Genomic DNA, 57671 nt, shown 5'->3' on the forward strand with positions numbered 1-57671 from the left:
CGCGGCTGAACGGGGAGGTCCTGAAGCCCCGCGGGTTGGTTCTTCCAGCCCGGGGTAAGGCAGGCCAGGCCGGGCGCAGGGGCGCCCGGCCTGTTACGCCTTGGTGGTCTCTGAAAACTGGCGCCGCGCCCTTCTCGGGCGCGGCGCGTTACCCTTTGCACCCTGTTGAAAGGATCCGTGCGTGGCGACCTATCTCCTGACCGGGGGCTGCGGCTTCATCGGCTCCCACCTCTCGGAGGCGTTGCTCGCCCGCGGCGACAGGGTCCGCGTGCTGGACGACCTTTCGACGGGCAAGCACGAGAACCTCCCGCAAGGCGTGTCCCTCATCGAGGCGGACGTTGCCGATGCCGCCGCCGTGCGCGCGGCGATGGAAGGCGTGGACGGGTGCTTTCACCTCGCCGCCATCGCTTCGGTCGAGCGGGGCGTACGGGAGTTGCTGAACACGCACCGCGTGAACCTCTCGGGCACGCTCGCGGTCTTCGACGCCGCCTCCCCCCGCCGCCTGCCGGTGGTCTACGCCTCCTCCGCTGCGGCCTATGGCGACGCGGGCCCGCTGCCGCTTGAGGAGACGACCTATCCGCGGCCGCTCTCGGCCTATGGCGCGGACAAGCTGGGCTGCGAGCAGCACGCGCGCGCGGCCGGCCAGGTGCACCGCCTGCCGACCTGCGGACTTCGCTTCTTCAATGTCTTCGGCCCGCGGCAGGACCCGGCTTCGCCGTATTCCGGGGTGATCTCCATCTTCTGCAACCGCCTTTCCGGTAGGGAGCCGGTGGACCTCTACGGCGACGGCGAGCAGACCCGCGACTTCATCTTCGTCGCCGACGTGGTCGCGGCGCTGCTGGCCGCGATGGACAGGGCTTCCCCCGAAGCGCCCGTGCTCAACGTCTGCACGGGCCGCCCCACCTCGGTCCGCGCCCTGGCGGAGACGATCGGCTCGATCCTCGGCATGGTGCCGGAGCTGCGCAACAAGCCGCCGCGGCTGGGCGAGATCCGCCACTCCCTGGGCAGCCGTGTGCGGGCGGTGGAGACACTTGGACTGGGCGAGCCCATCGCGCTACGAGACGGGCTTGCGGCAACGCTCGAGTGGATGCGTACCGGCGAGGTTCGGACGCCCTATTTGAGCAGCCAAGCGACGAGCCAGGTGATGGCAGCCCAGAGCAGGACGGAAGCACCGACGATGATGAGCGTGGCAAGCGGCCAGCCGAGCCGGTCGACGGACATCGCCTCCCTGCCGACGACATCGGCGGCGGACGAGACGCCCGCCACGTCCTCCTCGACAGCGACCGTTTTAGGCTTGGCTCCGTAGTGGACCTCCACCTGCGCTCTCCTTTTGGTGCCACGGCGATCGGCCCCGGCGGGATCGATTCTCAGAGGTATTCGCGGCAGTGCGCGCATCTAGGGCGGTCTGAACCGCCCTCGTCAATATTTCGCGAGCATGAACTCCGGGCCGATCCACCGGAAACCGTTTCGTTGTCGCCCCGTTACCACAGCTCGATCCATGAGGGGGTTTTCTGATGTGCGGGATCGTTGGCCTGTTCAGCCCGGGCTCGCGGGCTGTGCCCGCGGGCGCCGACTTGCGGCGCATGGCCGATGCCCTGCGCCACCGCGGCCCTGACGGCGCCGGCTACCATGAAGAGCCTGGGCTGGGCCTCGGACACCGGCGTCTGGCGATCGTGGACCTCAGCGGCGGCGCGCAGCCGATGACGACCGCCGACGGCGCGGTGGTGATCTCCTTCAACGGGGAGATCTACAATCACCTCGCGCTGCGGCGAGAACTTGAAGCCGCCGGGCACCGCTTCCGCACCCATTCCGATACCGAGGCTATCCTGCACGCCTGGACGCAGTGGGGCGTCGGCTGCCTGGACCGTCTCGCGGGGATGTTCGCCTTCGCTCTCTGGGACCGTGCGCAGGGCACGCTGCTGCTTGCGCGCGACCAACTCGGCGAGAAGCCGCTCTACTACCTGCAGCGCCCCTCCGGCGGGATGGCCTTCGCTTCCGAGCTGGGGGCGCTGCTCACGCTGCCAGACGTGCGGCGCCGCCTGGACCCCTCGGCGGTGGAGGACTTCCTGGCGCTCGGCTACGTGCCCGACCCGCACTCGATCTACCGCGACATCCTGAAGCTGCCGCCCGGGCACTTCCTGCTGCTGAACATCGATGCCCCGTCCTCGGCGCCTCTTCCTGCGCCCCGGGCCTACTGGCGCGCGCCGACCTCGGTGCGGGCTGCGCCGGAGGAGGCCGCGGCCAGCCTTGGCGAGCGGCTGCGCGGCAGTGTGCGGGACCGGCTGATGTCCGACGTGCCGCTGGGCGCCTTCCTCTCGGGCGGCGTCGATTCCGGTACGATCGTCGCGCTGGCCGCTGAGATCTCCTCCACGCCTCTCGCCACCTTCACCATGGGCTTCCCCGGGGCCAGCGACGAGCGCCCGCGCGCCGCGCAGATCGCCGAGGCCCACGGCACGCAGCACCATGCGGAGACCGGCAGCGCCGACTACATCGAGGCGGCGCGGCGGCAGGCGGCGATCTTCGGCGAGCCCTTCGGCGACCACTCGGCCGTGCCGACGCTGGCCGTCTGCGCCATGGCCCGTCGCCACGTTACCGTTGCGCTCTCGGGCGATGGCGGTGACGAGGTCTTCGCGGGATACCGGCGCTACCGCTTCCACACCCTCGCCGAGGCGGTGCGGAAGCTGCTGCCGGCCTCGCTCCGGCGCAGTGCGGTGGCAGGCCTCGCCCGTGCCTACCCGACCCTTGCCGGCGCTCCCCGCTGGCTGCGGGCAAAGAGCACGCTGACCGAGCTGAGCCTCGACAGCGCGATGGGCTACTATCGCACCGTCTGCAAGCTGCAGGACGAGCGGCGGCGCGGGCTGCTCTCGCCGTCCATGCGGAGCGCCCTCTCCGGTCACGATCCTTCCGAGCGCTTCGCCACCCTCATGGCCGAGTGCGATCCGGACGAGCCGCTGCTGCAGGCGCAGTACGCGGATATCCACACCTACCTGCCCGGTGACATTCTGACGAAGGTGGACCGCACGAGCATGGCGGTTTCGCTTGAGGTGCGCCCGCCTCTGCTCGATCCGGGCGTGGTGGATTTCGGCCTCGGCCTTCCCGCCGGGCTGAAGCTGCGCGGCGGCATCGGCAAGCAGCTTCTCCGAGAGGTGGCGGGTTCGCTCCTGCCACCAGCGGTGCTCTCGGCGCCGAAGCAGGGCTTCGCGGACCGCATTGGGGACCAGTTCCGCTCGCGAGCACCGGAGGTTCGTGCGCGCCTCGGCGGCGAGGCGATGATGGATTCAGGCCTTTTCGACCGGGCGCAGCTCATCCGCCTCGTGGACGAGCACGCGGAAGGCCGCGCCGACCACTCCCAGGCCCTGTGGCAGCTTCTTGTCTTCGAGGGCTTCCTGGCCTCCGAGACCCCGGACCTGGACGGCATCCTGCCCGAGAGGGACGTGGTTGGGGCATGAGCGGAGCGGCGTCCGGCGATGGCGGGAGCATTCTCGCTCGCACGGCGCGCGGCGCGGGCTGGGTCATCGCCTGGCGCGCGGCGACGCGGCTGCTTGGGCTTTGCAGCACGCTCATCCTCGTGCGGTTGCTGGCGCCCGCTGACTTCGGCCTCGTCTCCCTCGCGGCCGCGGTCGCGGCGACGCTCGACACTGCGCTGTCCTTCGGCGTGGAGGACCAGATCGTGCGCGCCCATTCGCCGGGGCGCGACCTCTACGACACGGCCTTCACGCTGAATTTGCTCCGCGCCGGCCTGCTCGCGCTCATCGTCGCGCTGGCCGCGGCACCTGCCGCGGGGTTCGTCCATGACCCGCGGCTGGAAGGCGTGCTCCTCGCCCTCGCGGCCTCCGCCATGATCTCGGGGCTGGAGAACGTGGGCACGGCCGATTTCCGCCGGAACCTCGACTTCGCGAAGGAATTCCGCCTGATGCTGATGCCGCGTCTGCTCGGCATCGCCGTCACCATCGGCAGCGCCTTCGTGCTGCACAGCCACTGGGCCCTGGTGGCGGGCATTCTCGTGAACCGAGCGGGCGTGATCGGCATGGGCTACGCGATGCACCCGTTCCGGCCGCGCCTTTCGCTCTCCGCCTGGCGGCAGCTGGCGGGTGTTTCGTTCTGGAGTTGGGCTCTGGGTCTCGTCACGCTGCTTCGCGACCGTTCGGACAGCCTCGTGGTCGGGCGCAGCCTCGGCACCACGGGGAATGGGTTCTACGCCGTCGGAATCGAGGTCGCGGCACTGCCGGCCACCGAGATGGTGGACCCGCTCTGCCGCGCCTGCATGCCCGGCTTCGCCGAGGCCGCCCGTAGTGACCAGGGGGCGGCCGAGTCCTACCTCCGCATCATCGCGACGATGGCACTGCTCACCCTGCCGGCGGGCATCGGCGTCTCACTAATGGCGGGGCCAGTGGTGGCGCTCGCCTTCGGACGGGAATGGCTGGCCGCAGTGCCGGTGGTGGCCATCGTCGGCGCGGCCTACTCGATCGTTCTCTTCGGCAATGTCAGCAGCGCGCTGCTGAACGCCCAGGCTTGGCTGAGCGGGATCTTTCGTCTCACCTTCGGCGCCGGTATCCTGCGCGCGCTGTTGCTCGTGCTCCTCGTGCCCCGCTTCGGCCTGACGGGCGCTGCGGTGGCATTGAGTGTATCGGTGGTGGCGGAACAGTCGGTGCTGATCCTTTGCGCGATGCACCGGCTCGGCTTGCGGGCGGCGGATTTCATCGCTGCCTCCTGGCGCCCGGCGATCGCCTGTACGGCTATGGCGGCGGTGCTCTGGGCTGGCGGTTGGGGCTGGGCGGCGGCGCCCGAGAGCGCGGGCGCCGCCGTACGGGAACTCGCCATTGGCGTGCCGCTCGGTGCAGCGGTCTATGCGGCCGTCCTTATGGGGCTGTGGTTCGCCTGCGGGGCGCCGCGCTCGGCGGAGGCGGACCTGCTGGGATTCATTGGCCGCACGGGCCGCGCCGCACTCGGGCGCATCGCGATCGGGCTACCGGCGGGGCGGGCTTCCTGATGGACTCCGTGCCGCAGCGCGACCGTGGGGGCGTCGCTATCGCCGAGCAGGACCTGGCGCCCTGGAGCATCGCCGTCTTCGCGCGCAATGAGGCGTCCTCGCTCGGGCGCTGCTTCGAGGCACTGGCCGCCGCGACCGCGGGGCTGCGCGCGGAGGTCTCGGTCGTGCTGAACGGCACGACGGACGGCTCCGACAGCGCGGCACCGGCGCTGATGCAGGCCCTGGGCCTCAAAGGGCGCGTCTGGTCGATCCTGCACGCCGACAAGTCGAACGCCATCAACCAGTACCTGCACCGCCTGCGCCCACCGGCCGGACTGCACGTCTTCGTGGATGCTTATGCGGCCGTGGCGCCCGACGCGCTGCGCCGGCTGGCCGCGCGTCTGGCGGCGGAACCGCTCGCCATGGCCGCCGCGGCCGTGCCGAGCGCCGGACGCAGCGCGGCGGCGCTGAAGGCGGACATGCTGCGCCACCCCGGCCTGCACGGCTCCCTCTTCGCGCTGCGCGATGGCTTCGTGCAGCGACTCGTCGCCGCCGGGCTGCGGCTGCCGGTCGGACTCTACCGGGGGGACGGTCTGCTTGGGTCCTTCGTCATGCACGACCTCGACGCGGCGGGCAGCCCCTGGCGCTCGCCCCTCGTCGCGGTGGTGCCAGAGGCAACCTGGACGCTGCGGCCGCTCCGGCCCTGGCACCCCGCGGACCTCCGGCGGCACTGGCGGCGGCTGGTGCAGCAGGGGCGCGGCCGGTTGGAGGGGCGCGCCATCCGCCACATGATCTATCCTGGCGCCGGTGGTCCCGGCGGCTTCGCGGCCCTGCCGGAGAATGCGGACCGCATGATCCTCGACTGGCTGTCCTCCGTACCGGACGCCGCACCGGACCCGCGGCGTGACCCCTTCGCGGCCCTGGCACTGCGGCGCCTGCGCCGTACGGTGCCGCCCGCCCCGGCCGCGCTTCAGCCGCGGCTGGTCGCGACGGTGGGGCAGGCCGGGCTGCCCGTGCCGGAAACCGCCACGGCGGTGCGGCCATGAGCGGCCGGACCGGATTATGGTGGCGGCACGCCCCTCCTCCCCAGGGCCGCCCGCGCGCGCGCTACCAGCCCGGGCAACGAGCGCGGGCGCAGGGCCTCCGCCCAGGCGAGTGTCGCGGCATCCGTGGCAAGGCTCCGCTTGTAGCGGTCGTCGCCGCCGAGAAAGTCGTAGGTGTCGTCGCCGGCCGCCAGCGCGCGCTCGATCGCGAGATGATGGCAGGTGAGGCCCGGCTTGGCCTGCGGGTCGGGCAGCGCGTAGTCGAAGCCGCTCTGATAGGCGCAGACATGGCCGCCGAGGCGGAAGTTGTAGAGGTAGCCGATCGTCCGCTCTCCGGCCGTCGCGCGCAGCAGGTCCACCTCGCCCCGGGGCACGCCGCGCGCGACCAGCGCCCGGTGGAAGCGGAGCATGAAGGGATCGGCGAAGGCGCCCCGCTGGCCGCGGGCGCGCCAGGCGGCGCCATGGAGATCCACCAGGGCGTCGAGCCAGGCCAGCGCCTCCGGAACCGTCTCCGCCCTCTCAAGGACGAGCGGGCCGGCTCCGGCGTAGCGGCGGGACGAGCGGCGGAGCTGCTGGCGGGTGTTGGCGCTGAGGGCCGAAAGGTAGCCACCTTCCGTGCCGCGGAGCGAGTCGAGGCGAACGAGGGGCGCGCGACGCTCCTGCACCCTCGCCAGGACCGCGCCCGCTTCCTCAGCGGCGAGGAGGAGGGAAGGTTTCACCCCGCTCAGCCGCAGCCCCGCGATGCCCGGTGCGGCCAGGGCGGCCCGGATCATCGCGGCCTGTGTCGCCGCGCCCTCGGCTCTGGCAAGCAGGGGGCCGTTGTGCTCCACGAAGGGCGCGTCGAGCACCTCATCCCCGGCCTCCGTCAGGGAGAGGCGGCGCAGAAGGGGGCGGCCGTGGCGGTTGAGCAGCGCGAGGCCGACGAGGCGCCCGCCCCGCTCCGCGCGCAGCAGGAAGGGGTCGGGGAAGCGCTCCTCCGCGAGGCAGCCCACCCAGGTCCAGCTGCGGAAGAAGGGGGCGGCCGCGCGCGACTCGAGCTGCCGCCAGAGGGACTCCACCCCCGCGAGGTCACCGGCCGGGGCCAGCGTGACCTCAAGCACCGAATGCGTTCCCGTCCCATCCATGGTTGCCAGCGGACCACGGCGGCGCCCCGGCGAGAAGACGTTGCGCGGAGAAATCGTCGATGAGCCGTGTGCTCCATGTCCTGAAATATTACCGCCCGGCCTTCACCGGCGAGGGCGTCTTCCTCGAGCGCTCCTCCGCGGTGATGCAGGAGGTGGCGCCGGACGTCGGGCATGACCTGCTGGTGACCCATACGCCGCGCCCGGAGGACCCGCACCAGGCCGCGGCCTGCTCCACGCTCGACCGGGTGGTCCACCTCGTCCGCGGCGAGCCCGGCACGATCCGGCGGGAGGCAGCCCTCGTCTGGTGGTTCCTGCGCAACCTCCGCCGCTACGACACGGTGCATTTCCGTACCCATGCCGACTGGTACTTCCTCAGCTACGCCATCGCGCGCCTTGCCGGCCGCCGACTCGTCCTCTCGGCCACGCTGGACGACAGCCTGCCAGTCCTCACCGGACAGTACCGCCCCTCCCTCCGGGCCCTCGCCGCGCGCGGCTTCCGGCTCTTCGACGCCTATGTTTCGATCAGCCCCAAGCTGATGAACGAGACCCTCTCATCGGGCGCCGACCCGGCGCGCTGCTTCCTCGTGCCCTGCGGCGTCACGGTGCCCGAGCAACCGCCCGGCATCGGGGTGCGCCTGCGCGAAAGCCTGGGTCTCTCGCCGGACGACCTTGTGCTGCTCTTCGTTGGCGGGCTCTGCCGGCGCAAGGACCCGATTTTCCTGATCGAGAACCTGCCCGCGGTGCTGGCGAGCGCGCCGCAGGCGAGGCTCGTGCTGCTCGGCCCGCCGCTCGAACCCGACTACGTGGAAATGTTGCACGAGAGGGTCCGCGCCCTCGGCCTGGATGGGCGCGTGATCTTCGCGGGGGAGCAGACCAACCCGCACCCCTATTTCGCCGCCGCTGACATACTCGTCTTCGCCTCCCAGATGGAAGGCTTCGGCACCGTTGTGCCAGAGGCCATGGCGCATGGCCGCGCGGTGGTGGTGCGCCGCCTACCCGGCGTAAATGACGACTTCGTGCTCGAGGGGGAGACCGGCAGCCTCTTCGACACGGCCGAGGAGTATGTGGCGGCGGTCCGCCCGCTCGCGGCGGATCCCGCGCTGCGCGGGCGGATCGGCGCGGCCGGGCGCGCGCTGGTGCGCCGGCGCTTCGGCATGCGCACGGTGGCGCGGCGTTACCTCGACATCTACGGCGTTGGCGATGCTGCCACGCCCGAGGGCCGCGCGCGGACGATCCCGGCCCGCGCCATCGACCCGGAGGTCCCGGAGAAGGAGACAGGGCTCGGCGCCACCGGCTCCGTGCTCGACACCCGCTTCCACCTTCCCATCCCCTCACCCCTCGGGGACCAGCCGCGCCTGGTGACGATGGTCGACGCGGAGGAGGCCTTCGATTGGTCGCGCCCCTTCTCGCGCGATTCTTCCGATGTCAGCTCCATGGGCGAGCAGTACCGCGCGCACCGCGTCTTCGAGCGGCACGGCGTCTCGCCGCTCTACCTCGCGGACTATCCTGTCGCGAGCCAGGATGCGGGGCGCGGGCCGCTGCGCGAGTTCCTGCGGGATGGCGCCTGCGAGGTGGGGGCGCAGATGCACCCCTGGGTGACCCCGCCTTTCGAGGAGCTGGTCTGCGACCATAATTCCTATGCCGGAAACCTGCCGCCCGCGCTGGAACTGGAGAAGGCCCGGCGGCTGACCGACATCCTGGCCGAGGCCTTCGGGGACAGGCCGCTCATCTATCGCACCGGGCGTTTCGGCGTGGGGCCGCGCACGGCGGACGTGCTGCGCCACCTTGGCTATCTCGCGGATACGAGCGTGACGCCGGGATGGCAGCCCGACCGGCGCGGCCGCTGGGGCTACTGGGACGTCTCGCCGCGCCCTTATTGGTGCGACCGGGATCGGACGCTGATGGAGATTCCCGTCACCGGCGCCCTTGTCGGCCGGCTGGCGCGGCGGCACGGCGCACAACTGGGACCGCTGGCCTTCAGCCGCGCGGCGGGCCGACTGGGCGTGACCGGGGCACTGGCCCATCTCGGCCTGCTCGAGCGCATCCGCCTGACCCCGGAGGGAATGACGCTAGAGGAGGGGAAGCGGCTCGTGCGGGCCCTGCTGGCGGATGGGCACCGCACCTTCGTCCTCACCTACCACTCCCCCTCGCTCGCGCCCGGGAACACGCCCTATGTGCGGAGCACGGCAGACCGGGACCGCTTCCTCGACTGGCTGGACGGCTTCTACACCTTCTTCCGCGAAGAGGTTGGCGGCCATCCGGTGTCCTGGCGCGAGGTTCGCGGCATCCAACCCGCCCGCACTGTTACCGCTACGGCCCATCGCGCGACGGGGGCGCAGAGCGGTGCCGAGCCGGTGCTGGAACCGCCCTCCCCCGCATGACTGCCGCGACGACGACGCGCGGAAAGACGGCCCCGCTATGACGCTGCAGGCTGTGCTGACGGCCCTCCTGCTGCCGCCGCTGCTGCTTGTGCTGCTGGGGATGGCCGGTGCTGGCCTTGCCTCCCGCGGGGTCCGGGGCGGGCTGGCGCTCGCGCTGGTCGCGGGCTTCGGGCAGTTCCTCTTCGCGACGCCCTTCGTGGCGGGAACGCTGCTCGCCTCGCTGGATCCCGCGCCGGAGGTGCCGCGCGCGGTGGCCGCCGCACCCGGGGCCATCGTCGTGCTCGGCGGCGACGCGGCGCGCAGCGGGACCGGCGGCGATGTCGGGCCGCTGACGCTCGAGCGGCTGCGCGCGGGCGCCGCGTTGCAGCGCCGGACGGGCCTGCCGCTGCTCGTCACCGGCGGGCCGAACTCGCCGGGGCTGGAGCCGCTCGCTCATTCCATGGCACGGAGCCTGCGGGAGGATTTCGGCATCCGCGCGCGCTGGATCGAGCCGGCAGCGGGAGACACGCGGGACAATGCCGTGCTGAGCAGCGCTATCCTGCGGCCGGAGGGCATCGGCACCGTATTCCTGGTGACGCATGGCTGGCATATGGGGCGGGCGGCCGCGGCCTTCCGGCGCGCGGGCCTCGCGACGATTCCCATCCCCGTGCGCATCGACCGCGCGCCAGATGGGCGGCCGACCGATTGGGTGCCGCGACCCGACCACCTCGCCGAGAGCTGGTTCGCGATCCGGGAATGGGCGGGGAGGCTTGTCTATGCTCTTCGCGATTGAGGGCGCAGGGATGCCGGCGCCTCCCCCGTTCCCGGCCAGCGATGGGCCGCCAAGGCGGTCGGCCGCGCCGGCGCTGCGCGCCCTTGCGCCCGGCGAGGCGATGCCCGCCTGGTGCGACCGCTACCTGTCCCCCGCCCGGCGGGACGCGCTTGGGGGAAGAGCCTGGTACGACACGACTCTTACCGCCGGTATGCCGGAGAGGGCGGAGCCTCTGCTTGCCCTCTGCGCCGCCGAAGCGGTGCTGATTCCGCTGATGCGTCTCGGCGGGCGGCTGCAGAGCATGACGACCCCCTACAGCCTCTCCTGGCGGCCGCTGGTGGCCGGGCTGGCGGATGACGGGACGATGCGAGCGGCGGGATGCGACCTGGGCCGGCTGCTGCGCGGCGGACCGCCAGCCGTGCTGGACTGCCTCGCGCAGGAGGAGCCGGGGCTGGAGGCCTTCATAGGCGGGTTGCGCGCTGCCGGCCTCGTGCCGCTGCGCTTCGCGCATTTCGGCAACTGGCATGAGGCCGTGACGCCGGAGGATGGCTGGGACGGCTATCTCTCGGACCGTGCCTCGGCTTTGCAGTCCACCATCCGCCGCAAGACGCCGCGCTGCCTGAAGCGCGCTCGCTTCGAGTGGATTGTGGATCCAGGCCCGCGGCTGGAGGCGGGGATTGCCGCCTACGAGGCCGTCCGGGCGCGGAGCTGGAAGCCTTTCGAGCCTTCGCCGGGATTTGACGGCGCCCTCATGCGCGCCATGGCGGCGGAGGGCACGCTGCGGCTGGGCGTGCTACGCCTGCGAGACGGGGACGTGCCCGTCGCGGCTCAGTACTGGGCCGTCTCCGGCGGCCGGGCGGTGGTGCTGAAGCTCGCGCATGACGAGGCGCAGCGCGACCTTTCGCCGGGCACGGTGCTGACCGCACTGATGATGGCCGATATCCTGGACGGGGACGGCACGGTACACGAGGTCGATTTCGGCCGCGGGGACGATCCCTACAAGCGGCTCTGGGCGGGGCAGCGGCGGCAGCGGCTTGGGCTTCTGGTGGCCGATCCCCGGCACCCGGCGGGAGTTGCGGCCATCGGGCGCCACGCAGCGGGCTTGTTGCGGCGAAGCGCGAGGCATTGGTGGAAGGCGCGGCCCTGGGGCCGGCGAAACGAGGCATGAGAATTCTGTACAGCCACCGGATCGGCTCCCGGGACGGACAGGGCGTGCACCTGGAGGAGATGGTCGCGGCCATGCGCGCGGAGGGGCATGAGGTGCGTCTCGTCGGCCCCTCCTTCTACGGCCAGGGCGGCTGGGGCGGAGAGAGCCGCGCGGTCGGCCTCGCGCGCCGCCTCCTGCCGGGTTGGGCAGCCGAGGGGGCGGAGCTGGCCTACAACCTGCCCGCCTACCGCGCCCTTGCCCGTGCCGCCGCGGAGTTCCGGCCAGACGTGATCTACGAGCGGGCAAACCTCTTCTTTCTCGCCGGCGCGATGCTCGCGCGACGGCTGCGCCTGCCCTACCTGCTGGAGGTGAACGCACCGCTGGCGGACGAGCGCGCGCGGCACGGCAACCTGCGCCTCTCCCGCCTAGCCGCCGCAGCCGAGCGCCACACCTGGCGCGCCGCCGGCCGTGTTCTGCCTGTGACCGAGGTGCTGGCCGACCGCATCGCGCGGGAAGGGGTGCCGCGGGAGCGTATCACCGTAATTCCCAACGGCATCCAGCTCGCGCACTACCCTGAGCCGGAGCCGCGTCCGGAGGGTGGGCCGCTCACCCTCGGCTTCGTCGGATTCGTGCGGGAGTGGCACGGGATGGACCGGGTGGTGGCGGCCATGGCCGCCTGGAAGGGCGAGCAGCAGCTGCGCCTTCGCGTGGTTGGCGACGGCCCCGCGCGGCCGGGACTTGAGGCGCAGGCCGCCTCGCTCGGCATTGCCGACCGCGTCTCCTTCGACGGGGTGGTGGACCACGAGGTCATCCCCGGCCTCGTCGCGGGCTTCGACATCGCGCTCCAGCCGGCAGCAGTGGCCTATGCGTCGCCGCTGAAGGTCTTCGAGTACATGGCGGCGGGGCGCGCGATCGTGGCTCCGGACCAGCCGAACCTGCGGGAGGTGCTGGAGCACGAGCGCACCGCGCTGCTCTTCGACCCTGCGGACGAGGGTGCGATGTGGGGGGCGATCGCCCGTTTGGCCGCCGATCCCGCGCTCCGCGCGCGGCTCGGTACCGCCGCGCGTGCGGAGGTGCTGCGGCGGGACCTCACCTGGACGGGCAACGCGCGCCGCGTCGTCGCCCTGGCCGAGGACCTGCGCCGGCGCGGCACCGGCACTGCGGGCCGCTTCGCTCCGGCCTCGGCCGCATGAGCGCTGCCGTGACCCTGCCGCCGGAGACGACGGCGCGCCCAGCGCCCCTGCGACAGCCGTTGCTGCTGCATGTCTTCCCGACCTTCGCCGTGGGCGGCGCGCAGGTGCGCTTCTGCGCAATCGCCAACCGCTTCGGGCCGCGCTGGCGCCACGCCATCGTCTCGCTGGACGGGCGAGCGGACAGCACGGCGCGCCTTGCCGCCGACGTGCCGTTGGAGATGGTTCCTTCACCTTCCGCAAAGGGCTCGGGCCTGCGCGGCGTGGCGCGGATCGGCGCCCTGCTGCGGGAGATGCGGCCCGACGCGCTGGTGACGAGCAATTGGGGCAGCATGGATTGGGTGATGGCCCGGCTCCTCGCCCCGGGCATCCCGCACATCCACACGGAGGACGGTTTCGGGCCGGAGGAAAGCGCGGGACAGATTCCTCGCCGGGTCCTCGCGCGTCGGCTGCTGCTGCGGCGGAGCACGGTGGTGCTGCCCTCCGAGACGCTGCTGCGTTCCGCCACCGGCATCTGGCGCCTGCCGGCACGCCGCCTGCACCACATCCCCAATGGGCTGGATCTGCGGCGCTTCCGTCCGGACGGTCCAGCTATTCTGCCACGCGTGCCCGGGGAGGGACCGCTGGTCGGGACGGTGGCGGCGCTGCGGGCGGAGAAGAACATCGCGTTGCTTCTCCGCGCCGCCGCGCTCCTGCTGCGGGAGGGCGCGCCACTGCGCCTCGCCGTTATTGGCGAAGGCGAGGAACGCCCCGCGCTGGAGGCGCTCGCCCAGGACCTGGGCATCGGCGGCTCGGTGCTCTTCACGGGCGCGATCCCTGATCCGGCGGCGGCCTATCGGGCGCTCGACGTCTTCGCCCTGTCGTCCACGACGGAGCAGATGCCTTTTTCCATCCTAGAGGCCATGGCGACGGGTCTGCCGGTCGCCTCGACGGATGTGGGGGACGTGCGGACGATGCTCGCGCCGCCGAACCGGGCACATCTTTCGCCTGCGAGGGGAACGGAAGCGGAGCTTGCGGCGGCGCTGCGCCCCTTGGTCGGTGACGCGGCGCTCCGGGAGCGGCTGGGCGCGGCCAACCGTGCAAGGGCCGAAGAGTGCTATGATGAGGAGACGATGTTCCAGGCCTATGCAAGCCTGCTGGACCCGGGCGGGTAGCTTCGCCGGCCGCACCGCACCGGTTCTTCGCGTCACACTAACAGAGTTGGCTGGCAGGGCGGTCGCGGCCGCCCTGCCTTCTGAGGATCAGCTCAAGCGGTCAGGCCGTCGGGCCTGCTCCGCGCCGCCGCCGCACGAGACCGAGGCCGAGCATCCCGAGCCCATAGAGGGCGAATGAGGCAGGCTCGGGTACCGGGGTCGGGTCGTTCCCCGGCAGAACGGAACCGAATCCATCGAGATATGCGTAACCTACGTGTCCCGTCGGCTCGCAATCTGCCGCCAGGACGGAAAGCGTGAAGGTGTGGCCAAGCAGCGAGGCATCAATGTTGATCTGCTCGATCTGCCAACTGGCAGTATAGAATAGATCCCCGATGCTGCTGAACCTCGCATCGACACCGCCGCCGGTGGCACCGGCGTCGTAGGTGCGTGTCACCAGGTCGGTTCCCGTGGTGTCGTCGCGCAAGGTAATCCTGAGCAGGGCGGATTCGGGCGCCGTGTGTCCGCCGTTTTCCAGCACCGCTTTCCACGCGAAGAAGATAGTCGGGTCGGTGTAGCCGACGACGGTTTGGCTGATGGCCGAGGCATAACCGCCAGAACTGGTGTTCTCCACCCGATAGGCATAGTTCCCGCTGTAGACCGTGGAGCCGAGTGCGGCCCCGACATTCGGATCCACATAGCTCGAGTTAATCACGGCTGAGCGGACGCCAGTGTCCTGGTTCAGACTCCCACCGGGTAGCACGGCCGACGGAGTCAGAGAGGGATTGGAGGTGTTCCCACGATAACCGCCGCCGGTAATCCACCCGGAGGTGTTGCCGTCCTCGAACGAGCCGTTAACAAAACCCGCAGCAAAGGCACTGGGAGCGGAAAGCGCCAGCGCCGTAAGGCCTAAAAGGACGTGTCTCATCTTTACCATACGCTACCTCCTGATTTTTTTGCATGCACCGGACGGCGCACGCCGCGAGAGGTTTGCGAGTGGCATGCCACACAACTGAAGTTTTTCGAAATCAACGCGTAAACCAAAACGAGGTCGATACGTAACGGTTTCCTGTAAAAGCACGCGACGATAAAATTATTTAGCTATGTTATAATTCCGTAGGTTAGACCGCCGGGTCAAGAAAATGTTCCTTAAACGCCTGCGGTGTGTCCCGATGTTTCTGTATGTATCAGGGCCATGCACAAGCCAAGCGTGTGCTTCTCATGGAATGAAATCACAGAACACAACCACTACGAGCGTAAAAATGTCCGACGATCATCCTGTTGGCGCCTATCCGCACCAGCCCGCGGTATTACGCCAGCGCCGGCACCCGGGGGCACTAGCGCCCCGGCCGCGACACGGTAAACAGCGGTGCGCACCGGCAGGGCTGTCGATGAGTAGCGCATTCTCTCGGTCCAGGACTGCTGACGCGCCTTGAACAGCTTCCGCTTTCTCCACGCCGCCGACCTCCATCTCGACAGCCCGTTGCGCGGGCTCGGTGCCGACGCCCCGGCCGCCCGCATCCGCCGCGCGACGCGGGAAGCGCTGGACAACCTTGTGGACCTCGCCATCGCGGAGGAAGTGAACTTCGTGGTGGTCGCTGGCGACCTTTATGATGGTGACTGGCCTGATTTCCGGACGGGGCAGACCCTCGTCGCGGCCTTCGGGCGGCTGACGCGCGCGGGCATCCGGGTGGTCGCGATCCGTGGCAACCACGATGCGGAAAGCGTGCTGACGCGCACCCTGCGCCTGCCGGACGGCGCCACCCTGCTGCGCGCGGACAGGCCGGACACGCTGGAATGGCCGGACCTCGCGGTTGTCCTGCACGGGCAGAGCTTCGAGACGCGGGAGGTGCAGAGTAACCTGGCCCAGGCCTATCCCGGGCCCGTCGCGAACCGCTTCAACATCGGCCTGCTGCACACGGCGGCAACCGGACGGCCGGGCCACGCCTCCTACGCCCCCTGTACGGTCGAGCAACTGGCGGCACATGGCTACGACTACTGGGCGCTCGGCCATATCCACGCGCGGGAGGAGGTGCTGCGCGAACCCTGGATCGTCTATCCCGGCAACCTCCAGGGGCGGCACGTAAACGAGCCCGGCAGCAAGGGGGCGAGCCTCGTCACCGTGCGGCACGGCCGCGTGGTAGCGGTCGAGCACCGGCCGCTCGACGTGGTCCGCTGGGGCGTGGTGGTGGTGGACTGCGAGGGCGCGGCCGACGAGGAGGCCGTGCTGGAGCGCTGCCGCCGCGCCATCGGCGCCGCCCTGGACGCGGCCGAGGGCCGGTTCCTTGCCCTGCGGGTTCGGCTGGAAGGCCCCTGCCCCGCCCATGCCGCCCTTGCCCGCGACCCCGCGTCGCTGCGCCAGAAGGTGATTGCCGCAGGGCTGGAGGTGGCGGAGGCCGGCAGCTTCTGGCTGCAGGAGGTGCGGACGGCGACGCGCGCCATGCTCGACCTCGACGCCCTCCGCGCGAGGGACGACGCGGTCGGGCGCCTCGTCGGCGCAATCGAGGCGCTGGCAGCCGACCCCTCGGCGGCCGCGGCGCCAGTGGCCGCGGCGCAGGCCTATGCGAGCCACATGCTCGGACGTGGCGCGGTGCGGCTGAGCCAGGCGCTGGGCCCGGACCATCCGGCAGTGCTGGCGGCGGAAGGAAGGCTGCCGCCAGAGCTGCTCCAGCGGGCGCGCGACCTGCTGCTCGCGCGGCTGGCCCAGAGCTGAGGTGAGCGCCATGCGACTGACGAGCCTGACGCTCACCCGCTACGGCAGCTTCGCCGGCACTCGCCTCGACTTCGACCCGGCGCCAGGCCGCATCAACCTCGTGCTGGCGCCGAACGGGGCGGGCAAGTCCGTGCTCCGCCACGCCTTCGGGGAGTTGCTCTTCGGCATCGGCGGGCAGACGCCTATGGGCTTCCGGCACGGCTATGGGGGAATGCAGCTCGCCGCCACGGGGATCGGGCCGGATGGCGAGCCCTTCGCCTTCAACCGTCGCAAGGGATTGAAGAACACGCTCACTGGCGCGGACGACGCGCCGCTCGATACGGCCTGGATGGAGCGGCTGCTCGGCCGGGCGGACGCGAAGCTTCTCGCCCAGCTTTTCGCCCTCGACACGGAGCGGCTCCGCCAGGGGGGACGGGACCTGCTCATCTCCGGCGGCGCGCTGGCGGATGCGCTGCTTGCGGCGGCGGGCGGGGTGCGGGAGGCCTCGGCGCTCCGGCGCAGCCTGGAGGAGGAGCGCGACCGGCTCGCGCCCACCCGCAAGACCGCTCAGCGGCCTTTCTACCTCGCGCTCGATCGCTGGTCGGAAAGCCGGCGGCAGCTCAACGGCAGCCTCGTGCGCCCGCAGCAATGGGAGGAGCGCGAGCGCGCCCTGCGCGAGGCCGTGGCGCGGCGGGATGAGGCCAATCGCCAAGCCGCCGAAGCGGCATCGCAGCTGCGCCGGCTGGAGCGAGTCCGCCGCGTCCGCCCGATGCTGGCTCGCCACGATACCGCCCGCCTCTGGCTGGCCGGGAGTCCCGAAGCGCCGCGCCTGCCGACGGCCCTTGGCGAGCGCTTGCCTGAGGCGCGCGGCGCGGTCGCGCGGGCGGCGCACGCGCTGGAAGCGGGGTGCACCTTCCTCGCACGGCTCGACGCCGATCTCGCGGCGATCGTGACCGATGACGGCCTGATCGCGCAGGGGCCGGCGCTGGAAGCGCTCGCCGAGGTGGCTGCGCTGGCCTCGCGGGCGCGGGAGGAGCTGCCGGAGGCCGAGGCCGCGCTCATGGCGCTGCGCGCGCGGGTGTCAGCGCTGGCCGGGGCGCTCGGCGGCAACGACGCGGATCCTTCGGTGCTGGTCCCTTCCCCCGCCCTCGCCATGGCGCTGCGGCGGCTGGCAGCGGAACGGGCCGCGGCCGCCAACGCCTCGGCCAGCCTGCCGCGCCGTCTGGCGGAGGGCAGCGCGAGGCTGGAGGAGGCAGAACGGGCGCTTGCCGCGCTGCCGCCGTCCGAGGATGCCGAGCGGATCGAAGCGCTGCTCCGGGACATCCGGCGGGAGGGAGATCCCGCCGCGCGGATCGCCATTGCGCGACGCGGGCTGGCGGAGGCGGAGGCGCAGCTCGGCGCGGCCCTCGCGCGCCTTCCCGCCGCGCCGGATGCCAACCCGTCTGTTTCCTTGCCGGCGCTCGAGCGGCTCTGGGCCTCTCTGGATGCGGCAGGATTGGCACTCGGCCGAAAGGCGGAGGCGGTTGGCCGCGCAGAGGCGGCGCTGGCTGCCGCGCGTGAGGAACGGGTCGCGCTTGAGGCCGCGGGTGCGCCCCCGACCTGGGCCGCCTTGGCCGAGGCCCGCGCGCGCCGCGAGGCCGGCTGGGACCTCGTCTTCCGCCGCCTCCTCGGTGAAGGGCGGGAGGAGGAGGAGCGCGCCTATAGCAGCGGTCGCCCGCTACCGCTGGCCTATGCGGACGCTGTGGCCGGGGCCGACCGGCTTGCCGATGCAAGGCTCGCCGATGCGGAACGGGCAGCGCGCGCGGAGGCGCTGCTGCGGGTGGTGGCAGAAGGCGAGGCGGAACTCGCAGTCCTCGAAGCCGCCCGCTCCGCGGCCCGGTCGGAGCGCGGGGCGGCCCGCGCAGCCTGGGCCGAGGCGATCCACCCGCTCGGCCTCGATGCCGGCGCCACGCTCGCCGAGGCGCAGCGGGCGCTCGCGGCGCAGGATGAGGCGATCGCGCTTCGCGAAGCCGTTGCGGCCGCAGCGGCGGCCCTCGCGGAGACGGAGGAGCGGGCCAGCGCGGAGGCGGCACGGCTGGCGGCGATGCTCGGCAAGCCGGCGTCGCTCGGCCTCCCTGCCCTTCTCGACGGGGCAGAGGAAACGGTCCGGCGGCTGCGCGCGACAGAGGGGGAGCGTCAGCGTGCCCAGGCCGCCGCCGGCGCCGCCCGCGACGAACTCCGCCGTATCGCCGGGGAGCGCGCGGCGGCGTCCGAGGCCGAGGCGCGGTGGCGAGAGGGATGGGAGGCCGCGCTCGGCCGTTTGGGCGAGGCGCCGGACCTCACCCCGGAGGCGATAGCCGAACGGCTCGCCTTGCGCGAGGAGTTGGGCGAGGCTCTGCGCGAAAAGGCGCGGATCAAGGCCGAGGCCGAAGCGGCACGGGCAGCGCTGGACCGCTTCGAAGGCGGGTATGCCGCGCTTTGCGAGACGCTCGGCCTACAACCTGACCCGAACTCGGCCGCCGGGCTACGCGCGCTGGGCCAGCGACACCGGGCAGAGGCGGCGCGGGCGGAGACCCGCACAGCACTGCTCGGGCAGCGGGAGACCCATTCGGCGGGACTGCGGAGTCAGGAGGCGGCGCTGGTCACGGCGGAGGCCGCGCTGCGCGACGTGATTGCGGCGGCGGGAGCCACGACAGCGGAGGAGGCCGAGCGCCGAATCCTTCTCGGCGCAGAGCGCTTCCGGCAGGAGGCGCTGCTGGCTGCGGCCGAGGCCGAGCTGATTGAGGCCGGAGACGGCCTGCCGATCGACGTGCTCCGCGCCGAAGCGGCGGATGTGCCGCCCGAGGGGGTCGACGCGGCGCTCGAGGAAGCGCAGGCGGCCCAGCGCCGCCACGCGGAGGAGGCCCAGGCGGCGGTGGCCGCCGCGACGGCGCTGGACCTCGAGATGCGACATCTCGCCGGCGACGACGTGGCGGTACGCGCGGCCGCCGAGGAGGCCGCGGCCGCGAGCCTTCTCGGCCAGACGCTGGACGACGCGCTGCTGATGCATGTGGCGGCCGGGCTGCTCGAGGCGGCGCTGGGCGTCGTGCAGCAGGGCACGGACGACGCGCTGCTGCGCCGGATCGGCGCCGCCTTCGCCACGGTGACCAATGGCGACTACACCGGCGTGCAATCCCAGGAGGACGAGCGCGGCACGGCGCGGCTGACGCTGCGTTCGCGCGACTTCCCGGAGGAAGCGACGCCCGTCGAAGGCCTGTCGGAGGGCACGCGGGACGGGCTCTTCCTCGCGCTGCGGCTGGTGGCGATTGAGGACCACGCCGCAGGCGGCACGGTGCTCCCCTTCCTTGGCGACGACATCCTGCAGAGCTTCGACGACCGACGTGCGGCGGCCGCCTTCCGCGCGCTTCTCGCGCTCAGCCACACGGCGCAGGTGATCCTCTTGAGCCACCACGAGCACCTGCTGCCGGTGCTGCGGGCGGCCCTGCCGGAGGGGGCCTGCCACGTGCAGCGCCTGGACGCCGCGCCGGCCTGAGCGGCGCCGCCCGGCAGGGCTAGTCGGGCTTCACGCCCGTCGCCTCGATCACGCGCGCATATTTCGCCACCTCCCGTCCCACGAAGCCCGTGAATTCCGCGGGCGTGGTCTCCTGCACGTCGGAGCCCTCTTGCACGAGGCGGCCGCGCATCTGCGGGTCCCGGAGGATGGTGTTCACCTCCGTGTTCAGCCGCTCGATCACGGCCGGCGGCGTGCCGGCGGGTGCGAAGAGACCGCCCCAGAGGCTGAAGTCGAAATCGGGGATGCCGCCCTCAGCCACCGTCGGCGTTTCCGGCGAGCCGGGCGTGCGGCGGGCCGTGGAAACGGCGAGGAGGCGGAGCTTCCCCTCCCGCACATGCGGCACCGCGGCGGGCATGCCCGAGAAGAAGAAGTCCACGTGGCCACCGAGCAGGTCCGTCAGCGCGGGGCCTGCGCCGCGATAGGGCACGTGGACCATGCGCGTGCCCGTCCGCAGCGCCAGCGTCTCGGCCGCGAAATGCCCAGGGGTGCCGGTTCCGGAGGAGGCAAAGGTCATCTGCCCCGGCCGTTCCCGCGCGGCCGCGACGAGATCGGCGACCGAGCTGTAGGGCGTCGCCGCGTTCACCACGAGCGCGAGGGCCGCGTTCCCGATCAGGGCGACGGGCGCGAGGTCCCGCGCGGGGTCGTAGGGAAGGTTGGGCACGAAGCTCTTGGCGATGGCGATCTCCGGCGCCTGGCCGAGCAGCAGCGTGTAGCCATCGGGCGCGGCGCGGGCGACCGCCTGGGTGCCGATCGCGCCGGCCGCGCCGGAGCGGTTCTCCACGACGACGTTCACACCGAGCGGCGCCCGCAGGCGCTCCGCCACAAGGCGCGCGAAGAGGTCGCCTGTGCCGCCCGGCGCGTAGGAGACGACGATCTGGATCGTGCGGTTCGGCCAGGCGGTCTGCGCGAGGGCGCCCGCCGGCAGGGCGGCGAGGGTTGCGGCGCGCAGCGCGTCGCGGCGGGTCGGGCGGGCGCGCATCACGCGGCCCTCCCCTGCCGCATGACCCATCGCGCGAGTTCGTCGTGGCGCGCGAACCAGACCCCCTCGTGGCCGCGGATGTGCTCGATAATCTTCGCGAGCACGGCGGCCATAGGCGGGCGGCCGCCGAAATGCGCGTGGACGGTGAGGTTCAGGATCTCCGGCCTGCCGCTCGCGAGGAGGAAGTCGAAGGTGTCCCGGTAGACATCGAGGAAGTCGCGCGGGCTGCCGCGCATCACGCGGTTATCGGTGAAGTCGCTGTGCATCAGCGCGACGATCCCGCCATGCGGCGTGTCCACGATGTAGGGCAGATCGGTGTCGTTGTAGTCGCCGTGCCAGATCATTCCGGCCTCGGCCAGGAAGCCAGCGGTATGGGCGGTCGGCGTCATGCGCGGGCTGGCCCAACCGATGCAGGGCTCGCCAGTAGCCTCGGCGATGATGCCGGCACAGCGGTGGATGAGCGCGCGCTCCTCCTCAGGGTCGAGGTAGGGGAGGAAGACGTTCTGCGTGTAGGAGTGGCCGGCGATCTCGTGGCCGGCCGTGTGCAGGGCACGCACGGCCTCCGGGTAGCGCTCGACGGCGCGGGCGTTGGTGGCGACCGTCGCCTTGATCCCGGCGCGGTCCAGCATTTCGCCGAGCCGCCAGATGCCGGTGCGCCCGCCATACTCGGCCCAGGAAATGCCCTGGCGGTCGGTCACCCCCTCGCGCAGCGCGCTCGCCATGGGGGAATAGGGTGGGGCCATGCCCTCGGGCCAAGTCTCGAACATAATGGTGACCATCACGGCCACCCGGGCGCCCTCGGGCCAGGCATCGATCATCCGCTCGCTTCCTCCGGGGCATCGGGCCCCTTGCCGGCCTTGCCCGGCCGGTCATGCCGGGATGATGCGGCCGGTGGGGCGGGACGGCAACGGCAGGCTTCCGGAGGTGGCGGCTCGCCTGCCGCCGCCCGCCCGCCCGCTGCGTTGCCCTCATGGGAACGATGAGGGGAAGTACGGCGTGACACTGGTGGCCGAACCGGAGGGGCTGCTCGCGGCCCGGCTCGTGGAGCTGGCGGCGGAGGGGGGCGGCGCCATCCATGTCGCGCGCAGCGAGGCGCGGGCCGCACGGCTTGCGGCCGCGGCACGCGCCCTGGCCCCCTCGCTCCGCGTGGTCCTCCTGCCTGCCTGGGACTGCCTGCCCTATGACCGGACGTCCCCCTCCCGTTCCGTGATGGGGCAGCGGATGGCGGCGGTCCACGCCCTTGCAGCCGGGGACGGGGCTCGAGCCCTGGTGATCGCGAGCGTCGATGCCGTGACCCAGCTGCTCCCGGCGCGGGAGGCTTGGGCGGGCCTTTCCTTCCGCGCCGGCGAGGCACTGGACCCCGCGCTCGCCGAAGCCGCGCTCGAGCGCCTAGGCTACGTCCTGGACGAGCGGGTGGACGAGCCGGGCGAGGCGGCGCTGCACGGCGCCGTCCTCGACGTCTATCCCGCCGGTGAGGGCGCCCTTCCCTGCCGGATCGAGCATGAGGAGGGGCGCGTCACCTCCATCCGCCACTACGACCCGATCACCCAGCGCAGCCAGGAGGAGACGGAGGCGGTGACGCTGGGCCCCGCCTCGGAGGTCGTGCTGCCCGAGGGCGCGGAGGAGCGCCACAGTCAGGGCATGGAGCACGGCTTGGCCGATTTTTGTCCCCGGCTGGTGACAGCTTTCGATCTGCTGCCCGGCGCGCCCGTCGTACTCGACCCAGAGGTGGAGGAGCTGCGCCCGCAGCGCGCGGCGGAGGTGGCGGACGCCTTCCGCTCCCGGCTCGCGCTCCTGCCGCCTGGCGAGGAAACTCGCCCGGTCTCGGAACCCGCCCGGCTCTACCTCGACGATGCTGCCTGGGCCGCGGCCATATCCGGGCGGAAGGTCCTGTCCCTGGAGCCGCCGCCGGAGGAGGCGGAGGGAAGCGCGCCGCGCTTCATCGGCACCCGCGACCCCGAGGAAGCCTTCCTCGACTTCCTGGAGGAGCGTCGCGAGGCGGGGCAGCGCGTGGCGTTGGCCGGGCGCAGCACCCGCCGCACGCGCGCCCTTCTCCGGCTCGTCGCGCAGCGGCTGAACCTGCGGGCGGAACCGCTGGCGGGCTGGAGTGCCCTGCGGGATGCGCCGGCCGGCACCTTCGGCGTGCTGGACGGCCTGCTGGAAGCGGGCTTCGAGGCCGATGGCGCCGTGGTCGTCGCGCCCGGCGATGTACGGCCGCCCGCCGCCCATGGGAGCGACGCGGAGCGGCAGCGGATTCTCGCGCTCGCCGATCCCGGCCTGCAGCCGGGCGACGCGGTGATCCATCTCGACCACGGCCTCGGCGCGCTGCGCGGGGTGGAGGCGGTGACGGTCGGGGAGACGACGCTCGACTGCCTGCGGCTCGACTACGCGGGCGGCGCGACACAGCTCGTACCCCTGGACGAGATGGACCGCATCTGGCGCTACGGCGCGGAGGCCGAGGGTGTGACGCTCGACCGGCTCGGGGGCGAGAGCTGGCCGAAGCGGCGAGCGGAGGTGGAGGCGCAGGTGGCCGCGAGCGCGGAGGCGCTGGTCAGCATGGCGCGCGAGGCCGAGGCGCGCAGCGCTCCCGTGCTGCGGCGGCGCGGCGGCGCCTATGACCGCTTCGTCGCCCGCTTTCCCTTCGCGCTGACCACCGACCAGGCGGAGGCGATCGACGCCGTGCTGGCGGACCTCGCCTCCGGGCGCCCGATGGACCGGCTTGTCTGCGGCGATGTCGGCTTCGGGAAGACGGAAGTGGCCCTTCGCGCGGCGGCTGTCGCGGCGCTGGCGGGCAAGCAGGTGGCGGTGCTGGCGCCGACCACGGTGCTCGTACGCCAGCACCTGAACACCTTCCGCCGCCGCTTCGCGGGGTTGAAGACGGGCGGGCGGGCGATCCGCATCGAGCAGCTTTCGCGTTTTTCCTCCGCGGCGGAGGCGAAGGCGGTGAAAGAGGGGCTTTCAAAGGGCGAGATCGACATCGTCATCGGCACACAGGCCCTGGCGGGCAAGGGCGTGCGCTTCAAGGATCTCGGCCTCGTCGTCATTGATGAGGAGCAGCGCTTCGGCACCCGGCAGAAGGCCACCGTGCGGCGGCTGGCAGCTGAGACGCATGTCATGGCCATGACCGCGACCCCGATCCCGCGCACACTTCAATCAGCGCTCGTCGGACTGCAGGCGCTCTCTGTAATCGCGACGCCTCCGGGGCGCCGCCAGCCTATCCGCACCGTTCACATGCCGCTTGACGACGCGGTGCTGCAATCGGCGCTCGCTCGCGAGAAGCGGCGCGGTGGGCAGAGCTTCGTCGTCTGCTCGCGGATCGAGGACCTGCCGGGCATGCGCGAGAGGATCTCGGGGCTGCTGCCGGAGCTCGAGATCATCGAAGCGCACGGCGATCTGCCGGTGGAGGAAGTGGACACCGCGCTGGTCCGCTTCGCCGACGGCGAGGGCGACGTGCTGCTCTCGACGAATATCGTGGAGACCGGGCTTGATGTGCCGCGGGCGAATACGATGATCGTGCACCGCGCGGACCGCTTCGGTCTCGGCCAGCTTCACCAGCTTCGCGGCCGGGTGGGACGCGGGCGGGTGCGGGGCACGATCATCCTCATGACCGATCCCGAGGAGCCCCCCTCCCCGCTCACCGAGAAGCGGCTGCGCGCGCTGGAGGCCTTCGACCGCGTGGGCGCCGGCTTCGCGATCAGCGCGCAGGACATGGACCTGCGCGGCGCGGGCGACCTGCTGGGGGAGAGCCAGGCCGGGCACCTCAAGCTCATCGGTCTCGACCTCTACCAGCACCTGCTCGACCGCGCGCTGCACGCGGCGCGCGGCGAGGCGGTGAAAGAAGACTGGACGCCCGCCCTCTCGATCGCCGTCTCCGCCTGGATCCCGAAGGACTATGTGGAGGAGGAGGCAGGGCGGGTGGAATTGCACGCCCGGCTGGCGGCGATCCTGCGGCGAGGCGACGCGGCGGCGCTGGGAGACTTCGCGGAGGAGGTGGCGGACCGCTTTGGCGCCCCGCCCGAGCCCATGGAGAACCTTCTCACCCTCGCCCGCCTCCGCCTGCGCTGCCGGCAACACGGGGTTTCCAAGCTGGAGGTTGGGCCGAGCGCCGCAGCGGCGAGCTTCCGCGCCGAACCGCCCGCCGCACGCGCGCCGCTGGAGAGGCGGGGCGAGCGGATCGTCCTACCCCGCCACGCCGAGGGCGAGGAGGGATTGCTGACGACGGCGGAAGCGCTGCTCGACCGGCTACGCCAGCGCGGCTCGGCCCGGGGCGACCGGGCGGCCGCGTAAGCCGCGTCAGAGAAAGGTCTCCACGAGGCTCGCCCCGACCTCGCGGAGACGCTCGCCCAAGCCGCGTGCGCGCCAGGCTTCGAGGGTGATCTCGCGGGAGGCGGCGACGTCGTGCCGGAACAGCGTCTCCATGCGCCCGCCGAACTCCGGACCGAGGATGATGGCGTCGATCTCGTTGTTCCAGACGGTGCTGCGCCAGTCGAGGTTGGACGAGCCCACGGCAGACCAGGCGCCGTCCACCACGGCGGTCTTGGCGTGCAGCACGCGGCCCTGCCGCTCGTGGATTCGCACGCCGGCCTCCAGCAGGTCCCCATATTTCGCGCGGCCAGCCGCGATGGCGGCGCTGCTGTCGCTCTGGCCGGGCACGACGATCTGCACGTCCACCCCGCGCCGGGCCGCCGCCGCCAGCGCGCGGGCGAGGTCCGGCGTGGGCACGAAGAAGCCGGTGGTGAGATGGATCGAGCGGTCCGCCAGCTCGATAGCGGAGAGCAGCGTGCGGTAGATCAGCGGCTGGTCGTTGTCGGGCGCGCCGTCGATCGCTTGGACGGTCATGTTGCCGACCGGCGTCCGCGGTGTCGGCGGGTGGTCGGCAATGGGCGGACCATTCTGCTGGCGCCAGGTCTCCATAAAGTAGCGAGCGAACTGCGCGACGACCGGACCCTCGATTCGGACGTCGGTGTCGCGCCAGGCCTGGTCCTCGGGATCGGCGCCCTCCGGCCGAGGGGCATTTTGATAGACCCGACTGATGTTCACCCCGCCGGTGATTGCGAGCCGCCCGTCCACCAGGAGGAGCTTACGGTGGTCTCGCTTGTTCAGCGCGACCGGCACGCGGTCATTCGGGCCGAGCGGATTGAATTCCACCACGCGGACACCGCCCGTCCGCAGCCGGTTAAACAGGGCCTTCGAGGTCTCGGCCGCGCCCCAGGCGTCGTAGACGAGGTTTACCTCAACGCCGCGCGCCCGGGCGGCCAGCAACATGTCGGCGAACCTTCCGCCGGCCTCCTCGTCGAATTCGTAGCTTTCCATGTCGATGCGGGTGCGGGCGCCATGAATGGCCTCGGTGAGCGCGCCGAAGGTCGCGGGACCGTCTACCAGCAGTTCCACGCGGTTGCCGTCGAGGAAGGGTAGACCGGAGAAGCGCTCCCCTTGGCGCCGGATGAGGTCGATGCTCCCGCCTGGCCCGGCCGAGGCGCGCGCGGCCAGGAGGTCGCGGCTGACGCCTGGCGTCGGCGCGGAGGCGCAGCCGCCCAGGAGACCCGGGCCTAGTAGTGCGAGGATGGGGAGAAAGTGTCTCACGCGCCGCTCATGAGGGCGACCTGCGGCAGAATTCGGGCCGGGACATCGGCACGCCCCCGCCTCACGAAAAGATGTTGAACCGTCACGTTCCGGAGCGCTAAGGACGGAAGCGTGCTGGCCGCTTCAGCAGGCGGGAGGAAGGCTCCGGCGGACGCCCTGCGCACCGGCTCGGCTGGCCAGGAGAACCTCCAGGGTGCTGCGCAGGTGGCGGAAGCCATCCGGCTTTTCGAGAAGCGCCTCCGGCTGGACACCGAGGCTCAGCAGGGTGCGGTTCTGCTCCTCCGTCATGTAGCCGCTGAGGACGACGATCGGCATGCCGGGCCAGGTCGCCACAATTTTCCTGACGAGCCCGACTCCGTCGAGGTTCGGCATCCGCACATCGGTGACGACAGCATCGAAGGGTTGGGACTCCAGCTCGGCCGCCGCAACCGCTCCGTCCGGAGCACAGGTAACGCAGTAGCCACTCTCGCTCAGGTCCAGATCTATCAGCAGTGCGACAGCCTCTTCGTCTTCTGCGACCAGAACACGCGGTGGCCCCTCTCGGGCCGGCTCATCGGGCATCTGTTCTCACCTGGTGCTACCCCTGTTTGAACGCGGAATACGAGCTTAACGCAAGATGAGCGCAACCTCTGGTGGCAAATGTGCTGAAAACTTTGGGAGAATCGGCATGCATCCATCCCCTTCTCCCCCATGGCGCGCCGTGGCCACGGTGAACGTAACCCAGATGTTTTCCGGAAGGAAGTGATTGACTATCGTTCGATCACTAACGGTGAAGAAGGCCTGCCGCGGACCGGAACAGGCTGATCTTGCGCTCCATCGATACGGGGTGATCGCTTTTGAACGTTGGGACCGAGCGGCACTGTCGGCCCGAAGCGACCCAGCTGCGGTGGCGTGGGTGGATGCGGGGCGTCTCTTCATCATGGACGCCCACAGCCCGCCCCGGGATGAGCTTGCCGGGGGTGTTGGCGGATGACACTGTTCCAGCGCGACCTTCAGCCGGCTTCGCGGACTCAGCCCGGCACTTCCAGCGCGTGGATGCTGAACAGGCCGGCAGGGTCGGTCCATGCCGTGAGTGCGCGGTAGCCGGCACTCTCGCCGAGGTGGACGAAGGCCTCGATTCCGTACTTGTACGAGTTCTCAGTGTGGATCGACTCCCCAGGGGCAAAACGGAAAACTGCCTCGCCCAGTGGCACAGCCTGGGCGCGGCGGCTGACGAGATGCATCTCCATTCGGCTCTCGGCGGCGTTCCACCGCGCCTCGTGCCGGAAGGCTGAGAGGTCGAAGCCCCCGCCCAGTTCCCGGTTGATGCGGCGGAGAAGATTGAGGTTGAAGGACGCCGTCACGCCCGCCGCGTCGTCATAGGCTGCCAGCAGCACCGCAAGGTCCTTCGGCAGATCCGCCCCGACGATCATCAGCGATCCCGGCCCGAGCAGGCGCGCGGTGACGCGGAGGAAGGCCGTCGCTTCCTCGGGCGTGAAGTTGCCGATGGTCGAGCCGGGAAAGAACCCGACCCGGCGCCGCGGCGCCGTGCCGGGGGACACGGGAAGCTCGAAGGGCGCGGTGTAGTCGGCGCAGACGGGAAGGATGGGCAGTTCCGGGAAATCCTGCGCAAGGCCCCGCGCGGCGGTCGTCAGGTGCTCACGCGAGATGTCCACGGGCACGTAGAGTGCGGGATCCCGCAGCGCGGCGAGCAGCAGCCGGATCTTCACCCCGGCGCCCGATCCGAACTCCACCAGGGCCGCCCCCGGCCCGGCCAGGGCCGCGATCTCGCCGGCCCGCGCCCGGAGGAGGGCGAGCTCCGTTCGGGTGGGGTAGTATTCCGGGAGCTCGCAGATACGGTCGAAAAGACGGGAGCCCTCGGCATCGTAGAGGAACTTGCACGGCAGGGTCTTGGGTGAGGCGGAAAGGCCGGCGACCACGGCTTGGTGGAACTCCACCAGGCCGGGCGAGAGGTCCGTCAGCTCGTGCAGCGGCCGGGCGAGGTTCATGCATCCTCCGCGAGGCGAAAGCCCGAGAACTGCCAGCGCGCCTGGGGCGGGAAGAAGTTGCGGTAGCTCGGCCGGTCATGTCCCTCCGCCGTGGCGCAGGAGCGCCCGCGAAGGACCATCTGGTTGATCATGAACTTGCCATTGTACTCGCCGAGCGCCCCTGGCTGCGGGCGGTAGCCCGGGTAGGGCGAGTAGGGGCTGGCCGTCCATTCCCACACGTCCTGTCTGATGCCCGTCAGGAGCGGCCGCGGGTGCGGCCGGGCGCCGCCAGCGGGCTGGCCGGTGCCGGCATGGCGCTGCGCCGCGACTTCCCACTCGAACTCCGTCGGCAGGCGCTTTCCGGCCCATTCGGCGTAGGCCGCCGCCTCGTAGAAGGAGACATGAGCCACGGGTTCGTCGTCGCGCACCGGACTCAGGCCGTGGAGCGTCATGACGTGCCACTCGCCATCCAGGCGCTGCCAGTAACCCGGTGCTTCCCACCCTGCGGACTGGGCGAGGGCCCAGCCTTCCGAAAGCCAGAACGCGGGCTTGCGGTAGCCGCCATCCTCCATGAAGGCGCGGAACTCGCCGTTGCTGACGGGGCGGTCGGCCAGGGCGTGGTTGCGCAGCAGCACCTCGTGGCGTGGCCCCTCGTTGTCGAAGGAGAAGTCGAGGGCAGCACCGGAGGGCTCGTAGCCCACCGCGTGAATGCCCCCCTCCGCGAGCCACCAGCCCATGGGTGCGGCGGGCGCGGATGGCGGGGCGGGCGGCGGCGGCCGGTAGGCGGGGTGCAGCGGCGAGAGGGAGAAGGCGTGCTTGATGTCGGTCAGCAGCAATTCCTGGTGCTGCTGCTCGTGGTGCAGGCCCATGACGGCGAGCGCCGCCAATGCCTCGTTCCCAGGCGCGAGCAGCCGCTCCATCGCCGCGTCCACATGGGCACGGTAGGCGGCGACCTCCGCGACGCCCGGTCGGGTCAGCATCCCACGGGAGGGGCGCGGGTGCCGGGGACCCACGGCCTCGTAGTAGGAGTTGAAGACGTAGCCGAAGGCGGGATCGAAGGCTTCGTATCCCGCCAAGTGCGGCGCCAGGACGAAGGTCTCGAAGAACCAGGTCGTATGCGCGCGGTGCCATTTCGCCGGGCTGGCATCCGGCATGGATTGGACCGTCTGGTCCTCGGGCGAGAGGGGCGCCGCGAGTTCCTCCGTTTCCCGCCGCACGCGCCTGAAGAGGTCCAGCACCGTGCCTGGGTCAGGGGGGGAGAGGGACGGGGCGCCGGGTTTCGCCGGGTGGGGCGCTGGGTTGTGGTCAGGCATCGCGGCGTTCCATCGGCCTAAGATGGGAGGCGGGGGGTTGGAAGCGAGGCCCCGCGCGGCGGTGCCGGCGGGCGGCACGGACTGGTGACCGCCAGCGCCGCGGTTTTAGTGGCCAGCTTCGTCATGAGCGGCCCTCCACCGGCTGCTCCAGCGGTTCCGGCCGGACGACGTAGCTGTCGCCCGCGTTTGCCGGTGCACCGGCCTCCTGGGCGGCAAGGCGCTCGAGGTCCCGCCGGCGGACCTCGCGCTCTACCGCCGCCGCATCGACCTCAGGCACGCCAAGGCTGACCAGTGCCTGCCGGCCGAGCGCGAGAGCCGATTCCACGGTCTCCCGCACCTCGACCACACCGAGGCGACGCAGGCGGAGGGCGTGGCGGCGGTCGTAGGAGCGGACGACGCAGGGCGTTTCCGGAAAGACCTCCCGCACGAGCGCGACCACGCGGTCCGTGGTTTCGGGCAGGTCGGTGCAGACCGCGATAAGCTGCACCCGGCCGGCACCGGCGGCGCGCAGCACGTCCAAGCGCGTGCCGTCGCCGTAGTGAACACGGGCGCCGAAGCGGCCGGCCGCCTCGATCTGCTCGACATCGGAATCAATGATGGTGAGCGCGATGCCACGCCGGATGAGCACCTGAGCGACGAGTTGCCCCACGCGCCCGAAGCCGATCACGAGCACCGCGCCGCGCGCATCCGAGAAATCCTCCTCCGGCGCCTCTCCCTTTACGTTCCGAATGAAGAGAGGCGCGAGCCTGACAACCAGCGGGGTCAAGGCCATCGAGAGGGTGACGAGCGCGACCAGCAGGCTCGCGTGCTCGGGCGTCATCACGCCCGCCGCGGCCGCGGTCGAGTAGAGGACAAAGCCGAACTCCCCGCCCTGGGCGAGCAGCAGGCCGGTGCGCACGGCGGTGGCGTGCGAGTGGCCGAAGAAGCGCGTAACACCGTAGATGGCGGCCGTCTTCGACACCGTGAGGGCGGTGGCGGCGGCCAGGAGCGCGACGACGTTCGCCCGGACCACGCCGAGGTCCACGCTCATCCCGACCGAAAGGAAGAAGAGCCCCAGCAGTAGGCCGCGGAACGGTTCAATATCGGCTTCCAACTCGTGCCTATAGGTCGATTCCGCGAGGAGGAGGCCGGCCAGGAAGGCGCCGGTCGCCATCGAAAGGCCCACCGCCGCCATGAGACCGGCCGCGCCGAGCACGACCAGCAGGACGGCCGCGGTCATGATCTCCTGCGCGCCGCTTCGCGCGAGAAGCCCGAAGAGCGGGTTGAGCAGGAAGCGGCCCGTGAGCACAATGGCCGCAACCGCCACCAGCATCTCGCCCGCCGCGAGCCAGAGAGGGCCGTCGTCCGCCCGCGGCAGAGGCGACAGGAAGGCGACGAGGGCGAGAAGCGGGACGATCGCCAGGTCTTGCATCAGCAGGACGGCAAAGGCGGTGCGGCCATGGCCCGTCTCGACCTCCCGCCGCTCCTCCAGCAGTTGCATGACGAGGGCGGTGGAGGAGAGCGCGAGGCCGAGCCCGGCCACGATCGAGGCCGGCAGGCTGCGGCCAGCGATGAAGTAAGGGTAGAGCGCGATCAGCGCCCCGGAGAGGAGGATCTGCGCCGTTCCAAGCCCAAGAATGTCGCGCCGCATCTCCCAGAGACGTGACAGCTTCATCTCCAGCCCGATGACGAAAAGCAGGAGGACGATGCCGAGTTCGGCGATGCCGGATACCCGCCCCGGCTCCGAGAAGAGGCCGAGTACCGAGGGGCCGACCACGACCCCGGCACCGATATAGCCGAGGACCGCGCCCAGCCCCGCGCGCTTGGCGAGCGGAACCGCGACGACGGCGGCGGCGAGAAGGACGATAGGCTCGAGGAGAACTGCTGCCTCGGAGTGTTCGGACATCGGGTCTCCGTCGGCGGGGCTTCGTCGCGCGCATAGGTGAAGCAGCGCGGACCAATTGGCAATCGAGGCGCCGACGGGCGCAGGCACGCTCCTTGCTTACACCTGCCCGTGAATTGCGGAACGGTGCGGACCGCCCCGTACCCCGACCGGAGGATGATCCATGCGCCGCCGAACCCTGCTTGCCTCCGCCTCCGCGGCACTGGCAGCCCCCGCGCTGCGCCCCGCTGCGGCCCAGACGGCGGCGAGCCGTGCCGAGACCTTGCTGCTGGTGCAGGAATACGGGCCCAACAGCCTCGACATGCAGGGCCTGGGCTCCTCGCAGCCGGTGAACGGCGTCGCGCTCAACTGCTATGACCGGCTGGTGCGCTACAAGCGCGTGCCACTGCCCGGCGAGGGGAACGGCAGCACCTTCGACATCACCTCTTTGGAGCCTGAGTTGGCCGAGAGCTGGCAGGAGGCGAGCGACGGCATGAGCTGCACCTTCCGCCTGCGGGAGGCCCGCTTCCACTCCGGCCGCCCCGTCACGGCGAAGGACGTGAAGTGGTCCCTCGACCGCGCCGTCTCGATCGGCGGCTTCGCAACGACGCAAATGAACGCGGGCAGCCTCGAGAAGCCCGAGCAGTTCGTGGCGGTGGACGACCGCACCTTTCGCATCGACTACCTGCGCAAGGACAAGCTCACGCTGCCGAATCTCGGCGTCACCATCCCCTTCGTCTTCGACAGCGAGTTGGCGACCCGGAACTCGGGGGGCGACCCCTGGGCAAAGGAGTGGCTGAAAAACAACGTCGCCGGCTCCGGTGCCTTCAAGGTGGAGACCTGGCGGCCGGGCACCGAGACCATCTATGTCCGCAACGACGACTGGAAGTCAGGGCCGCTGCCCTCGCTCCGCCGCGTCATCGCGCGCGACATCCCCTCCCCCTCCACGCGGCGCGCGCTGATCGAGCGGGGGGATGCCGACATCTCCTACGGACTGCCGCCGAAGGACTTCAAGGACTTGGCCGAGGCGCGCCGCGTGAGGGTGGTGGGCGTGCCCGTTCCGAACGCCATCTGGTACGTGTCGCTGAACGCGGCGACGGGCCCCTTCACCGACGTCCGGCTGCGCCAGGCCGTCGCCTGGGCGCTACCCTACGAGGCAATCATGCAGGCGTCCCTGTTCGGACGCGGGGTGCCGATGTGGGGGGCGACGGGCGGGCCAACGACCGCTTGGCCGCAGCCCTTCCCCTACAACACCAATGTCGGGAAGGCGCGCGAACTGGTGCAGCAGGCGGCACCCGGCGGGGTAGCCACCACGCTGCTGTTCGACGCGGGATCGGGCACCATCGCGGAGCCGATGGCGGTGCTGATCAAGGAATCACTGGCGCCGATCGGCATCAATGTGGAGCTGAACAAGATCCCCGGCGCCAATTTCCGCGGCGAGCTGAACAAGAAGACGGCCCCCATGGTGATCAACCGCTTCGGCGGCTGGCTGGACTGGCCGGACTACTTCTTCTTCTGGAACTATCACGGCAACAACTCGATCTTCAACATCGCCTCCTACCAGAATCCGGCGATGGACAAGCTGATCGACGCCGCACGCTTCGCCGGCGATGCGGACAGCTACGCGGGCGCCGTGCGCGGCTTCATCGGGATGGCAGAGCGGGAGGTGCCGATGATCCCGATCGCACAGCCGCTGCACGACGTGGCGATGCAGCGCTCCATCGGCGGCTACCAGTTCTGGCCCTGCCGCGAGCCCGACTTCCGCTTCCTAACCAAGGGTTGAGGACCTCGTGCTGCGCGTTGTCCTCTCGCGGCTCGGCACGGCGGTGCCGAGCCTGATCGGGGTGGTGGTCGTCACCTTCCTGCTGACGCGCGTGTTGCCGGGCGACACCGCCACCTACTTCGCCGGGCCGGTGGCCTCCGCCGAAGCCATTGCGCAGATCCGGGCGCAGCTCGGACTGGACCAGCCGCTGCCGGTGCAGTTCGGGCGCTACATCTCCGACCTCGCGCGCGGCGATCTAGGCAGTTCGCTCGGCACCGGGCAGCCGGTCCTGCACGAGATCACGACGCGCCTGCCGGCCTCGGCCGAGCTAACGCTTTGTGGGCTGCTGCTCGCGGTGCTCGTCGCGCTGCCGCTCGGCATCCTGGCTGCACTGCGGCAGGGATCATGGGTGGACCATCTCTGCCGCGTGCTGACCACGGCCGGGGTTTCGCTGCCGGTCTTCTTCACGGGGCTGCTCGCGGTCTACGTGTTCTACTTCATCCTCGGCTGGGCGCCCTCCCCGCTCGGCCGGCTGGATGCCTTCGCCAGCCCGCCGCCGGTGGTGACGAACTTCTTCCTCATCGACAGCCTGATCGCGGGAGACAGCGAAACGTTCCTCGCCGCGCTCTCGCAGCTCGCGCTGCCGGCACTCACCCTCGCGCTCTTCGCGCTCGCGCCGCTCGCGCGCATTACCCGCGCCTCGATGCTCGCGGCCCTGGATTCTGACTTTATCCGCACCGCCAGGGCCAGCGGGCTCGAAGGGCGGACGGTGGTGATTACCTACGCCTTTCGCAACGCCATGCTGCCTGTGGTGACGACGCTGGGGATGGTCTTCTCCTTCCTACTCGGCGCCAACGTACTAGTGGAGAAGGTCTTCGCCTGGCCGGGCATCGGCTCCTACGCGGTGGAAGCGCTGATCGCCTCGGATTACGCGCCGGTGCAAGGCTTCGTGCTGACCATGGCGGTCCTCTACATCGCGCTGAACCTCGCGATCGACCTCCTCTACGGCCTGATCGACCCGCGGGCGAAGGAGGGGTGATGTCCGACCTTCCCGTGACGGCCGAGGCCGCAGCCCTGGCGAGGCCATCCGCCGCCGGCAACCTGTTCCGGCATGCGCGGTACGTGCTGGCGGGCAATCCTGTCACCGCCTTCTCCTTTCTGCTCCTTCTCTTCCTCATCGCCTGCGCGGCTTTCGGCCCCTCGCTCGTTCCCTACGACCCACAGGTGAGCAACTCGCTGCGCACGCTCCAGCCACCTTCCGCGCAGCATCTTTTCGGCACGGACCAGCTCGGGCGGGACATCCTCAGCCGGGTGGTTGTGGCCTGTCGGCTCGACCTCGGGATCGCCTTCTTCTCCGTTGCCCTCGTCTTCGCCGTTGGCGGCCTGGCGGGCGTTGCGGCGGGCTTCTTCGGCGGATGGACGGACCGGATCGTCGGACGCCTGGCGGACACGATCATGGCCTTCCCCCTCTTCGTGCTCGCGATGGGCGTTGTGGCGGCGCTCGGCAATACCGTGACGAACATCGTCATCGCCACGGCCGTCGTGAACTTCCCGCTCTATGCACGCATCGCGCGCGCGGAGGCGCTGGTGCGGCGCAACGCCGGCTACGTGCAGGCCGCGCGGCTGACGGGAAACGGCGAGCTTCGCATCCTTCTCTCAACCATCCTGCCGAACATCCTGCCGATCATGGCGGTGCAGATGTCGCTCACCATGGGATACGCCATCCTGAACGCGGCCGGGCTCTCCTTCATCGGCCTCGGCGTTCGCCCGCCGACGCCGGAATGGGGGATCATGGTGGCGGAGGGGGCGAGCTTCATCGTCTCGGGCGAGTGGTGGGTGGCGCTCTTCCCCGGCCTCGCGCTCATGCTGGCGGTGTTCTGCTTCAACCTTCTCGGCGACGGGCTGCGCGACATCGTCGATCCGCAGAGGCGTACATGAGCGCCTCTCCTCTCCTCGACGTGCGGGAGCTGACGGTGGAATTCGCCACCCGCCGCGGCACGGTGTGCGCGGTGGAGCGGGTGGACCTCTCCATTGCCAAGGGCGAGACGCTAGCAGTGGTTGGGGAGTCCGGTTCGGGCAAGTCCGTCACCTCCTACGCGGTGATGCGCATTCTTGACCGCGCAGGGCGCATCACGGGCGGCAGCGTCACTTTCTCCGGCATGGCGCTGCAGAGCCTGCCCGAGGTGGAGATGCGCGACCTGCGGGGGCGGGAGATCTCGATGATCTTCCAGAACCCGCGCGCGGCGCTCAACCCGATCCGCCAGGTGGGCCGGCAGATAGAGGATGTGCTGCTCCAGCACGGGCAAGCCACGCGGACGGACGCGAAGGCACGCGCCATTGCGGTGCTCGAAGCCGTGCGGATCGCCAGGCCCGAAGAGCGCTACCACGCCTACCCCTTTCAGCTCTCGGGCGGGATGTGCCAGCGCATCGTCATCGCCCTGGCCCTGGCCTGCCGACCGCAGCTGCTGATCGCCGACGAGCCTACGACAGGGCTCGATGTCACGACGCAGAAGTCAGTGATGGAACTGGTGACGGAGCTGACGCGGAAGCGCGGCATGTCCACGCTGCTGATCACGCACGACCTCGGCCTCGCTGCCAGCTATTGCGACCGCGTGGTCGTGATGGAGAAGGGCCGGGTGGTGGAGACCGCTGCCGCCGGGGCGATCTTCCGCGCGCCCTCGCACCCCTACACGCGGCGGCTGATGCGCGCGACGCCCCGTCCCGGCGCCGGGCTGCGCGACCTGCTGCCGGAGGGCGCGGCGCCTTTCCCCGCCGCGCCGCCCACCGGGGCGCCCCTGCTTAAGGTGGAGGGGCTGGTGAAGGAGTACCGGCGGGAGGGCGGCGCCGGGTTCATGGCACGGCTTACGGGTCACGCAGCGTCCCAGGCGCCGTTCCGCGCGGTGAATGGCATCGGCTTCGAGGTGCGGCGCGGGGAGAGCGTCGGGCTGGTGGGTGAGTCCGGCTGCGGTAAGTCCACGACCTCGATGATGGTGATGCGGCTGCTCGACTCCACCGCCGGGCACATCACCTTCGACGGCGAGGACATCGGCGCCATACCCGCGCAGCGCTTCGCCGCCTCTCCGCTGCGCCGGCGCATCCAGATGGTTTTCCAGGACCCGACGGACAGCCTCAACCCGCGCCACACCGCTGCGCGCGCCATCTCCGACCCGATCCGGCGGCTGGGCACCTTGCGTGGGTCAGCGCTGGCGGCACGGGTCGAGGAACTGGCAACCCTTGTAGGGCTGCCGCTCCCGCTGCTCGACCGTTTTCCACACCAGCTCTCGGGCGGGCAGAAGGCGCGCGTGGGCATTGCACGGGCCATCGCGCTCAACCCTGACCTCGTGGTGCTCGACGAGCCAACCGCCGCGCTCGATGTATCCGTACAGGCGGTGGTCCTGAACCTGCTGCACGAGCTGAAGCTGCGGCTCGGGATGAGCTACCTTTTTGTCAGTCACGACCTCAACGTCGTGCGGCTGCTCTGCGACCGCGTGATCGTCATGCGGGCCGGCCGCATCGTGGAGGAAGGGCCGGTCGAGACGGTGCTGGAGAACCCGGCTGCGGACTACACGCGCGAGCTTCTCGCCGCCATTCCCCACCCTCCCGCCTGAGGAACGCCCTTGTCCGCCGATCCCTTCCCTGCCCTGCCGGATGACGCGACGCTGCTCGCCTTTATCGACGCGGCCACGGCCTTGAACGGCATCCCCCTCGACCCCGCCTGGCGCGGCGAGGTGCTGGCGAACCTGCGGGCCATCGGGAATAGTGCGCGCATGGTCCTCTCCTTCCGGCTGGAGGACGAGGCGGAGCCCGCGCCGGTGTTCACGGCATGAGCGAGGTGACGGGGCCGGGCGCGACGGCCGCTTCGATCGCCGCCGCCGTCTCGGCGGGCGAGGTCACGGCCCGCGCTGTGACGGAGGCGGCGCTGTCGCGCATCGCCGCGCTGAACCCGTGCCTGAACGCCTTCACCGACGTGCTGGCGGAGCGGGCGCTTGCCACGGCGGAGCGCGTGGACGCAAGCCGCGCCGCTGGCGAGGCGCTAGGCCCACTCGCGGGCGTTCCCTTCGCCGTGAAGAACCTCTTCGACATCGAGGGCCTGCCGACGCGCGCCGGCTCCCTCATCAACCGTGAGCGCGCGCCAGCCTCGCGGGACGGGGCGCTGGTGCGGCGGATGGAGGCGGCGGGCGCCGTACTTCTCGGCGGGCTGAACATGGGCGAGTACGCTTATGACTTCACCGGCGAGAACGCGCATGACGGCGCCTCGCGAAACCCGCACGACCCCTTGCGCATGACGGGCGGCTCCTCTGGCGGATCGGGCGGCGCGGTGGCGTCGGGAATGGTGCCGCTGGCGTTGGGATCCGACACGAACGGCTCCATTCGCGTGCCCTCGTCCTTTTGCGGCTTGTTCGGGCTGAAGCCGACTTATGGGCGCCTCAGCCGGGCCGGCAGCTTTCCCTTTGTCGGTTCCTTCGACCATCTCGGGCCGCTCGGCCGCTCCGTGGCCGATCTCGCGCTCTCCTACGATGCGATGCAGGGCGCGGATCCCGACGATCCCGCCCAGGCGCCACGTCCTCCCGAGCCGGTGTCGGGCATGATCGAGGGCGGCACGGGCGGCTTGCGCATCGCCGTTCTCGGCGGGCATTTTGCGCGCAGCGGCGATCCGGATTGCTTCGCGGCGCTCGCTCGGGTGGCCGCCGCGCTCGGGGTGGAAGCCCGGGTGGAGCTGCCGGAGGCCGCGCGTGCCCGCGCTGCCGCCTATGTCATCACGGCGGCCGAGGGAGCGGCCCTGCACCTCGACCGGCTGCGGGAACGGCCGGCAGATTTCGACCCTGCGACGCGCGACCGGCTGATCGCGGGCGCCGCCATCCCGGCCGCCTGGGTGCAGCACGCGCAGCGCTTCCGGCGATGGCACCGCGAGAAGGTGCTGGAGCTGTTTGACAAGGTTGACATCCTTCTTGCCCCTTCCACGCCCTGCCGAGCGCCAGCGATCGGGCAGGCGACGATCGTGATGGACGGCGCCACCCTGCCGCTGCGCCCGAATATCGGCGTCTTCACGCAGCCGATCTCCTTCATAGGCCTGCCCGTCTGCGCCGTACCCGTCTGGCTCGACGGCGGGCTGCCGCTTGGCGTTCAGGTGATTGCCGCGCCATGGCGGGAAGACCTCGCCTTGCGCGTCGCGCGCGCGTTGGAGCGGGGCGGCACAGCCGGGTGCCGCGCGGGGCCGGGCTGAGGCGACAAGGCAGCCACCTAGACATATTTCTTCGGGTTCTTCTGCAAACGGAGCGGCGGTCCATGCCCCAGGTGATCGCGGCCGGGCCAAGCCCGTGAACATCGATCCCGCGTCGCTCGGCCCTATGCGCGGCAAAGCCGTGGCGATCTGGCACGGTTTGGCGTCACCCTAACCGACTTGCTGGTGGCGGGCCTCCTCCACGCACGCGGGCGCTCGCGGTCCCAGCGCCCTCCCCCGAGCGACCGCGCCCGCTGACTGAGGCCTCAAAGCGGGGTCATGCAATAGGAACACGAAAGCCGCGTGACCTCGCGCCCACTCCTGCCTAGGCTCACCCAACAACGAAGGGGAGGCAGCCTTGGCACAGGCGATCAAGGACTACACGACGAGCGAGACCGACTATCTGCCCCACGTCATCCACCGCTGCATCGAGAAGGCTAACCGCGACGGAGTGGCGCACCGCTTCCGGCTGAACGGCGCGGAGGTCATCGTGCGCCCTGGAGTGACGTCCGAAGCGGTGCACGCGGAGGTGCAGCGCCAGTGGCAGTTGGGGCGGTCCCCCGGGCCCTAAGACGCGGCCGTCCACCCGATGACCGCGAACTGACGCGGATTTGAGCCGCGGCCCGGCGCCAAGAGGTAAACTTTCGGCGGAATCCGGCATCCTGCGCCGGCAGCGGGTGCTTGACGCGGCGGCCCGGACAGGTCGCAATCCGGCGCGGCACAAGGGGGTTTGGTCCGATGGTGAATGTCCCGCTCTGGTCGCGGCCGGCCGTCCTGGCCATGGTGCCAGTGCTGATTGCGCCGCTGGCAGGATGCGGGGTCTCGATCCAGCCGAACTCGCGCATCGCGTCGATGGAGAGCTCCCTTCAGGCCTCCCAGGCGCGCGGCTCCGCGTTGCAACAGCGGGTTGGCGAGCTCGAATCGACCCTCGCCGCCGAGCGGCGTGCCGCCGGCGATCTGGCGGTGCTCGAGGGAAGGCTGGCGCAGGCGCGCGCCGCGCTCGCCACCTCCCAGCGCTCGCGTGGCGCGGCCGAGCAGCAGGCCCGCGCCCTGCGGGAGCGGCTTTCGACGGAGGAGCGCCGCCTTGCCGGGCTACAGAACGACGCCGGGCAGCTTCAGCAGGTCACTGAGGATCGACGCGGCACCATCGCCGAGACCGAGCGCAATCTCGCCGGCTTGCAGGAGCAGGTTTCCGCCGCCGAGCGCCGCCTCGCGGGCCTGCGAGAGCAGTCCACCGCGCAGGACGGGCGCCTGGCCGCGCTGAACGAGCGCGCGACGGCGGAGGAGCGCCGTCTCGCCGGGCTGCGCGAGGCCGCCGCCGCGGAGGAGCGCCGCCTCGCCGACCTGCGCCAGCAGGGCGTGGCCGAGAACGGGCGGCTCGCCGCGCTGCGGACCTCGATCGAGGAGGCGCAGCGCTCCCTCGCGGAGCGGCAGCGGGCGACCACCGAGACCGAGAGCCGGCTCGCCGCGCTCCGCAACGACACGGCGGCCGCGGAGCGCGACCTCACGGCGCGGCGCGCCTCCATTGCCGAGGCCGATACACGGCTCGCGCGCACGAACCAAGCGGCTGACGAGGCCACGGGACGGGTCCGCACGCTGGAGACACGGGCGGCCGGGCTGACGGACTCCACCGGCGCGGCGGAGCGGCGGCTGAACGACCTTCGCACGGCCCTCGCCAGCGCGGAGGGCAGCGTGAACGAGCGGCAGGCCGCCGTGACCCAGGCGCAGGCCGAGCTGACGCGCATCTCCACCGCGCGGCACGAGGCGGCGAACACGCTTCGTGGGCTGGAGGCACGCAGCGCCGAGCTTCGCACGCAGGTCGCCGCGGCCGAGCGCCACCTCGCCGAGTTGCGCGAGGGCACGACCGCCGAGGAGCGCCGCCTGCAAGCCGCGCGTGCCCAGGCCGACGCGGTAACGGCTGAGCTGGCCACGCGGCAGGCGGCGCTGCGGGAGGCTGAGGGACGCCTGGCCGGCGTGAACCGCGCCGCGGACGAAGCCGGCGGCCGGATGCGCAGCATGGAGGCGCAGGTCCAGCAGATCTCCGTCACCGCTGATGGCGCGCGGCAGGAGCAGTCCCAGCTTCGCGACCAGGCGCAGAACCTGCGGAACGAGGTGCGGAGCCTTGAACAACGCCGCCAGGAGCTGACCGGTCAGGTCGCCGAGGCGCAGGCCCGGCTGGAGCAGCAGCGGCGGGAGCTGTCGGAGCTGGGCGGGCAGCTCGCGCGTGAGCGTCAAGGTGCGCCGCAGCGTGCGGTGCCCACGAACGGCACCGGCCCGGAGGCGAGCCCCGGCGGCCAGTCCGCCAGCCCCTGAGCGGCGACACCACCCCAACCTTCCTCGGCCCCGCGGGTTCCTGACCCGGTGGAACGGGGAGCTTCTCATGGATGCGAGCGCAGCGGGGTCACCGGACGCCGCCTGGGTCGCGGCCCGGCAGGCGGAGTTCCGCGCCGCCCTTGCCGCCTTCGATGCGTCGAAGCCGATCCTCGTCCTCGGCCACCACGACGCGGACGGGCTCTCCTCCACTGCGATTCTCCTCGGTGCCCTCACGCGCATCGGCCGCGCGACGGAGGTGCGGGTGCTTGGGCGCGGGGAAAATGTCTGGTCCCCGGCGATGGCGGCGGAGCTTCACGGGCGCGGGATGGGCGGGCTCATCGTCGCCGACCTCGGCACCCGGGCGGAACCGCCGCGGCCCGGCGTGCCGACGGTGCTGATCGACCACCATGTCCCGACGGGCGTGCCCGAGGAGGCGGTGCTCATCAGTGGGCACGGGCTGCACCCCACGCCCACCACCTCGCTTCTTGCCTGGTGGTGCGCGGCGGGGATCACGGAGGCGGACGACCTTCTCTGGCTCGCAGCGGTCGGCATCATCGGCGATATGGAGGAGGGTGCGGGGTTCGCCGAGCTGGCGGCGGCGCGGGAGCGCTGGGGGATTACGGCCCTGAGAAACGCCGTCTCCCTCATCAACGCGCCGCGGCGGGCGAGCGCGGGCGATGCGGGCCCTGCGCTCGCCCTGCTGATGAAGGCCGGCGGCCCCAAGGAGGTGCTGTCGGGCGAGCACCCCGAGACGGCCGCGCTGCTGGCCGCCAGGGCCGAGGTGCAGGCCGCCTTGGCGGAGGGCCGACGCGCGGCGCCGCGCATCCAGGGAGAGGTGGCGATTATCCCGCTGCACTCCGCCTGCCAGATCCACCCGCTCATCGCCCAGCAATGGAAGGGGCGGCTGAAGGGCAAGGTCGTGATCGCCGCCAATACAGGCTACCGGCCGGGCTGGGTGCACTTCGCAGCCCGCGCCGGGTCGGGCACGGACCTCATTCGCTTCTTCGCCGATCACCGGCCGGAAGGGGCCGATCCCGTGCAGTACGGCAACGGGCATCCCCAAGCCTCCGGCGGCGCGCTGGAAGCGGCAGCCTGGAACCGCTTTGTCACAGGCCTCGGTTTTGACGTGGCGTTGCAGGTGCCCCCCTCCCGCTCGGCACCAGGAAATGGATAGTCGGTTCAAGCGGGGGGGTGGAATGGGAACCACACCCGCAGAACAAGCTGCCAGGACGCGAGAAAAGGCTTCAACAAAACGTGATCTGTCGATAACGTCCCTGTGAGAGGAGGCGGGGGGCCTCCCGAGACAAGGGTCAGGTCATGCTGGACTTCAACGAAGCCGCTGCCGCACGTTTTGCCGCCGCCGCGCCCGCTGCCCGTCCGGGCTTCATGTTCGCGACTGGCATCGAGAACAGCGCGCCTACAATCGACGGGGGGCGCATCCGCCGCGACCAGCTGGCTGAGTGCGGCCACTACGACCGCTGGCGGGAGGACTTCGCCCTCGTCCGGGAGACGGGCTGCGGCTATCTCCGTTATGGTCCACAGCTGCACCGCTGCTTCGTGGCGCCCGGCCGTTACGACTTCAGCTTCGCCGAGGAGGCCTTCGACGCGCTCCGCCTGCAGGGCACGGTGCCAATCGTCGATCTCTGCCATTTCGGCGTGCCGGACTGGATCGGTGATTTCCAGAACACCGATTTCCCGGAACTCTTCGCGGACTATGCGGGCGCTTTCGCGCGGCGCTTCCCCTGGGTGCAGCTCTACACCCCCGTGAACGAGATGTTCATCACGGCCGTCTTCTCTGCCAAGTATGGCTGGTGGAACGAGCAGGCGATGGACGACCGCTCCTACGTCACGGCCATCAAGAATGTCGTGCGCGCCAACGTGCTCGCCATGCACAAGATCTTGGAGGTGCGGCCGGACGCGCTCTTCGTGCAGTCCGAATCGACCGAGCACTTCCATCCCGAATGCCCAGCGGCCCTCGCCCATGCCGAATTCCGGAACGGCGAACGCTTCCTCACGCTCGACCTGAACTATGGCCAGCGCGTGTGCAGCGCCATGTACGAGTTCCTCCTCGACAACGGCATGACGCGGGACGAGTACCGCTTCTTCATGACGCAGGATCTGCGCCGCCACTGCATCATGGGCAACGACTGGTACGCGACCAACGAGCACCTCATCACCGGGGAGGGCAGCAGCCGCTGGGCGGGCGAGGTCTTCGGCTACGGTCCCGTCACGCGCCTCTATCACGACCGCTACCGCCTGCCGGTGATGCACACCGAGACGAATTGCGACGAGGGGCCGAACGGCGACGAGGCCGAGCGCTGGCTGTGGAAGCAGTGGGCCGGCGTGATGCGGCTACGGCAGGACGGCGTGCCGATCCTTGGTTTCACCTGGTACTCGCTGACGGACCAAGTGGACTGGGACGTGGCGCTCCGCCAGCAGCGAGGCAAGGTGAATCCGCGCGGGCTCTACGACCTCGACCGCCGTCCGCGGGCCGCCGGGCGCGCCTACCAGAAGCTCATCCGCGGCTGGTCCGAGGTGCTGTCGCGGCAGGGCTCCTGCCTGCATCCCGCTCTCGCCGGGCAGGGCTAAGGGCCTTCCTCCCATACGCCGCGCCGGGTTCAACCGGTGCGGCGGGCTGGCGCTTTCGGCGCCGCGGCTGCTGTCCCTCACCCCGGCCATTCGCCCGGCACAGGATTCGCGTCGCGCCGGGTGAACGACGGGCGCGCCGCCACGTTCTGCCGGCTCAGCAAGGAGAGCGCCATGACCACAGTATCGGAGCAGCGGTTGTTCGACGCCCTTGCGACCATCACCCGCGCCTTTGGCGAGGGCGGCTTTCCGCCGGTGGATGCCGCCGGCCAGGGCACGACCGATGGCGCGGCCAACCCCTCCCCCGCCATCGAGGCGTTGAGTGACGACACGCGAGAGGTGCTGGGCGAGGCGGCGCTCGCCGTGGCCTACGGCGCCTTCGCCTCCCGTGGGGGAGATGGCGGGGCGATCCACACCCTGGTCGCGGCTATGGGGCTCATGGCGCATCTCTCGGGCGAGGAGCCGGACCCGCCGGCCGAGATCCTCTCCATCGCGGCGGAGGATGCGCGGGTGGAGGCCGAGATCGACCGCGCCGGGGACGCCATTGACACGGAGTTCGGACGCGACGCCTCGGCCGAGGCGCTGATCGCGGCGTTGGAGGCACGGATTCTCGGCACTGCCATCACCCTGGCTGGTTGCACCCTGCCGGAGGGCGCGGCAGGCCAGTCCGAGGTGCGCCTACGCGCGGCCCGCTGGCTCGCCCGGCTGTCGGCGGGGCTGATGGCGATGAACGTTGCCCAGGCCGGCGAGGCGGCGGCAGCGGTTCCGGAACCCTCGGCGTCGGCTTAGTCGCCGCCCTGCAACCGCCGCCGTCTTCCCGAAGTTCTGTTGGACGGAAGATCATATTCGGGAAGACAGGGCATGCGGAGAGAGCGGGAGGGTGCGGCCACATACCTGCAGGAGACTGGGGCAACGAGCGTCGGCGGCGTGGTCCTGGCGGGCCTCCTGTCCGGCCTCGCCGGTGTCGCGGCGATGACCGTGGCGGAGAAGATCGAGCAAGCCGTCACGGGGCGGCCCAACTCCTACGTGCCCGCCCATACGCTGGAACGTCTTCTCGGTTTACCTCAGCGGCCCGACCGGGAGCGGCTGGGGCTGAACTGGGCCATGCACTGGGGCCAGGGGATCCTGCTCGGCATCGCGCGGGCGCTCATGTCGCGCTCTGGCTTCCGTGGACCGGTCGGGTCCTTTCTCTTCCTCAACCTGCGCCTGCTGAACGACCAGACGCTGGAGAATGCTACGGGGGTCGGCGCGCCGCCCTGGACCTGGCCGGCGGAGGAACAGGTCATCGACCTGCTTCATAAGGGAATCTACGCCTTCGCGGCCGGCGCGGTGGCGGACCGGCTGGTGCTGCGCGGGCGACACCCCTCGGGCGACTGGCGGCGCGGGGCGCCGACCGATATGCAGGACTGAATGCTGATGCGCATGGCGGCGCCGCGGGAAGCCCGCAGCGCCGCCACACTGCTCAAGTCCGTCAGTGCTTGTCGGTGGCGTCGCGCAGCGCGTCCTTGGCACCGCCCATCGCGTTCTCGCCGGTGCCCTTCGCCTTGTCGACCTTACCCTCGGCCTGCGTCTTCGTATCGCCCGTAGCGGAGCCGACGGCGTCCTTGATGGCGCCCTTGGCCTTGTCCACCGCGCCGGAAATCCGATCCTTGTCCATCGTCACTCTCCTACTGCCCGGAGTCGCGTGGGCAGGAGGGAAACGCGGCCCGGCGAGGGGTGGTTGCCCCTGGCAGCAGGTCAGGCCCAGTGGCGCTGGTAGAAGGGCTTGCCCCCGGTGCTCATCAACGCGTGGTCGGTCGCGAACAGGTCGGCATAGTGCAGCAGCCAGGCCTCGGTGGTCGAGCCGTGAAAGGGCGCGTTCGTCGCGTGGGTCGCCACCGTGTTGACCACTTTCGATGGAAAGCCGAGGTCGCGCAGCATCATCGCCCCGGGCACCCCGTGCGGCAGCTCGGCCGCGAGGGTGGAGGCTCGGACGGCGCCCCCTTCCCGCACCATCAGCAGCGGCTTGTCGATGTCGTGGAGGACGAGGATCGGGATCATCACCTCCGCGTCCGTCTCCCTCCCCCAGTCGCGCGCGGCGCGTCGTGAGAGGTCGATGCCCGCGCGCGTCACCTCGTTCACATGGTCCATGAGGCGGTAGGAGGGAGCGATAAGGGAGTATGGCATCTCCTCCAGCGTCTCGAAGGAGCTGGATGCCCAGGCGGAGACCCAGGCGGTGATGATCGCCTCGCGCGTCTCGGCCGACACGCTGTCGAGCCCGTCCAGCCAGCCGGCGACGCGCTGGCGGCGCGCCGGGTCGCCCCGCTCGATCGTAAATCCGGCCATGCGCCACCCCTTCCTCGTCGTCGGGGCGGATTGTCGACAAGTTCGGGCACCGGGCCTAGACCGGAGGGATGAAAATGCCGTCCCTCGCCCTCATGCGCTCGAAGCTCTTCGTGCCGGGCAGCCGGCCGGAATTGTTCGGGAAGGCGGTGGCCACGGCAGCGGATGCACTCTCCCTCGACCTCGAGGACGCCGTGGCGCCGGGGCGGAAGGAGGAGGCGCGGGGCGCCGTTGCGGCCTTCTTGCGGTCCCTACCGCCGCGCGCGGACGGAGCGCCGGGAAAGGTCATGATCGTGCGCGTGAACGGCCTTGCGACGTCGCTCTTCGAGGCCGATCTCCGCGCCATCACCGGGCCTGGCCTCGACGTCGTCAACCTTCCCATGGCGGAATCGGCCGCCGACATCCAAGCCGCCGTCGCGGCGCTCGAAGCGGCCGAGCAGACGACGGGGGCCGGCGGAACGGTTGGCCTGCTCGCCAATATCGAGACACCGCGCGGCCTGCTCGCGGTGGCGGAGATCGCGGCGGCACATCCGCGCGTCGTCGGTCTGCAGATCGGCTACGGTGACCTCTTCGAGCCCGCGGGAATCGCGCGGGACAGCGAGGCGGCGCTCAACCATGTGCGGCTCGTCGTGCGGTTCGCCGCGGCTGCGGCGGGCATCCCCTGCTTCGACGGCTCCCTCGCGGCTGTGGACGCGCCGGAGCGCTGCCGTGCGGAAGCCGAGGCCGCGCGGCGGCTCGGCTTCGCCGGGAAATCTTGCATCCACCCGAGCCAGGTGCCGATCGTGAACGCCGCCTTCGCGCCCTCCCCCGCCGAGGTCGCCCGGGCAAGGCGCGTGCTGGAGGCGGCAGGGGAGCGGCTCGCGGGCGGCACCGGCGCCTTCCTGGTGGAGGGCCAGATGGTGGATGCCCCCTTTATCGAGAGCGCGCGGGCGCTGGTGGCGCTGGCCGAGCGGCTGGGCACGGCGGAAGCATGAGCCCCACGCCCCTGCACCGCCGCGACTTCGATCCCAGCGCGCGCGGGGCGCTGGACGGCGTTCGCGTGATCGACCTTTCGCGCCTCGTCGCGGGCAACCTGCTGACAAAGGTCCTCGCCGACCACGGAGCCGAGGTGGTGAAGGTGGAGCCCCCGGAAGGGGATTCGCTGCGCGCCTGGAAGGTTCAGGGGATCGAGACCTCCTGGAAGACCTGGTGCCGCAACAAGCGGAGCCTCTGCCTCGACCTTCGTCACGCCGAGGCGCAGGCGCTCGTCCGTCGTTTGGCCGAAGGCGCGAGCATGCTCGTCGAGAGCTTCCGGCCGGGCGTGCTGGAGGCGATGCGCCTGGAGCCGGCAGCGCTGCTGCAAGCCAATCCCTCCCTCGTGATCGTGCGCGTCTCGGGTTGGGGGCAGACGGGGCCCTTCCGCCACAAGCCGGGCTTCGGGACGCTGGTGGAGGGCTACTCCGGTTTCGCTTCCATCAACGGCTTCGCGGATCGCGAGCCGGTGCTGCCGCCGATGTTCATGGGCGATGCCTATGCCGGCCTCTACGGTTCCGCTGCCGCGTTGATCGCCCTCCGGCACGCGGAGGCGACCGGCCAAGGTCAGGTGATCGACCTCTCCCTATTCGACCCGATGCTGGCGGTGCTGGAGCCGCAGACGGCTAACTACGCCATCACCGGGAAGCTCAAGCAGCGCACGGGCAGCCGTTCCACCAACACCGCGCCGCGCAACGCCTATCGCACGAAGGATGGAGGCTGGGTCTGCCTCTCCTCCTCCACTCAGGGGATGACGGAGAAGCTGTTCCGCTCGATCGGTCGTCCTGAGCTGATCGAGGATCCGCGCTTCCGCACCAACCCCGATCGCCTCCGCAACTGGGAGGTACTGGACAGCATCGTCGCGGGCTTCGTTGCGGAGCGGACCACGGCTGAGAACCTCGCGCATTTCGACACGGCCGGCGTTACTATCGGGCCGATCAAGGACGCGGCCGGGCTGTTGGACGATGCCTTCGTGGCCGAGCGCGAGTCGCTGGTGGAAGTGCCGGACGAGAGCATGCCCAGCGGCTGGCTGCCCATGCACGGCGAAGTGCCGCGCCTGTCGGCAACGCCGGGGATCCTCGCCCGCCCGGCGCCGAAGCTGGGCGAGCACAACGAGGAAATCCTCGCCCCGCTGATCGGCACGGAGGAACTCGCGCGGCTGCGGGACGCCGGTATCGTGCGCGGTTAGGCACCGGGCTTGCGCGACGCGACGGGCCGTGCCCCCCTCCGCCCGAGCAGGAGTTTCCGAAATGAAGGCCCAGAGCGTTCTCGAGACCATCGGCGGCACGCCGCACATCCGGCTCGGCCGGCTCTTCCCCTCGGCCGAGGTCTGGATCAAGTCCGAGCGCGCGAATCCTGGCGGCTCGATCAAGGACCGTATCGGCATCGCGATGATCGAGGCTGCGGAGGCGAACGGCACCCTCCGCCCCGGCGGCACCATCATCGAGCCGACTTCCGGCAACACGGGCGTGGGTCTGGCCATGGCCGCGGCGGTGAAGGGCTACACCCTCGTCCTCGTCATGCCCGAAAGCATGTCGGTGGAGCGACGCCGGCTGATGCAGGCTTATGGCGCCACCTTCGACCTGACGCCTCGCGAGAAGGGCATGAAGGGCGCCATCGCGCGCGCGGAGGAACTGGTGGCGGCAACCCCCGGCGCCTGGATGCCGCAGCAGTTCGAGAACCCCGCGAACATCGACATCCATGTCCGCACCACCGCAAGGGAGATCCTGGCCGACTTCCCGGAGGGCATCGACGTGCTGATCACCAGCGTCGGCACGGGCGGGCACATCACAGGATGCGCCCAGGTGCTGAAGAAGGAGTGGCCGGGGCTGAAGGTCTTCGCGGTGGAGCCCGCGGCCTCCCCGGTGATCTCGGGCGGGGCGCCCTCGCCGCACCCCATCCAGGGGATCGGCGCGGGTTTCGTGCCGGCCAACCTGCATGTCGCGTTGCTCGACGGGGTCATCCAGGTTTCCGCCGACGACGCGAAGGAATATGCCCGCCGCTCGGCACGCGAGGAGGGGCTGCTGGTCGGCATCTCCTCCGGCGCGACGCTTGCGGCCATCGCGCAGAAGCTGCCGGACTTGCCGCAGGGTGCGCGCGTGCTCGGCTTCAACTACGACACGGGGGAGCGCTACCTCTCGGTGCCTGACTTCCTGCCGGCCTGAGGGCGCTCGCCACGCGGGCGCTGGCACGGGGCCTTCGGAGGGCTGAGTACCTCCAGGGTGCGAAAGCCGACACGACATCTGCCGACGCTTAACGTCGGCAGGTGAACAGGCAGGACGCCGTCCGCGACCGGCGTGGTGCTTGCCGACGGCGACCGGCTCGGGTGATCTCTGCTCGCGGCAGGAACGCCCCGCCGAGGATAAGGACCACCGGATGAGCCGCCTCTTCGAACCCCTGCAGCTTGGCGGCCTCCGTCTGGCGAACCGGATCGTCATCGCGCCGATGTGCCAGTACTCGGCACAGGAGGGCATGGCCGGCGACTGGCACATGATTCATCTCGGCCATCTCGCCCTGTCGGGCGCGGGCCTGATGATCCTGGAGGCCACGGCTGTCTCGCCGGAAGGCCGCATCTCGCCGGCCGATCTCGGCCTCTACTCCGACGCGGACGAGGAGGCGCTGGGGCGGGTGCTGCGGGCCCTGCGCGCCAATTCCTCCATGCCCGTCGCGGTACAGCTCAGCCATGCTGGCCGAAAGGCCTCCAGCCGTGCCCCGTGGGAGGGCGGCGCCCAGATCCCGCCCGATGCGCCGGGCGGCTGGAAGACGGAGGCTCCCTCGGCCCTGCCGCATTCCCCGGAGGAGGACGTGCCGGTCGCGCTCGACCGCGCGGGCCTTGACCGCGTACGCGGTGATTTCGTGCGCGCGGCCGAGCGCGCGGCGAGGCTGGGGCTCGAGGGAATCGAGATCCACGGGGCGCATGGCTACCTGCTGCACCAGTTCCTCTCCCCGCTCGCGAACGAGCGGACGGACGAGTACGGCGGCAGCCTCGAGAACCGGATGCGCTTTCCGATCGAGGTCTTCGAGGCCGTGCGCGCTGCCTTCCCGGCGGAGCGGCCGGTCTGGATGCGCATCTCCGCGACGGACTGGGTGTCGGGCGGCTGGGACGTCGAGGGCACCATCGCTCTTTCCCAGGCGCTGAAGGCGCGGGGCTGCGCCGCGATCCACGTCACCACCGGCGGGGTTTCGCCGCGGCAGGCCATCACCCTGGGGCCGGGCTATCAGGTGCCCTTCGCCCGACAGGTGAAGGAAGCGGTCGGGCTGCCCACCATGGCGGTGGGGCTGATCACCGAGCCCGAGCAGGCGGAGAGCATCATCGCGCAGGGCGATGCAGACGCGGTCTCGCTCGCGCGCGCCATGCTCTACGATCCGCGCTGGCCCTGGCATGCGGCGGCGCGGCTCGGCGCCACGGTGAGCGCCCCGAAGCAGTACTGGCGCTCCCAGCCGCGCGAGTACAAGGACCTGTTCGACAGCGCTCGGCACGGCCAGCGCTGACAGTCGGCGCGAGCAGGATTTCCCTCCCGGCCGGTTTGTAACAGGGCGGCTACCTTTCGCGTCTCCGGACGTTGAGGGACGGCCGGGCGGGAACAACGGTGCGGTTGCGCCGCGGTGTTCTGCGGCCCCTAGCCACGTGGCCGGGATTTCACCCGGCCGGCCGCCAACCCCGCCGCGCCCACGCTGTTCTCACCAGCAGCCGGCCGCTGCCCCTCTCGCCCACGCCTTCCCGCAGCGTGGCGGTCCGCGGCCTTCGGCGGGAGACACAGAACATGCCGGATTCTCCGCGCGGGCGCGACGGTAAGCTGCTGACTGCACTCCTCTTGCTGGCACTCGCCCTGGGTGGCAGCGCCTTTCTGCTGATCGACAGTCGGGAGCCTGCCCAGGCACAGGGCCCGGCCCCCGCGCCGCCCGGCGTGCCGGTGCAGGTGACGAAGGTAATGCCGGCGGACGTGCCGGTGGTGCTGGAAGGACTCGGCAGCGTGCAGGCCTATAACACCGTCACGGTGCGTGCCCGCGTGGACGGCGCCCTCGAAAGCGTCCTCTTCAAGGAGGGACAGGCTGTGCATGTGGGCGACGTGCTCGCCCGCATCGATCCGCGCCCCTATCAAGCCGCGCTGGACCAGGCGGTGGCGCGAAAGGCGACGGATCAGGCGCAGCTCGACAACGCGCAACTCAACTTACGGCGCTACTCCGAGCTTGCGCAGAGCAACTTTGCCCCAAGGCAGCAGGTGGACACCACGCGCGCGCAGGTCGCGCAGTTCCAGGCTCAGGTCGCCGTGGATCAGGCGCAGATCGATAGCGCGGAGACGCAGCTCGGCTACACCACCATCGCCTCTCCGATCGAGGGCGTAACCGGCATCCGCCTCGTGGACCAGGGGAACATCGTGCACGCCGCCGATCCCGGGGGGATCGTCGTGCTGACGCAGATCAAGCCGATCGCTGTTGTCTTTACCCTGCCGGCCGCGCGCCTGCCTGAAATCCGTGAGGCCATGCGCGGCAACGCGCTGGTGGTGCGCGCGGTAGAGCGCGACCGGCCGCACCCGCTGGCGGAGGGCCGGCTCGAGCTGGTGGACAACCAGATCGACCAGGCCACCGGCTCCGTGAAGCTGAAGGCCGTTTTCGACAACAACGATGCGGTGCTCTGGCCCGGCCAATTCGTCACCGCGCAGCTCATGCTGCGGGTGGAGAAGGGCGTGCCCACCCTACCCGCTTCCGCCATCCAGCGCGGGCCGGAGGGCAGCTTTGTCTATGTTGTGCAGCAGGATCAGACCGTGAAGGCGCAGCCCGTGGAGGTCGCGCGCTACGATGACGGCCGCGCCGTGCTTGCCGCCGCGCCCGAAGGGAATCCGAGCATCGTCGCCACCGGGCAGTCGCGGCTTGCGCCCGGCACCCGCGTGGCCCGGACCGGGAGCTGAGACAAGGTGTCGATCTCCTCTCCCTTCATACGCCGTCCTGTCGCTACCATCCTGCTGATGGTGGCCCTGCTCTTCGCGGGCGTTGTGGCCTATCCGCTGCTGCCGGTGGCGCCGCTGCCGCAGGTTGACTTCCCGACCATCCAGGTGACGACGCAGCAGCCGGGCGCGAGCCCCGAGACGACGGCGGCGACGGTGACCGCGCCGCTGGAGCGCCAGTTCGCGCAGATCCCGGGCGTCTCGCTGCTCAGCTCAATCAGCACCTACGGCGTGTCCTCGATTACCGTCCAGTTCGACCTTTCCCGCAATATCGACGCGGCGGCGCAGGACATCCAGACGGCCATCAACGCCGCCGGGGGCCAGTTGCCGCGCACGCTGCCGGCGCCGCCGACCTACCGCAAGGTGAACCCGGCGGACGCGCCGATCATGGTGATCGCGGTCCAGTCCGACACGATGCCGCTGACGGAGGTGGACGACCAGGCGGAGAACATCCTCGCCCAGCACCTCAGCCAGTTGCCGGGCGTTGCCCAGGTGGCAATCAACGGTCAGCAGAAGCCGGCGGTGCGCATTCAGCTCGACCCGGAGAAGGTCGCCTCCCTCGGCCTCTCGCTCGAGGACTTGCGCAGCGCCATCGTCAACCTCTCGACGCAAAGCCCGAAGGGCGTGGTGGACGGGCCACAGCGCGCCTTCACCATCAACGCCAACGACCAACTCACCCAGGCCGCGCCCTGGAACGACGCGATCGTCGCCTTCCACGACGGCGCGCCGGTGCGCGTGCGGGATGTGGGCCGCGCCGTGGACGGGCCGGAAAACGTGCGGCTGCACGCCTGGGCCAACGGCAAGCCCGCCATCCTGCTCGTGGTGTTCAAGCAGCCCGGTGCGAACGTGATCGAGACGGTAGATTCCATCAATCGCGAGATGCCCGGCCTCCGCGCCGCCCTGCCGCAAGGCATCAACGTCTCCGTGCTGCAGGACCGCACGCTGACCATCCGCGCCTCGGTCAAGGACGTACAGTGCACCCTCCTGCTCACCATCTGCCTCGTGGTGGCGGTGATCTTCGTCTTCCTGCGCAATCTCTGGGCGACGGTAATCCCGGCGGTGACGGTGCCGCTCTCCCTCACGGCGACGCTCGGCGCGATGTACGTGCTCGGCTACAGCCTCGACAACCTCTCGCTCATGGCGCTGTCGATCGCAGTAGGCTTCGTCGTGGACGACGCCATCGTCATGTTGGAGAACATCATCCGCCACATCGAGATGGGCAAGTCGTCCATGCGCGCCGCCATGGACGGCGCTGGAGAGATCGGATTCACCATCATCTCGATCAGCATCTCGCTAATTGCCGTCTTCATCCCGCTTTTTCTGATGTCGGGGATCGTGGGCCGGCTGTTCCGGGAGTTCGCCGTCACCATCAGCCTGACCGTCGTGGTCTCGGCCTTCGTTTCCCTCACCCTCACGCCGATGCTGGCGGCACGCGTGGTCAAGGGTGAGAAGGCGACGGAGCACGGGCGGCTCTACCACATCGTGGAGCACGGATTCGACGCGCTGGCGGCCGGCTACCGGCACACGCTGGACATCGCCCTCCGGTGGCAGCGCACCACCTTCCTCGTCTTCCTCGCGACACTGGCCGCGACCGCCTGGCTCTTCGTCTCCATCCCCAAGGGTTTCTTCCCGCAGCAGGATACGGGGCTGCTGATCGGGACCGTGCAGGCGGGCGCAGATGTGTCCTACGAGGAGATGTCGCGGCGCACGCGGGCCGCGGCGGACGTCCTCATTCATGATCCGGACATCCAGTCCACCGGCGTCTCGATCGGCGCCTCTGGCGGGCTGACGGGGAACCAGGCGCGGCTGTTCATCACTCTCAAGCCGCGGGAAGAGCGGCAGGCTTCCGCAGGGGAGGTGATCGGGCGGCTGCGGCCGCAGCTCGCGCGGCTGGAGGGTACGGTGACCCTCCTTCAAGCGGCGCAGGACATCAATATTGGCGGTCGCCCGACCTCCACGCAGTACCAGTACACGCTGCAGGATGCGAACCTCGATGAGCTGAACACCTGGGCGCCGAAAATCTTCGAGCGCATGCGCCAGCTTCCGCAGCTGCGCGACGTCGCGACCGACCGGCAGGAGGGTGGCACCACCGTCAGCTTCACCATCGACCGCGACGAGGCCGCGCGCTACGGTATCCAGGCTCAACTCATCGACGACACGTTGAACGACGCCTTCGGGCAGCGGCAGGTCGCGCAGTACTTCACCCAGGTGAACGCCTATCACGTCGTTATGGAGATTCTGCCGGAGCGGCAGGGCAGCCCCTCGACGCTCGACCAGATCCGCATCCGCTCGCCCCTCACCGGGCAGCCCGTGGCGCTCTCGGCCTTCGCCCGCTGGTCCACCGAGCCGGTCGCTCCGCTCTCGGTGACGCATCAGGGGCAGTTCCCGGCCGTGACCATCAGCTTCAACCTGCCGCCGGGTACGGCGCTGGGCGATGCTACGGCGGCGGTGGAGGCGGCGCAGCGGGAGATGGGCGTGCCGCAATCCCTGACGGGCGCGTTCCAGGGCAGCGCGCAGGCCTTCCAATCATCACTCGCCAGCGAGCCCTATCTCATCGCGGCGGCGCTGCTGGTGATCTACATCATCCTTGGCATCCTCTACGAAAGCTTAATTCACCCGATCACCATTCTCTCCACCCTGCCCTCGGCCGGACTGGGGGCGCTGATCATGCTTCGCGTCGCCGGGCTCGATTTTAGCATCGTGGCCCTCATCGGGCTCATCCTGCTGATCGGCATCGTGAAGAAGAACGGCATCCTGCTCGTAGATTTCGCGATGCAGGCGGAGCGGGAGGGCCGCAGCAGCCGTGATGCGATTCGCGACGCCTGCCTGCTGCGCTTCCGGCCGATCCTGATGACGACCATGGCGGCGCTGCTGGGCGGATTGCCGCTGATGCTCGGCAGCGGCACGGGCTCCGAGATCCGGCAGCCGCTCGGATATGCCATGGTGGGCGGGCTGCTGGTGAGTCAGGTGCTCACGCTCTACACGACGCCCGCGGTCTACCTCTACATGGCCTGGCTGGGCACGCTTTTCAGCCGCCGGCGGGCACATCGCGACGAGCCGCTTGCCCAGGGCGCGCCGGCGGAGTGACCCGGGGCCCTGAGGCGTGTCAGATCACTTGACCGTGGAGGAAGCCGAGCGCCGGCAGCGGCCGCCAGCTCCGCGGCAGGTCCGCGCGCCGGATGGGCGAGACGGAGTAGTTGGGCAGCGGCATGCTGGAGCTGCGGAGAAAGGTGGCATAGGCCCGGACCTGCTGCTCCCGCCAGTTGCGGTCGGCATCCGCGGCGGCGCGGCTGGGATAGATTTCAGCTACCCTCGTCTTGCGCCCGACTGCGGCCACCACTGCCCAGAGTTTGTCGTCTCTTACCCGGCTTAGGCTGACCACCCGATCCGGAGGGTTCCCCTGGACTGGCTGGCTCATGCACGGCCTCTCGTTCCGGTGCCGCGACGGCGGCGGTCGGTTGTCGCGTCCATGTCATATAATCTGTGCCTCGCCCGTCGAGGGTGCAAGGCGAAGCGCGAAGAAGAGGATCAACTCACCGGCCCTCGGCACCTCCCCCGTCGCGAGAGCGGTGGAGTAGCCGGGGATGCGGGATGTCATCCTGCTGTCATGTGACCGCCCTGCCCATTGTAATGGTCCACCGCCAAAGGCCCGCCATCGCTTCTGGAGACACCACGATGGCCACCTTCCGCCTGACCCGCCGCGCCGCGCTTGCCGGTGCCGGCACGCTGCTGGCCGCCCCACGCCTCGCCTTTGGCCAGGGCACTGCACCCACCATCCTGCCCGCCGCCCGGCCTGAAGCGAACTGGGGCGTCGCGGCGGGCGATGTCCTGGCTGACCGCGCGCTGATCTGGAGCCGGGCGGACCGGCCGGCGCGCATGCTGGTCGAGTGGTCCACTAACGAGGGCTTTCGCAATGCCCAGCCCATCAACGGCCCCCACGTCACGGAGGTGACGGACTTCACGGGCAAGCTCGACCTATCCGGCCTGCCGCCGGATCAGGAGATATTCTACCGCGTCCGCTTCCAGGATCTCTCCGACTCCCGCGCGGCCTCCGAGCCCGTCGCGGGCCGCTTCCGCACGGTGCCGGTCTCGCGTCGTGACGTGAAGTTCCTCTGGTCCGGCGACACCGTCGGCCAGGGCTGGGGCATCGACGAGAGCCGTGGGGGAATGATCACTTACGAGTCCATGCGCAAGACCGGCGCGGACTTCTTCATCCATTGCGGCGACACGATCTACGCCGACAGCGTCATCCCCGCGCAAATCCGCTACCCCGACGGCACGGTCTCGAACCAGATCACCACGCCCGAGAAGAGCAAGGTGGCCGAGACGCTCGCGGAGTTCCGCGGCGCGCACCGCTACAACCTTCTCGACCGCAACGTCCGCGCCTTCCACTCGGAGGTCGCGCAGATGTGGATGTGGGACGACCACGAGGTTACCAACAACTGGTCGGACTTGAAGGACCTCTCGGGCAATGCCGCCTATCGCGAGAAGCACATCGGGCAGCTTCGCGCGAATGCCACGCGCGCCTTTCTCGACTACGCGCCGCTGCGCATCAACGCGGACGAGCCGGAGCGCGTGTACCGCAAGGTCTCCTACGGCCCGCATCTCGACCTCTTCATGCTCGATATGCGCTCCTACCGCGGGCCGAACAGCCCGAACCGGCAGGAGGCGGCGGGGCCGGAGACGGCCTTCCTCGGCGCCGCCCAGCTTCGCTGGCTGCGCGACGGCCTGGCCTCCTCGCGCGCGACGTGGAAGGTGATCGCGGCCGACATGCCGATCGGGCTGCAGGTGCCGGACGGCAAGGACGCGGAAGGGCGCGCGCTCTTCGAGGCGATCGCGAACGGCAACGGCCCCGCGCTCGGGCGGGAGCTAGAAATCGCAGGCCTTCTCTCGGCCATCAAGGCCAATGACGTACGCAACGTGGTCTGGTTGACGGCGGACGTGCACTACACGGCGGCCCATCACTACCACCCGGATCGCGCGCAGTTTCGCGACTTCAAGCCCTTCTACGAGTTCGTCAGCGGCCCGCTCTGGGCCGGCGGTTTCGGACCGAACGCGCTGGACGACACCTTCGGGCCGGAAGTGATCTGGCAGAAGGCGCCCGGCACCGACAACGCCGCTCCGGGCGAGGGCACGCAGTTCTTCGGCGAGGTGCAGATCGCCGGTGAGGACGGCAGGATGACGGTGCTGCTGAAGGACCTGACGGGCGCCACCCTCTGGCAGCGACGCTTGGTGCCGGAGCCCGTCTGAATTTCGGCTCGGAACGGAATGCCGGTGTCCCGCCGGCATTCCGCCCCGGTCAGGCGTCGTCCAGGGCCAATTCCTGTTGCACGAGGCTCGCCCAATAGGCGGAGCCGAGCGCCAGGGCCTCGTCGTTGAAATCGTAGAGCGGCGTGTGGACGTTGTGGAAGCTACCGTCCGGGTTGCTTCCGTTCCCTATCCTCATGAAGGCACCGGGCTTCTCGGCCAGCATGAAGGCGAAGTCCTCGCCGCCCGTGCTCATGGGTATGTCGCCAACCTTTCCTTGGCCAACCAGGGCGGTGGCCGCGGCGACGGCGACAGGCACCTTTTCCGCCGCGTTCACCGTCGGAGGGCAGAGCGGCTCGTAAATGGCCTCCGCGGTGCAGCCATGGGCGCTGGCCAGGGTCTCGGCCAGCTCGGCAAGGCGGCGGCGGATGGTGGCCTGGGCGTCGGGTCGGAAGAAGCGGGCGGTGCCGCGGACCACCACCTCCGACGGCATGACATTGGGCGAGTTGAAGGCGCCGCCCGAGACATGGCCGACGCTGACCGCCGCCGGTTCGGTCGGGTGCAGGTTACGCGGCAGGATGGTGTGCACGGCCAGGAGGAA

45 protein-coding genes (1 of these 45 running past the window's edge) are annotated in these 57671 nt (G+C 70.6%); 31 read left to right on the forward strand and 14 right to left on the reverse strand.

Annotated elements, in window-relative coordinates; genetic code table 11:
* Window positions 1–181: 181 nt before the first annotated feature.
* The 4 genes from D9599_RS20235 to D9599_RS20250 all read left to right on the forward strand — a co-directional run bounded on the left by D9599_RS20235 (window position 182) and on the right by D9599_RS20250 (window position 6015).
* Window positions 182–1306: an NAD-dependent epimerase/dehydratase family protein gene (locus D9599_RS20235; protein WP_198383107.1), complete on the forward strand. Its 1125-nt coding sequence runs from the start codon at window positions 182–184 to the stop codon at window positions 1304–1306.
* Window positions 1307–1514: 208 nt separating this feature from the next.
* The gene (gene asnB, locus D9599_RS20240; protein WP_198383108.1) at window positions 1515–3449 is read left to right on the forward strand and encodes an asparagine synthase (glutamine-hydrolyzing); all 1935 of its coding nucleotides are present in this window, start codon (window positions 1515–1517) and stop codon (window positions 3447–3449) included.
* Window positions 3446–4990, forward strand: a complete 1545-nt coding sequence (locus D9599_RS20245; protein WP_198383109.1) for an oligosaccharide flippase family protein — start codon at window positions 3446–3448, stop codon at window positions 4988–4990. The genes asnB and D9599_RS20245 overlap by 4 nt, the downstream gene beginning before the upstream one ends.
* Window positions 4990–6015, forward strand: coding sequence for a glycosyltransferase (locus D9599_RS20250; RefSeq protein ID WP_198383110.1), 1026 nt, complete (start codon window positions 4990–4992; stop codon window positions 6013–6015). Before D9599_RS20245 ends, D9599_RS20250 begins: the two co-directional genes overlap by 1 nt.
* Window positions 6016–6029: 14 nt before the next feature.
* On the opposite strand, the gene D9599_RS20255 is transcribed toward D9599_RS20250, so the two are convergent.
* Window positions 6030–7112, reverse strand: a complete 1083-nt coding sequence (locus D9599_RS20255; RefSeq protein WP_198383111.1) for a GNAT family N-acetyltransferase — start codon at window positions 7110–7112, stop codon at window positions 6030–6032.
* A gap of 83 nt (window positions 7113–7195) precedes the next feature.
* Between D9599_RS20255 and D9599_RS20260 the strand changes: the two genes are divergently transcribed.
* Genes D9599_RS20260 through D9599_RS20280 form a run of 5 tightly spaced genes read left to right on the forward strand, consistent with a single transcriptional unit; the run spans window position 7196 to window position 13759 of the window.
* Window positions 7196–9517, forward strand: coding sequence for a glycosyltransferase (locus D9599_RS20260; RefSeq protein WP_198383112.1), 2322 nt, complete (start codon window positions 7196–7198; stop codon window positions 9515–9517).
* Between the two features lie 37 nt (window positions 9518–9554).
* A complete protein-coding gene (locus tag D9599_RS20265; protein WP_198383113.1) occupies window positions 9555–10289 on the forward strand; it encodes a YdcF family protein in 735 nt (244 codons plus the stop codon).
* Entirely contained in the window at window positions 10273–11436 is a 1164-nt protein-coding gene (locus tag D9599_RS20270) for a GNAT family N-acetyltransferase (protein ID WP_198383114.1), read from the forward strand. The genes D9599_RS20265 and D9599_RS20270 overlap by 17 nt, the downstream gene beginning before the upstream one ends.
* A complete protein-coding gene (locus tag D9599_RS20275) occupies window positions 11433–12608 on the forward strand; it encodes a glycosyltransferase family 4 protein (RefSeq protein ID WP_198383115.1) in 1176 nt (391 codons plus the stop codon). The genes D9599_RS20270 and D9599_RS20275 overlap by 4 nt, the downstream gene beginning before the upstream one ends.
* Before the next feature lie 8 nt (window positions 12609–12616).
* A complete protein-coding gene (locus tag D9599_RS20280; protein WP_309228672.1) occupies window positions 12617–13759 on the forward strand; it encodes a glycosyltransferase family 4 protein in 1143 nt (380 codons plus the stop codon).
* Between the two features lie 100 nt (window positions 13760–13859).
* Here the strand turns inward: D9599_RS20280 and D9599_RS20285 are convergent, their stop codons facing one another.
* Entirely contained in the window at window positions 13860–14672 is an 813-nt protein-coding gene (locus tag D9599_RS20285) for a PEP-CTERM sorting domain-containing protein (protein ID WP_232480719.1), read from the reverse strand.
* 495 nt (window positions 14673–15167) lie between these two features.
* Between D9599_RS20285 and D9599_RS20290 the strand changes: the two genes are divergently transcribed.
* On the forward strand, window positions 15168–16448 hold the full coding sequence (locus tag D9599_RS20290) for a DNA repair exonuclease (protein ID WP_198383117.1): 1281 nt from the start codon (window positions 15168–15170) through the stop codon (window positions 16446–16448).
* Between the two features lie 10 nt (window positions 16449–16458).
* The gene (locus D9599_RS32155; protein WP_198383118.1) at window positions 16459–19938 is read left to right on the forward strand and encodes an AAA family ATPase; all 3480 of its coding nucleotides are present in this window, start codon (window positions 16459–16461) and stop codon (window positions 19936–19938) included.
* Between the two features lie 19 nt (window positions 19939–19957).
* On the opposite strand, the gene D9599_RS20300 is transcribed toward D9599_RS32155, so the two are convergent.
* Window positions 19958–20938, reverse strand: a complete 981-nt coding sequence (locus tag D9599_RS20300; protein WP_198383119.1) for a tripartite tricarboxylate transporter substrate binding protein — start codon at window positions 20936–20938, stop codon at window positions 19958–19960.
* Window positions 20938–21756 (reverse strand): polysaccharide deacetylase family protein, encoded by an 819-nt coding sequence (locus D9599_RS20305; protein WP_198383120.1) that lies wholly within the window; start codon window positions 21754–21756, stop codon window positions 20938–20940. The genes D9599_RS20300 and D9599_RS20305 overlap by 1 nt, the downstream gene beginning before the upstream one ends.
* A gap of 61 nt (window positions 21757–21817) precedes the next feature.
* Between D9599_RS20305 and D9599_RS20310 the strand changes: the two genes are divergently transcribed.
* Window positions 21818–25225 carry a DEAD/DEAH box helicase gene (locus D9599_RS20310; RefSeq protein ID WP_198383121.1) on the forward strand — a complete coding sequence of 1136 codons (3408 nt, stop codon included), beginning with the start codon at window positions 21818–21820 and terminating at the stop codon, window positions 25223–25225.
* Window positions 25226–25231: 6 nt separating this feature from the next.
* Here D9599_RS20310 and D9599_RS20315 read toward each other — a convergent pair whose 3' ends face one another.
* From D9599_RS20315 to D9599_RS20335, 5 genes are all read right to left on the reverse strand, one after another.
* Window positions 25232–26521: a phospholipase D-like domain-containing protein gene (locus tag D9599_RS20315; RefSeq protein WP_198383122.1), complete on the reverse strand. Its 1290-nt coding sequence runs from the start codon at window positions 26519–26521 to the stop codon at window positions 25232–25234.
* 123 nt (window positions 26522–26644) lie between these two features.
* Window positions 26645–27082 (reverse strand): response regulator, encoded by a 438-nt coding sequence (locus D9599_RS20320; RefSeq protein ID WP_198383123.1) that lies wholly within the window; start codon window positions 27080–27082, stop codon window positions 26645–26647.
* Between the two features lie 449 nt (window positions 27083–27531).
* Window positions 27532–28509, reverse strand: coding sequence for an L-histidine N(alpha)-methyltransferase (egtD, locus tag D9599_RS20325; RefSeq protein ID WP_198383124.1), 978 nt, complete (start codon window positions 28507–28509; stop codon window positions 27532–27534).
* Complete coding sequence (egtB, locus tag D9599_RS20330; RefSeq protein ID WP_198383125.1) at window positions 28506–29801, reverse strand: ergothioneine biosynthesis protein EgtB; 1296 nt, start codon at window positions 29799–29801, stop codon at window positions 28506–28508. Before egtB ends, egtD begins: the two co-directional genes overlap by 4 nt.
* A 121-nt stretch (window positions 29802–29922) precedes the next feature.
* The gene (locus D9599_RS20335) at window positions 29923–31686 is read right to left on the reverse strand and encodes a monovalent cation:proton antiporter-2 (CPA2) family protein (RefSeq protein WP_198383126.1); all 1764 of its coding nucleotides are present in this window, start codon (window positions 31684–31686) and stop codon (window positions 29923–29925) included.
* A 160-nt stretch (window positions 31687–31846) separates the two neighbouring features.
* On the opposite strand from D9599_RS20335, the gene D9599_RS20340 reads away from it, so the two are divergent.
* The 12 genes from D9599_RS20340 to D9599_RS20395 all read left to right on the forward strand — a co-directional run bounded on the left by D9599_RS20340 (window position 31847) and on the right by D9599_RS20395 (window position 44954).
* Window positions 31847–33445, forward strand: coding sequence for an ABC transporter substrate-binding protein (locus D9599_RS20340; RefSeq protein WP_198383127.1), 1599 nt, complete (start codon window positions 31847–31849; stop codon window positions 33443–33445).
* 7 nt (window positions 33446–33452) lie between these two features.
* Window positions 33453–34463 (forward strand): ABC transporter permease, encoded by a 1011-nt coding sequence (locus D9599_RS20345; protein ID WP_198383128.1) that lies wholly within the window; start codon window positions 33453–33455, stop codon window positions 34461–34463.
* Window positions 34463–35362, forward strand: coding sequence for an ABC transporter permease (locus D9599_RS20350; protein WP_198383129.1), 900 nt, complete (start codon window positions 34463–34465; stop codon window positions 35360–35362). The genes D9599_RS20345 and D9599_RS20350 overlap by 1 nt, the downstream gene beginning before the upstream one ends.
* Window positions 35359–37032 carry an ABC transporter ATP-binding protein gene (locus tag D9599_RS20355; RefSeq protein WP_198383130.1) on the forward strand — a complete coding sequence of 558 codons (1674 nt, stop codon included), beginning with the start codon at window positions 35359–35361 and terminating at the stop codon, window positions 37030–37032. The genes D9599_RS20350 and D9599_RS20355 overlap by 4 nt, the downstream gene beginning before the upstream one ends.
* A gap of 9 nt (window positions 37033–37041) precedes the next feature.
* Complete coding sequence (locus D9599_RS20360) at window positions 37042–37251, forward strand: DUF4089 domain-containing protein (protein WP_198383131.1); 210 nt, start codon at window positions 37042–37044, stop codon at window positions 37249–37251.
* Window positions 37248–38648: an AtzE family amidohydrolase gene (locus D9599_RS20365; protein ID WP_198383132.1), complete on the forward strand. Its 1401-nt coding sequence runs from the start codon at window positions 37248–37250 to the stop codon at window positions 38646–38648. Before D9599_RS20360 ends, D9599_RS20365 begins: the two co-directional genes overlap by 4 nt.
* Window positions 38649–39003: 355 nt before the next feature.
* Entirely contained in the window at window positions 39004–39216 is a 213-nt protein-coding gene (locus D9599_RS20370) for a hypothetical protein (protein WP_198383133.1), read from the forward strand.
* 167 nt (window positions 39217–39383) lie between these two features.
* The gene (locus tag D9599_RS20375) at window positions 39384–40958 is read left to right on the forward strand and encodes a hypothetical protein (RefSeq protein ID WP_198383134.1); all 1575 of its coding nucleotides are present in this window, start codon (window positions 39384–39386) and stop codon (window positions 40956–40958) included.
* 67 nt (window positions 40959–41025) lie between these two features.
* On the forward strand, window positions 41026–42132 hold the full coding sequence (locus tag D9599_RS20380; protein ID WP_198383135.1) for a DHH family phosphoesterase: 1107 nt from the start codon (window positions 41026–41028) through the stop codon (window positions 42130–42132).
* A 143-nt stretch (window positions 42133–42275) separates the two neighbouring features.
* Entirely contained in the window at window positions 42276–43547 is a 1272-nt protein-coding gene (locus tag D9599_RS20385; protein WP_198383136.1) for a family 1 glycosylhydrolase, read from the forward strand.
* A 171-nt stretch (window positions 43548–43718) separates the two neighbouring features.
* Window positions 43719–44333 (forward strand): hypothetical protein, encoded by a 615-nt coding sequence (locus tag D9599_RS20390; protein WP_198383137.1) that lies wholly within the window; start codon window positions 43719–43721, stop codon window positions 44331–44333.
* Window positions 44334–44405: 72 nt separating this feature from the next.
* Window positions 44406–44954: a hypothetical protein gene (locus D9599_RS20395; protein WP_198383138.1), complete on the forward strand. Its 549-nt coding sequence runs from the start codon at window positions 44406–44408 to the stop codon at window positions 44952–44954.
* Window positions 44955–45015: 61 nt separating this feature from the next.
* Here D9599_RS20395 and D9599_RS20400 read toward each other — a convergent pair whose 3' ends face one another.
* Both D9599_RS20400 and D9599_RS20405 read right to left on the reverse strand, forming a co-directional pair.
* Window positions 45016–45201, reverse strand: a complete 186-nt coding sequence (locus D9599_RS20400; RefSeq protein ID WP_043833770.1) for a CsbD family protein — start codon at window positions 45199–45201, stop codon at window positions 45016–45018.
* A gap of 80 nt (window positions 45202–45281) precedes the next feature.
* Window positions 45282–45869: an HDIG domain-containing metalloprotein gene (locus D9599_RS20405; protein WP_198383139.1), complete on the reverse strand. Its 588-nt coding sequence runs from the start codon at window positions 45867–45869 to the stop codon at window positions 45282–45284.
* A gap of 74 nt (window positions 45870–45943) precedes the next feature.
* Between D9599_RS20405 and D9599_RS20410 the strand changes: the two genes are divergently transcribed.
* The 6 genes from D9599_RS20410 to D9599_RS20435 all read left to right on the forward strand — a co-directional run bounded on the left by D9599_RS20410 (window position 45944) and on the right by D9599_RS20435 (window position 54910).
* Entirely contained in the window at window positions 45944–46840 is an 897-nt protein-coding gene (locus D9599_RS20410; RefSeq protein WP_198383140.1) for a CoA ester lyase, read from the forward strand.
* Window positions 46837–48066, forward strand: a complete 1230-nt coding sequence (locus D9599_RS20415; RefSeq protein WP_198383141.1) for a CaiB/BaiF CoA-transferase family protein — start codon at window positions 46837–46839, stop codon at window positions 48064–48066. Before D9599_RS20410 ends, D9599_RS20415 begins: the two co-directional genes overlap by 4 nt.
* A gap of 61 nt (window positions 48067–48127) precedes the next feature.
* Window positions 48128–49042 (forward strand): cysteine synthase A, encoded by a 915-nt coding sequence (gene cysK / locus D9599_RS20420; RefSeq protein WP_198383142.1) that lies wholly within the window; start codon window positions 48128–48130, stop codon window positions 49040–49042.
* A gap of 211 nt (window positions 49043–49253) precedes the next feature.
* On the forward strand, window positions 49254–50369 hold the full coding sequence (locus tag D9599_RS20425; RefSeq protein ID WP_198383143.1) for an NADH:flavin oxidoreductase/NADH oxidase: 1116 nt from the start codon (window positions 49254–49256) through the stop codon (window positions 50367–50369).
* A 272-nt stretch (window positions 50370–50641) separates the two neighbouring features.
* A complete protein-coding gene (locus D9599_RS20430) occupies window positions 50642–51787 on the forward strand; it encodes an efflux RND transporter periplasmic adaptor subunit (RefSeq protein WP_198383144.1) in 1146 nt (381 codons plus the stop codon).
* 6 nt (window positions 51788–51793) lie between these two features.
* Window positions 51794–54910, forward strand: a complete 3117-nt coding sequence (locus tag D9599_RS20435; RefSeq protein WP_198383145.1) for an efflux RND transporter permease subunit — start codon at window positions 51794–51796, stop codon at window positions 54908–54910.
* Between the two features lie 19 nt (window positions 54911–54929).
* Here D9599_RS20435 and D9599_RS20440 read toward each other — a convergent pair whose 3' ends face one another.
* Together D9599_RS20440 and D9599_RS31985 are read right to left on the reverse strand one after the other, a co-directional pair.
* The gene (locus tag D9599_RS20440) at window positions 54930–55241 is read right to left on the reverse strand and encodes a hypothetical protein (protein ID WP_198383146.1); all 312 of its coding nucleotides are present in this window, start codon (window positions 55239–55241) and stop codon (window positions 54930–54932) included.
* A gap of 54 nt (window positions 55242–55295) precedes the next feature.
* The gene (locus D9599_RS31985; RefSeq protein WP_255531618.1) at window positions 55296–55421 is read right to left on the reverse strand and encodes a hypothetical protein; all 126 of its coding nucleotides are present in this window, start codon (window positions 55419–55421) and stop codon (window positions 55296–55298) included.
* 77 nt (window positions 55422–55498) lie between these two features.
* Between D9599_RS31985 and D9599_RS20445 the strand changes: the two genes are divergently transcribed.
* A complete protein-coding gene (locus tag D9599_RS20445; protein WP_198383147.1) occupies window positions 55499–57073 on the forward strand; it encodes an alkaline phosphatase in 1575 nt (524 codons plus the stop codon).
* A 49-nt stretch (window positions 57074–57122) separates the two neighbouring features.
* Here D9599_RS20445 and D9599_RS20450 read toward each other — a convergent pair whose 3' ends face one another.
* On the reverse strand, window positions 57123–57671 hold the final stretch of the coding sequence (locus D9599_RS20450) for a M20 aminoacylase family protein (protein WP_198383148.1). Its footprint extends 651 nt past the window's final position; only the last 549 of its 1200 coding nucleotides appear in the window; its start codon lies beyond the right edge, outside the window; the stop codon is at window positions 57123–57125.

It is taken from the genome of Roseomonas sp. KE2513, from assembly GCF_016107305.1.
In the GTDB taxonomy this organism is placed as follows: domain Bacteria; phylum Pseudomonadota; class Alphaproteobacteria; order Acetobacterales; family Acetobacteraceae; genus Roseomonas.

Bases quoted from the DNA above. Each gene is read 5' to 3' on its own strand.
- D9599_RS20270 (WP_198383114.1), top strand. From the start codon at position 10,273: ATGCTCTTCGCGATTGAGGGCGCAGGGATGCCGGCGCCTCCCCCGTTC.
- D9599_RS20445 (WP_198383147.1), top strand. From the start codon at position 55,499: ATGGCCACCTTCCGCCTGACCCGCCGCGCCGCGCTTGCCGGTGCCGGC.
- D9599_RS20245 (WP_198383109.1), top strand. From the start codon at position 3,446: ATGAGCGGAGCGGCGTCCGGCGATGGCGGGAGCATTCTCGCTCGCACG.
- D9599_RS20395 (WP_198383138.1), top strand. From the start codon at position 44,406: ATGCGGAGAGAGCGGGAGGGTGCGGCCACATACCTGCAGGAGACTGGG.
- D9599_RS20430 (WP_198383144.1), top strand. From the start codon at position 50,642: ATGCCGGATTCTCCGCGCGGGCGCGACGGTAAGCTGCTGACTGCACTC.
- D9599_RS20375 (WP_198383134.1), top strand. From the start codon at position 39,384: ATGGTGAATGTCCCGCTCTGGTCGCGGCCGGCCGTCCTGGCCATGGTG.
- D9599_RS20250 (WP_198383110.1), top strand. From the start codon at position 4,990: ATGGACTCCGTGCCGCAGCGCGACCGTGGGGGCGTCGCTATCGCCGAG.
- D9599_RS20320 (WP_198383123.1), bottom strand. From the start codon at position 27,082: ATGCCCGATGAGCCGGCCCGAGAGGGGCCACCGCGTGTTCTGGTCGCA.
- D9599_RS20305 (WP_198383120.1), bottom strand. From the start codon at position 21,756: ATGATCGATGCCTGGCCCGAGGGCGCCCGGGTGGCCGTGATGGTCACC.
- D9599_RS20425 (WP_198383143.1), top strand. From the start codon at position 49,254: ATGAGCCGCCTCTTCGAACCCCTGCAGCTTGGCGGCCTCCGTCTGGCG.
- egtD (WP_198383124.1), bottom strand. From the start codon at position 28,509: ATGAACCTCGCCCGGCCGCTGCACGAGCTGACGGACCTCTCGCCCGGC.
- egtB (WP_198383125.1), bottom strand. From the start codon at position 29,801: ATGCCTGACCACAACCCAGCGCCCCACCCGGCGAAACCCGGCGCCCCG.
- D9599_RS20265 (WP_198383113.1), top strand. From the start codon at position 9,555: ATGACGCTGCAGGCTGTGCTGACGGCCCTCCTGCTGCCGCCGCTGCTG.
- D9599_RS20410 (WP_198383140.1), top strand. From the start codon at position 45,944: ATGCCGTCCCTCGCCCTCATGCGCTCGAAGCTCTTCGTGCCGGGCAGC.
- D9599_RS20390 (WP_198383137.1), top strand. From the start codon at position 43,719: ATGACCACAGTATCGGAGCAGCGGTTGTTCGACGCCCTTGCGACCATC.
- D9599_RS20310 (WP_198383121.1), top strand. From the start codon at position 21,818: ATGATGCGGCCGGTGGGGCGGGACGGCAACGGCAGGCTTCCGGAGGTG.
- D9599_RS20400 (WP_043833770.1), bottom strand. From the start codon at position 45,201: ATGGACAAGGATCGGATTTCCGGCGCGGTGGACAAGGCCAAGGGCGCC.
- asnB (WP_198383108.1), top strand. From the start codon at position 1,515: ATGTGCGGGATCGTTGGCCTGTTCAGCCCGGGCTCGCGGGCTGTGCCC.
- D9599_RS20385 (WP_198383136.1), top strand. From the start codon at position 42,276: ATGCTGGACTTCAACGAAGCCGCTGCCGCACGTTTTGCCGCCGCCGCG.
- D9599_RS20285 (WP_232480719.1), bottom strand. From the start codon at position 14,672: ATGGTAAAGATGAGACACGTCCTTTTAGGCCTTACGGCGCTGGCGCTT.
- cysK (WP_198383142.1), top strand. From the start codon at position 48,128: ATGAAGGCCCAGAGCGTTCTCGAGACCATCGGCGGCACGCCGCACATC.
- D9599_RS32155 (WP_198383118.1), top strand. From the start codon at position 16,459: ATGCGACTGACGAGCCTGACGCTCACCCGCTACGGCAGCTTCGCCGGC.
- D9599_RS31985 (WP_255531618.1), bottom strand. From the start codon at position 55,421: ATGACATCCCGCATCCCCGGCTACTCCACCGCTCTCGCGACGGGGGAG.
- D9599_RS20335 (WP_198383126.1), bottom strand. From the start codon at position 31,686: ATGTCCGAACACTCCGAGGCAGCAGTTCTCCTCGAGCCTATCGTCCTT.
- D9599_RS20415 (WP_198383141.1), top strand. From the start codon at position 46,837: ATGAGCCCCACGCCCCTGCACCGCCGCGACTTCGATCCCAGCGCGCGC.
- D9599_RS20440 (WP_198383146.1), bottom strand. From the start codon at position 55,241: ATGAGCCAGCCAGTCCAGGGGAACCCTCCGGATCGGGTGGTCAGCCTA.
- D9599_RS20355 (WP_198383130.1), top strand. From the start codon at position 35,359: ATGAGCGCCTCTCCTCTCCTCGACGTGCGGGAGCTGACGGTGGAATTC.
- D9599_RS20405 (WP_198383139.1), bottom strand. From the start codon at position 45,869: ATGGCCGGATTTACGATCGAGCGGGGCGACCCGGCGCGCCGCCAGCGC.
- D9599_RS20260 (WP_198383112.1), top strand. From the start codon at position 7,196: ATGAGCCGTGTGCTCCATGTCCTGAAATATTACCGCCCGGCCTTCACC.
- D9599_RS20275 (WP_198383115.1), top strand. From the start codon at position 11,433: ATGAGAATTCTGTACAGCCACCGGATCGGCTCCCGGGACGGACAGGGC.
- D9599_RS20350 (WP_198383129.1), top strand. From the start codon at position 34,463: ATGTCCGACCTTCCCGTGACGGCCGAGGCCGCAGCCCTGGCGAGGCCA.
- D9599_RS20380 (WP_198383135.1), top strand. From the start codon at position 41,026: ATGGATGCGAGCGCAGCGGGGTCACCGGACGCCGCCTGGGTCGCGGCC.
- D9599_RS20300 (WP_198383119.1), bottom strand. From the start codon at position 20,938: ATGCGCGCCCGCCCGACCCGCCGCGACGCGCTGCGCGCCGCAACCCTC.
- D9599_RS20340 (WP_198383127.1), top strand. From the start codon at position 31,847: ATGCGCCGCCGAACCCTGCTTGCCTCCGCCTCCGCGGCACTGGCAGCC.
- D9599_RS20365 (WP_198383132.1), top strand. From the start codon at position 37,248: ATGAGCGAGGTGACGGGGCCGGGCGCGACGGCCGCTTCGATCGCCGCC.